A 56,954-nucleotide genomic window follows, 5' to 3' on the forward strand; every position below is an offset into this window, starting at 1 on the left:
GAAGGGGTTCTTGGCCACGCCGATCGTGGGCAGGCCGGTGAGGACGCCGAGATGGGTGGCCAGGCCGAAGCGGCGCGGGTGCGCGAGGCCGTACCCGTCGCAGACGACCAGGCCGGGCGGGCACGGCAGCGCGTCGAGGGCGGCGAGGACCGCGGGGATCTCCCGGAAGGCGAGCAGCCCGGGCACGTAGGGGAAGGAGACCCGGCCCACCGCCGTGGCCTCGGCGACGACCTCCAGCCCGGACGCGTCGAGGACGACCGCCGCCGCCACGACCACGTCCCGCTCGTCGTCGTAGGCGACGTCGACGCCCGTCACATGCCCGGTCCCGGGGGGTGGTCCCACCTCGTCCAGGATCACCCGCCCGCGCAGCTCGTCCTGCACGGCGCGGGCCTGCTCCTCGGTGGCGGGCCAGTCCTCGGGGATGCGTACGGTCGTCATGGTGGGGGAAGCCTACGGGCCGCGCGAAGGCCGGCAGGACGCGGGAGTCCTGCCGGCCTCGCGAGGGGCGGGCGTCACTTGCCGAGCGCGCGCTGGAGCTGGCTCTTGTTCATGCTGGAACGGCCTTCCACGCCCTTGCGCCTGGCCTCCTGGTAGAGCTGGTCGTAGGTGGGCCCCTGTGAACCCTGCCCCGACCGCTGGCCGCCGCGCTTGCCGGAGGACATGTCCTGGGTGGAGGTGCGGCTGGCCGTCTTCGACTCGCCGGACCGGGCGCGCTCCTTGTTGACGGTCCGCGCGGCGATCTCCTCGGCGCGGCCGGTGCTCTCGCCCCGGTCCTTCGCGCTTTCCTTGATGTGCTCGTACTGGCGTTCCCTCTTGGGGCTCGAACCGCGTGGCATTCCCGCTCACTTCCTTCCTCGATCAGTGAACGGGTACCCACACTGCCAAGGTTCAGCGCACCCCGCCCGCTCAGTGCTCCAGGCGGGCAACGCGCCCCTTCTCGCCCGCCGCCCAGCACCCCGCGCCGGGTGCGCAGTCGACGGTGTCGAAGGAGCCGGTGTCCACGGTGCGCCAGGTGCGGCCCGCGTCGGTGGTGAGGTCGGTGCCGGTGGGGCCGACGGCGAGGGCGGTGGTCCGGCTGTGCGGCAGCCACGCGACGCCGGAACGGTAGGCGGCCGGCGGTGTGCCGGCGGCCCGCCAGGTGCGGCCGCCGTCCGCCGTGCGCGCGGCGGACCGGGGCGAGGGCTGGTCGGGGCGGTAGTCGCCGCCGACGGCGAGACCGTGGGTCCGGTCCCGGAAGGCGAGGGCGAAGACGCCCCGCGCGGGATCGCCCGCCGGGACGGGCGAGGCGGCGGCCGTCCAGGTGCGGCCCCGGTCGGCGGAGTGCAGCACGCGCGCGTGCGCGGCCCCGCCGGTGGCGAGCCACACGTCCCGCGGCCCGGAGGTCACCAGGCACTGGCCGCTCGCGGCGAACCCGGCCTCGCCCTCCTGCGCGGCCGGCATGGCCCGGTCCGGCAGCACCCGCCAGGTCCGGCCGCCGTCACCGGTCGACAGGATGCGGAACCTGCCGTCCACCGGGTCGCTCATGGCGAGGCCGTGCCGGTGGTCGAAGAAGGCCATGCAGTCGTAGAAGGCCCTCGGGTCGGTGTTGCGGAAGGACTCCGTCCAGGTCGCTCCGCCGTCGTCGGTGCGGTAGACGCGGGACGCCTCGCCCTCCCCGATGGCCAGGACGACCGCGCGGCGCGCGTCGAACGCCTCCACGTCCCGGAACTGCAACTCCCCCGCGCCGGGCGGCGACACGTCCCGCCAGCTTCTCCCGCCGTCGGTGGTGCGCAGGACGGTCCCGGCGGTCCCGGCGACCCAGGCGGTGTCCCGCCCGGCCACGGCCAGGCCCCGGAACCGCACGTCCGGGGTGCCGGTGTCCTTCAGTTCCCAGTGCGGTGCCCCGCGCCCGGCCGGGTGCGCCTGCGCCGGTACGGCGGTCAGCGCGGCCAGTGCCGCCGCGCAGGCGGCGATCGCCGCGGCCGTGCGCCGTGCCGGTCCCCACCGTCGCGGGTGTCGCGTGTTCCCCATGCGCCTCATGGCGGGCGAAGCTAGCCCACCGCCCGGACGCCGTCCAGACGGCCTCGCGCACGCGTTCCCCGGGCTGCGCGGGTGCAACAAGTGCCCTGCGGGGCACACGAGGAGAACGACGTCGGCGCGTGCATGCATGCGGTGACGGAGGTCACTCGCATCCCGGGTGCACGGATCGGCTCATTCCCACGTCTCTTCCAGTGCCCGGCCTCATACGCCCGGAAGTCCGTCCAGCCGTCCAGAGGGAGCAAGGCGTTGTCCATCGTCATCGAGCAGCCCGTGGAGGCCCGCCTCGTCGCCGCCGCGCCGCGTATGCCGAGCATCCCCGCGACGCTGCACTACGACCGGCGCGACCCGTTCGCCGTCCGCATGACCTTCCCGGCCCCCGCCACGCTGGAGGGCGTCGACGTCTGCTGGACCTTCTCGCGCGAACTGCTCGCCGCGGGCCTGCACGACTGCGAGGGCCACGGTGACGTGCGGGTGCGGCCCTACGGGTACGACCGCACCGTGCTGGAGTTCCACGCGCCCGAGGGCACCGCCGTGGTGCACGTCCGCTCCAGCGAGATCCGCCGGTTCCTGGAGGCGACCAGCGCGTTGGTGCCGGTCGGTCTGGAGCACCTCGACCTCGACCTCGACCACGGCCTGGCGGAGCTGATGCGGGACGCCTGCTGAGGCGCCGGCACTTCTGATCCGGCGGGCCGCCGGCCTGCGTGCCCCTGCGGCGCGGAATCTCCTTCAATGAGCGCGGGATCTCCCCCATGCGCGTGGGATCTCCTCGGTGAGCGGGGCGGCCGGCATGAATCGGCCAGACGGCGACGGCGACCCGGGGTCCCCGCGTCGGCGCCCAGCGCCGCGCGTCAGAGCGACGCCGGCGCCCTCACCGCCTCGGCCACCGCCGCGCGCACCTCGTGCACGATCCGGTGGAGCCCCGGTGCGGCCTCCCCGGCCCGTTCGGTCAGCTCCTCGACCCGCCGCCCCGCCGCGGCCCCCTCCTCCCCCGACAGGCCCGCGGCGGCTGCCAGGGCGGCCACGGCGGCGTCCCGCTCGGAGAGCGCGGCGACCGGCAGCGGCCCGCTCAGCACCTGGCGGACCTCCTCGCGCAGCGCCTCCACCGCCGCGGCGCGCCCCAGGGCGTACTCCACCGACGGGAACACGCCGAGGATCCGCTTCTTCTCCGCGCGCAGGTACCCCCCGGCGACCAGCTGCTCCCGTACGGCGTCCAGGGTCACCCGGGACCGCAGCGTCACCCAGGTCCGCCAGGGGTGCGGGCGCGACTCGTGGACGAGTTCGAGCAGCCCGTCGAGGACCGCGTCGCCCGCGGCCGCGTCCGGGTCGGCCGGCACGGCGATGCCGTCCTCGTCCCGCAGCAGGCCGTGCCGGGCCAGCTCGACCAGCGCGCCGGCCCGCACCAGCCCGGGCAGCCGGACGGTGGCCCCGGACGGCGGCCGTGCGGCGTCCCAGCCCAGCAGGCAGAGCCGGGCCGGCAGCGAGAGCGGGCCGTCGGACGCGGGCACGGTGCCTCCTGGGGGTCGGGGAACGGTCACCCGGCGCGGCGCGGGGGCGGTCCGTTAATGCGTTGACAGCCCCCGCGGCCACTCCTACGGTGTGAAGCGGTCCTGTTGCCGTCGATGGGAGAAGGACGTTGCTCGTCTGAGGTCCTGAGACACCGCGTCACACCCCAGGGGTGTGCGCTGCGTGCGACCTCGGCGTCCGAGCCGTCCTCCGGTGCAGGGCTTTTCCCATGCCCGTGGAGCCCCCTTCCGGGTCGCAGGTGTCTCGACACGCGTTTGCCCCTGTCTGCTTCGAGCAACCGCGAGTGAGGCCGCCATGTCTTCATCCGTCACCGTCACGTCCCTGTCCTTCGCCTGGCCCGACGGCACGTCCGTCTTCGAGGGCCTCGACGCCGCTTTCGGCCCGGGCCGCACCGGCCTGGTCGGCGTCAACGGGTCGGGGAAATCGACCCTGCTGAAACTGATCGCGGGCGACCTCCCGCCGGCCGACGGCACCGTCCGGGTCGCCGGGGAGGTCGGCCACCTCCCGCAGAACGTCACGCTCGACACCCACCTGCGGGTCGACGAGGTGCTCGGCATCGCCGGCCGGCGTGCCGCGCTGCACGCCATCGAGGCCGGTGACGTGTCGGCGGAGCACTTCGAGGCGGTCGGCGACGACTGGGACGTCGAGGAGCGCGCCCTCGCCACGCTCGGCGAACTCGGTCTCGGTCACGTAGGGCTCGACCGCACCGTCGGCGAGGTGTCCGGCGGCGAGTCGGTGCTGCTGCGGCTGGCCGCGCTGCTGCTGCGCCGGCCCGACGTCCTGCTGCTGGACGAGCCGACGAACAACCTCGACCTGTACGCGCGCCGACGGCTGTACGCGGCCGTCCGGGCCTGGCCGGGCGTCCTCGTCGTGGTCAGCCACGACCGTGAACTGCTCGATCTCGTCGATCAGATCGCCGATCTGCGCTCGGGTGGGATCACCTGGTACGGCGGCAACTACTCCGCCTACGAGGCGGCACTGGAGGTCGAGCAGGAGGCGGCCGGGCGCATGGTGCGCGTCGCCGAGGCCGATCTGCGCAGGCAGCAGCGCGAACTGGCCGACGCCCAGGTCAAACTGGCCCGCCGCAAGCGGTACGGGCAGAAGATGTGGGACCAGAAGCGAGAGCCGAAGATCGTCATGGGGGCACGCAAGCGCGCGGCGCAGGAGTCCGCGGGCAAGCACCGGATCATGCACGAGGAGAAGCTCGCCGAGGCCAGGGACCGGCTCGACGAGGCCGTGGAGGCCGTACGGGACGACGACGAGATCCGCGTCGAACTGCCGTACACCGCCGTCCCGCCGGGACGCACGGTCCTCACGCTGCGGGATCTGCGGCTGCGCCACGGCGCCCGGGTCAAGGGGCTCGACCTGCGCGGTCCGGAGCGGGTCGCGCTGATCGGGCGCAACGGCGCGGGGAAGACGACCCTGCTGCGCACCATCGGCGGGGAGCTCGCGCCGGAGGCGGGCGAGGTCACCGCGCACGTCCCGCTGCGGTTCCTGCCGCAGCGGCTCGACGTCCTGGACGGGGAGCTGACGGTCGCCGAGAACGTGGCCCGGTTCGCACCGGACGCCACGAACAACCGGGTGCGGGCCCGGCTGGCCCGCTTCCTGTTCCGCGGCGCCCGCGCCGACCAGCGGGCGGCGACGCTGTCCGGCGGGGAACGCTTCCGGGCGGCCCTGGCCGCGCTGATGCTGGCGGAGCCGGCCCCTCAGCTGCTCATGCTGGACGAGCCGACCAACAACCTCGACATGGCGAGCGTGCGGCAGCTGACCTCGGCCCTGGAGTCCTACGAGGGGGCGCTGCTCGTGGCCGGCCACGACCTGCCGTTCCTGGAGTCCGTCGGGATCACGCGCTGGCTGCTGATGGAGGAGGGAGAACTGCGGGAAATCACGCCAGAAGCTGTCGGGTATACCGCCTAGCGTCGGCTGCATGCCCGATGTCATCACCCTCACCGCAGCCCGGGAGAACAACCTCAAGGACGTCACCCTCCGCATCCCGAAAGGCCGGCTGACCGTGTTCACCGGCGTTTCGGGATCGGGGAAGTCGTCTCTCGTCTTCGACACGATCGCGGTGGAGTCGCAGCGCCAGCTCAACGAGACCTTCCCGTGGTTCGTCCGCAACCGGCTGCCGAAGTTCGAACGGCCGCACGCGGACGGCCTGGCGGACCTCACCCCCGCGATCGTCGTCGACCAACGGCCCGTCGGCGGCCACTCGCGGTCGACGGTCGGCACCATGACGGACGTCTACTCGGTGATCCGGGTGCTGTTCTCCCGGCACGGCACCCCGAGCGCCGGACCCGCCACCGCGTACTCGTTCAACGACCCGTCGGGCATGTGCCCCGAGTGCGACGGCCTCGGCCGGACCGTGCGGCCCGACTGGGACCGCATCCTGGACCCCGGCCGCTCCCTGGCCGGCGGAGCCGTCCGCTTCCCGCCGTTCGCCGCCGGGACCTGGCAGGGCCAGGCGTACACCAGCAGCACCGAGCTCGACCCGGACAAGCCGGTCGGGCGCTTCAGCGCCGCCGAGCGTGAGTTCCTGATGCGGGGGCGGCCCGGCAGCAAGGTCACCGTCAGCGGCAGCGGCGGGACCTGGACCACCGACTACGAGGGGCTGGCGGACCGCTTCGAGCGGCTGTACCTGAAGCGGGACCTGTCCGCCATGAGCCAGAAGACGCGCGACCTGGTCCGGGAGTTCCTGGTGGAGGGCGTCTGCCCGCAGTGCCTGGGAGCCCGGCTGAACGCGGCGGCGCTCGCCACCCGCATCGGCGGCCGGTCCATCGCCGACTGCGCCCGGATGCAGGTCACGGACCTGATCACCGTGCTGAAGGAGATCGACGACCCGGTGGCCCGGCCGATCGCCTCGGCGGCCGTGGCCGCGCTGGAGCGGATCGAGGCGATCGGCCTCGGCTACCTCAGCCTGGACCGGGAGACGGCGACGCTCAGCGGCGGGGAGGGGCAGCGGCTGAAGACGGTGCGCCACCTCGGCTCCAGCCTGACCGGGATGACGTACATCTTCGACGAGCCCAGCGTCGGACTGCACCCGCGGGACGTCGGACGCCTGGGTGAACTGCTGCTGCGCCTGCGCGACAAGGGCAACACCGTGCTCGTGGTGGAGCACGACCCGGACGTCATCGCGCTCGCCGACCACGTGGTCGACATGGGGCCGGGGGCCGGCACGGACGGCGGCACGGTGGTGTTCGAGGGCACCCCGGAGCGTCTCGCCGCGTCCGGCACGCTCACCGGGCGCTGCCTGCGCACCCGTACGGCGGTCAAGGACGCGGTACGCCGTCCCACCGGCGACCTGTGGGTGAAGGGCGCGGGCCGGCACAACCTGCGGGACGTGACCGTGCGGTTCCCGGCCGGGGTGCTCACCGCCGTGACCGGGGTCGCCGGGTCGGGCAAGAGCACCCTGGCCGGCGAGTTCACCGCCGCGCACGAGGCCGTGGTCGTCGACCAGTCCGCCATCGGCATCTCGGGCCGGTCCACCCCGGCGACGTACCTGGGGATCATGGACGGGATCCGCAGGATCTTCGCCCGGGGAACGGGAGCGGAGGCGGGCCTGTTCAGCTTCAACTCGGCCGGGGCGTGCGGCACCTGCGAGGGCAGGGGCGTCATCCACACCGATCTCGCGTTCATGGACCCGGTGACGACGACCTGCCAGGACTGCGAGGGACGGCGCTTCAAGGAGGAGGTGCTCGCGCTGACCGTGCGGGGGCGCTCGGTCGCCGACGTGCTGGAGATGACCGCGGGCGAGGCCCTCGGCTTCTTCGACGACGCGGGCGTGCGGCGCCGGCTGCGGGCCCTGCGGGACGTCGGGCTCACGTACCTGACGCTGGGCCAGCCCCTGTCGACGCTGTCCGGCGGGGAGCGGCAGCGCATCAAGCTGGCCACACGGCTGCACCGGACGGGCGCGGTGTACGTGCTCGACGAGCCAACGACGGGCCTGCACATGGCGGACGTCGCCGGCCTGGTCGCCCTGCTGGAGCGGCTGGTCGACGCGGGCAACACGGTCGTCGTGGTCGAGCACAACCTGGACGTGGTCGCCCGGGCCGACTGGGTGGTCGACCTCGGCCCGGACGGCGGCCGCGACGGCGGCGAGGTCGTCTTCGAGGGGACGCCGCGCGACCTGCTCGGCGCGCGGGGGTCGTTCACGGCGGAGCACCTGCGCCGGGCGGTCGGGGCGGACGCGGTGGCGCCGGACTGAGAGCCGGCCGTCAATGAGCGGCCCGGGCCGTGCCCCGATGGGGTGGTTCGGGCGGTCGCCGGCCGATCAGGCCCGCGGCTGCCCGAACACTGGTCGTGAGGTGGCGCGGGCCACCGGCGACAGGGGGACGGCATGGACGCTGGCACGGTACTGGTCGCGGTGGCGGAGCACCCGCAGGACGCGGGCGCCGCCGCCGGGCAGCTGGCGCGCATCGCCGAGGCGATCCGGGACCGCGGCGCGCAGGTGCGCTGGGTGACGAGCGCCGCCGACGCCGAGGCGGTGCTCCGGACGGAGGCCCGGCTGGCCGCCGCGCTGGTCGCGTGGGACCTCGCGCCCGGCACCCCCGCGCGGGAGCCGGGCGGGGCGAGGGTGCTGCGCGGCATCGGGCGCCGCTTCCGGGACCTGCCGGTGTTCCTGGTCATGGCGGACGAGGAGCTGCGCGAGCTGCCGCTGTGGGTCTCGCAGGCGGTCGTGGGCTACGTGTGGCCCCTGGAGGACACCCCGTCGTTCATCGCCGGGCGGATCACCACCGCCGCGCGGGCCTACCAGGACGCCCTGCTCCCCCCGTTCTTCAAGGCGCTGCGCCGCTTCGACGACGCGCACGAGTACTCCTGGCACACCCCCGCCCACTCGGGCGGCGTCGCCTTCCTCAAGTCGCCCGTCGGCCGGGCGTTCCACGACTACTTCGGGGAACGGCTGCTGCGCAGCGACCTGTCGATCTCCGTGGAGGAACTGGGCTCGCTGTTCGAGCACACCGGGCCGATCGGCGAGGCGGAGCGCAACGCCGCGCGGGTCTTCGGCTCGGAGCGGACCTACTTCGTGCTGCACGGCGACTCCACCTGCAACCGGATGGTCGGGCACTTCAGCGTCACCCGCGACGAGATCGCCCTGGTGGACCGCAACTGCCACAAGTCGGTCCTGCACGGCCTGGTCGTCTCCGGCGCCCGGCCGGTGTACCTCGTCCCGACCCGGAACGGCTACGGCCTGGCGGGCCCGCTGCCCCCGGCCGAGATCGAGGCGGCGGCCGAGCGGATCGCGGCGAACCCGCTCACGGCGGACGCGGTGTCCGCGCGCGCCCAGTACGCGGTGTTCACCAACTCCACCTACGACGGGCTGTGCTACGACGCCGGCGCCGCGGCCCGGGCCTTCGCCACGGGCACACCCCGGCTGCACTTCGACGAGGCGTGGTTCGCCTACGCCCGCTTCCACCCGCTCTACGCGGGCCGCTACGGCATGTCCGTCGACGAGGAGAGCTTCCCCGGGCCCGACCGGCCCACGGTCTTCACCACCCAGTCGACGCACAAGCTGCTGGCGGCGCTGTCCCAGGCCGCGATGGTGCACGTCAGGCCCGGCCCGCGGGCGCCGGTGGAGCACGACCGGTTCAACGAGGCGCTGATGATGCACGGCACCACCTCGCCGCTGTACCCGATGATCGCCTCCCTGGACGTCGCCACGGCGATGATGGACGGGCCGCAGGGGCAGTGGCTGGTCGACGAGGCGGTGACGGAGGCGGTCCGCTTCCGCCAGGAGATGGTGCGCATCGGGTGCCGCATCGCGGCCGCGGGCGACCGGCCGGCGTGGTTCTTCGGGGTCTGGCAGCCCGGCGAGGTGACCGACCCGGCCACCGGGGCGCGCCTGCCCTTCGACGAGGCACCGGCCGAGCTGCTGCGGACCGAGCCGTCCTGCTGGCACCTGGAACCGGGCGCGGACTGGCACGGCTTCCCGGGGCTGACCGACGGGTACTGCATGCTCGACCCGATCAAGGTGACCCTGACCTGCCCGGGCATCGGCGCCACCGGCGAGCTGTCGGGGCAGGGCATCCCCGCCCGGGTGCTCACCGCGTACCTGAGCACCCGGGGCATCGTGGTGGAGAAGACCGACAGCTACACCACCCTGGTGCTGTTCTCCATGGGCATCACCAAGGGCAAGTGGGGCACGCTGCTCGACGCCCTGATGGACTTCAAGGACCTCTACGACGGTGACGCCCCGCTCGACCGGGTGCTCCCCGCCCTCGTGGCCGGGCATCCGCGCCGCTACGCCGGACTGACGCTGCGGGGCCTGTGCCAGGAGATGCACGACCAGCTGCGCGCCTCCCGCCTGGTCGAGCTCCTCGACACGGCCTTCCAGGAGCTGCCGGAGCCGGTCGCCCCACCCCAGCAGTGCTACCAGCGGCTGATCCGCGGCGGTACGGAGCGGCTGCGCCTGGCCGACACGCCGGGCCGGGTCGCCGCGGCGATGGTGACCGTCACCCCGCCCGGCATCCCGGTCCTGATGCCCGGCGAGAGCGTCGGCACGGCCGACGGGCCGCTCCTGCGGTACCTGGGCGCCCTGGAGTCCTTCGACCGGCGCTTCCCCGGCTTCGGCAGCGAGACCCACGGCGTGACGCGGGACCCCGACACCGGCGACTACCTCATCGAGTGCCTGCGCGCCCCCGAGCCGCCCGCGACCGGCGCCGCCTCGGCTCCGGCCCAGCGGCGGGACGCCCCGGACGCGGAGCCGGTGGGCTGACGGCGGGCGGGGCGGCCGGGGCGGGGGCTGTCCTGTCCGCCCTCAGCCCTGCATGATGGTCGGCCGACGCACGTCGGGTTCCGGCCGATCCGGGGAACTCCCTCGGTGCGGTCCACACGTCCCACCCGATACGGAGTCGTCCTCGTGCCCAGCAAGAAGGCCCTCGTCCGCCGTCCCGGCCCGCGTCTCGCCGAAGGGCTGGTGACGCACATCGAGCGGGAACCCGTCGACGCCGACCTCGCGGTGCAGCAGTGGGAGGCGTACGTGGCGGCCCTGCGCACGCACGGCTGGGAGACCGTCGAGGTGGAGCCGGCCGACGACTGCCCGGACGCGGTGTTCGTCGAGGACACCGTGGTCATGTACCGCAACGTCGCCCTGATCACCCGCCCGGGCGCCGAGTCGCGGCGCGACGAGACCGCCGCCGTCGAGGAGGCCGTGGCGAGCCTGGGCTGCTCGGTGAACTGGGTGTGGGACCCGGGCACCCTGGAGGGCGGCGACGTCCTGAAGATCGGCGACACGGTGTACGTCGGCCGGGGCGGGCGCACCAACGCCGCCGGGGTGCAGCAGGTGCGCGCCGCGTTCGAGCCGCTCGGCGCGCGGGTCGTGTCGGTGCCCGTGAGCAAGGTGCTGCACCTGAAGACCGCGGTCACGGCGCTGCCCGACGGCACGGTGATCGGGCACATCCCCACGATGGACGCGCCCTCCCTCTTCGGCCGCTTCCTGCCCGTGCCGGAGGAGGCCGGGGCCCATGTGGTGCTGCTCGGCGGGGACAAGCTGCTGATGGCGGCCAGCGCGCCGAAGACCGCGGAGCTGTTCGCCGACCTCGGGTACGAACCGGTCGTCGTGGACATCAGCGAGTTCGAGAAGCTCGAAGGCTGTGTGACATGCCTCTCGGTGCGGCTGCGGGAGCTGTACGTCTGACCGGCGGGGTCCGCCATCCGCCGGGCCGCCGACCTGCACATCCGGAGGCCGGGCCCGCACATGGGCGACATCGCTGATCAGCGGCCTTTGTGGAGCTCTCGACCTACGGCTTCGTAACCTACGGCAACGTAGCCTACGATGCCGTAGGTTTCCGCTCACCGCTCGTACGCATGTCCCCCTGGAGAGTCCATGACGATCACCACTCCCCATCTCGGCAGCCCCGCCGGCGCCTGGTCCGACGCTCAGCTGCTGTACGCCCTGGAGGAAGTGGTCGAGACCGAACTCAACCGGCATCTGAAGGTCGCCAAGGACTGGATGCCGCACGAGTACGTCCCGTGGAGCGACGGACGCAACTTCCCCGGCCTCTTCGAGGACGGCCAGGCCTGGGACAAGGAGCAGTCGAAGGTCACCGAGATCGGCCGGATCGCGCTGGTCGTCAACCTGCTGACCGAGGACAACCTGCCCAGCTACCACCACGAGATCGCCAGCCTGTTCGGCCGGGACGGCGCCTGGGGCACCTGGGTGCACCGCTGGACCGCCGAGGAGGGCCGGCACGGCATCGTGATGCGCGACTACCTGCTCACCTCGCGCGCCGTGGACCCGGACAAGCTGGAGCAGTTCCGCATGTCCCACATGAGCGAGGGCTTCGAGTCGGACAACCGCCACTCGATGCTGCACTCGATCGCCTACGTCGCCTTCCAGGAGCTGGCCACCCGCATCTCGCACCGCAACACCGGACACCAGTCCGGCGACCCGGTCTGCGACCGCATGCTGGCCCGGATCGCGACCGACGAGAACCTGCACATGGTCTTCTACCGCAACCTGCTCAAGGCGGCCTTCGAGCTGGCGCCCGACCTGACGATGCAGGCCGTCCGGGACGTGGTGGTCGACTTCCGCATGCCCGGGCACGGCATCCCCGGCTTCGAGCGGGCCGCCGCGCAGATGGCGATCGGCGAGGTCTACAACCTGCGCATCCACCACGACGACGTGCTGCAGCCCGTGCTGCGCTTCCTGAAGATCATGGAGATCGACGGGCTGGGTCCGGAGGGCCGCAAGGCGCAGGAGGAGCTCGGCATGTACATGAACGGCCTCGACTCCGAGGCGGCCAAGTTCGACGAGAAGCTGGCCGCGCGCAAGGCCCGGATGGCCGCCCGCGCCGGCGCCTGACGACGCACCGCGCACCGTCCCGGCAGGGCCCGGCCGCCACGAGCGGCCGGGCCCTGCCCGCGTGCGGGGCTCGCACGGCACGCCGGACACGCGCCGCACACCGGACGCGGCGCGGTCACCGCGCCACGCGCCGCAGCTCCAGGCGCTCCTTCTCCGACAGGCCGCCCCAGACGCCGAAGCGCTCGTCGTGGGCCATCGCGTACTCCAGGCAGGCCGTGCGGATCGGGCACATGCCGCAGATCCGCTTCGCCTCGCGCACCGAGCTGCCCGGTTCGGGGAAGAAGAAGTCCGCCCCCGTCTGCGCGCACAGCGCCTCCTGCTGCCAGGCGAGTTCGGGCGAGGTCATCGTGTCGATGTGCATGGCCCGAGCCTCGCGGCAGGTGAAAAACGTTCGATCAACGCGGGATCAACACCGCGTTCACGGACCCCGGGCCGCCTCGATGTTGCCCGCGCGGACGGCCGCGCGCACGGCGGCGCGCGGAGCGGCGCGTCACCCGGGCGGACGCGCCCGGGGCCCGGCGCACGGATCGGCGGCGTTCCGGCGGCGCCGGGCCCCGGGCGGTGCCAGACTCGGCTGTACAGGCGGACGGGCCCCTGTGCGAGGAGGGCGAGGATGCTCACCACCCGTTATGTCACCGGCTCTCCCAACTGGATCGATCTCGGCGTACCGGACATCGAGGGCGCGGCGGCCTTCTACGGCGATCTGTTCGGCTGGCGGTTCGAGCCGGGCGGTCCGGAGGTCGGCGGGTACGGGCTCTTCCGGCTCGACGGGCGGACCACCGCCGGCGGCATGCAGACCACGGCGGAGCAGGGACCGCCCTCCTGGACGGTCTACTTCCAGGCGCCGGACGCGGACGCCATCGCCCGGGCGGCCGAGCAGAAGCACGGCAGGGTCCTGGTGCAGCCCATGGACGTCCAGGACCTGGGCCGCATGGCGATCCTGACCGATCAGGCCGGGGTGTCCTTCGGGCTGTGGCAGCCGGGCCGCAACGAGGGCCTGGAGGCCGTGCAGGAGCCGGGCTCGCTGTGCTGGGTCGAGCTGTACACCGCCGACGTCCCCGCCACGGCCGCCTTCTACCACGCGGTCCTCGGCCTGGAGACCAGCGGTCTCGACTTCCCGAGCGGCACCTACACCACGTTCAGCCCGGCCGGCGAGGGCGAGGAGGCCATGTTCGGCGGCGTCGTCCCGCTGTCCGAGGACCCGGCCGAGGAGCAGGCGCACTGGCTGCCGTACTTCGAGGTGACGGACCCGGACGCGGTCGTCGCGCGGGCCGGGGAGCGGGGCGGCACGGTCCGGGTCCCGGCCACCGACGTGCCCGGTGTCGGCCGTCTGGCCAAGCTGGCCGACCCGTACGGCGCCCGTTTCGCGGTGGTCCGCAGCGAGCGTCCGGAGGGCTGACGGACAGGCCCTACGCCGACCCGCGCCGCACCAGCGTCGTGGGGAGCACCACGCTGGACGGCGGGCCGGCGTCGTCCTCGCGGGGGGCGCCCCGGTCCAGGTCGCGCAGCAGCAGGCGGGCCATCAGCCGGCCCATCTCCTCGATGTCCTGGCGGACCGTGGTGAGGGGCGGATCGGTCTGCTCCGCGATGGGCTGCATGTCGTCGAAGCCGATGACGGCCACGTCGTCGGGGACGCGGCGGCCGGACTCGCGCAGGACGCGCAGCGCGCCGGAGGCGGTGAGGTCGTTCGCGGCGAACACCGCGTCCACGTCGGGGCAGCGGGCGAGGAGTTCGCGCATGGCGCGTTCACCGCCGGCGTAGGTGAAGTCGGCCTCGGCGATCAGCCGCGGGTCGGCGTCCGCCATGACGTCACGGTAGCCGTCGAGGCGGTCGGCCGCCGAGGTCTGGTCGAGGGCGCCGGTGATGTGGGCGATGCGGGTGCGGCCGAGGCCCGCCAGGTGGCGGACGGCGTCGCGGGCGCCGCCCCGGTTGTCGGTGTCGACGTAGACCACGTCCCGCCGGTCGCCGCCCCAGCCGGGCCGTCCACCGAAGACGGTGGGCACGCCGGCCCGCTGGATCAGCTCCGGCAGCGGGTCGTCGAGGTGGAGCGAGAAGACGAGGGCGCCGTCGACGTGTCCGCCCGCGAGGTACCGCCCGACGCGGGCGTGGTCGTCCCGGCCCTCGGTGAGCAGCAGCACGAGCTGGTTGTCGTGGGCGGTGAGTTCCTTGCTGATGCCGCGCAGCTGGAGCGCGAAGAACGGGTCGGCGAAGACGCGCGTCTCCGGTTCGGCGACGACCACCGCCACCGCGTCGTGCCGCCGGGTCACCAGGGAGCGGGCGGCCTGGTTGGGCACGTAGCCGAGTTCCTCCACGGCCTTGCGGACCCGCTCGACGAGGACGTCCCGCACCCCGTCCCCGCCGTTGACCACGCGTGAGACGGTGGCCCGCGAGACCCCGGCCCGCGCGGCCACGGCCTCCAGCGTGGGGCGCGGCGCTGTGTCGGTCACTTCGGGGCTCCCTCTCTGCGGCTGCGGATCAGGATAGCCCCGGCCGCGAGGGGAGGTGAGAGCGCTCTCCCCGGCCCGGCCGGCCCCGCTCCGCCCGCACGCCCCGAGCGCCCGCGGCCGAGGCCCCCGGCCGCGACGCCCGCCCGCGACCGGGCCGGTCACGCCCGCGCCCCACCGCACCACCGCCCGCGGAAGGCCCACGCCCCGGCGGGCCCCCGCCGCGCCCTCAGTGCTCGTGCTCACCCCCGGCGGCGGCGCCGTGCTCGTGTCCGTCCCCGTCGCCGGGCTCCTGCCCGTGGTCGTGCGGGTCGTAGCCGGGGATCGTGCCGTCCGGCTTCTTCACCAGGAACAGGCCCACCATTCCCATGTCGGAGTGGCTCTGCACGTGGCAGTGGTACATCCAGGCACCGGCGCCGACCCCCTCCCCCGCGATGACCTGGAAGCCGAACGAGTCGGCCGGTCCGGTGATCTTGTTGTCGATCACCTGACTGGGGTCCTCCGGGCCGGTCAGCATGCCGGTGCGGTTGTCCGCCCAGCGATGACCGTGCATGTGGAACGTGTGGTAGAACTCGCCGTGCGTGATCACCACGAACTCGACGCGATCCCCCACCGTGGCCTCGAAGTCGGGCCCGGAGTGCGGCGCCTTGTTGTTGATGCGCATGTCGTTGAAGACGACGGTGTGCGTCCGGTCGGGCAGGACGTCGCCCTTGCGGCGGACGATGACCGGGCCGTACAGGCCCTTCTGCAGCCCTTGCGTACCGTGCTCCGTGCCGACGACGTGGTCGTGGTAGTGCCAGTAGCCCGCGCTGCCCGAGCGCCAGGTGCCGTCCTTGCGGCGGCCGGGGGCGTGGGTGCGCCAGGTGTAGGTGCGCGTGCCGCCCGGCTCGACGTGACTGCGGTTCAGCCTGGTGCCGTCGCTGGTGATCTCGTAGTCGAGGCCGTGGACGTGCAGGCTCACCGCGACGTCCATGGTGTTCTCGAACTCGATGTGGAGCGTGTCGCCCTCGTTGAGCTCGATCAGCGGGCCCGGGATGCTCGCCTTGCCCTTCTCCAGGCCGTAGCCCATCTGACCGTCCGCCAGCTTCTCGGCGTACAGCTTGATGCGCTTCACCGCGCCCCCGGCGGGAGCCGTCCTCGCCGGGGTGTCGGCGCTGAGGGCCTCCGGCGCCACGGACAACGATGTCGCGACGGCCGCGCCGCCCAGCAGGACCCGCCGGTTGAAGCTGCGTCTGTCCACGCCGAACTCCCCACACTGGTAAGGCATTTACGGAGGCGTACCTGAGACGAACCGCTGAGACGGTACCGGCCGCGCCCTCGTTTATCCACACTCAAGACAAAGTTGCCTCCATCCCGGTCATAGGTATTGGCGGAGCGTGCAAAGGGGTCTAGCTTCCTTGGCGGTGTTGCTGTGACCCAGGAGGTGCCCATGCACGTACGCGGGGCGAGCAAGAGAAGACGCGTCTGGGCGGCCTCGGTGGCCGCCGCCGTCGTGACCGCCGGACTCCTGTCCGGACCCGCGGCGAACGCGCGCCCGTTCCCCGAACCACCGCTGACAACGATGTCGATCAAGTCGCCCCCGGGCGGCGCGAACGTACGCGTACTGATCTTCCACGGCTCCGCCGCGGCCGGGGAGGAGTCCCCGGTGGTGAACGCCGGGATCGAGGCCATCGAGGACATCGGGCTGTCGGGTCCCGCGGACCGCCGCTTCGCGGTGCAGGCCACCGACGACGCCTCGGTGTTCACCAACGGCACGAAGCTGGGCCGCTTCAACGCGGTCGTCTTCCTGACCGGCGGGGGCGACGTCCTCGACGCGGAGCAGGAGGCGGGCCTGGAGGCGTACATGGAGGCCGGCGGCGGGTTCGTCGGCATCCACGACGCGGCCCGCGCGGAACCGTACTCGGACTGGTTCACCGGTCTGGTCGGGGCACGGCCCGCCGCCTCGAGCCCGGCGTCGGTGCAGCGGGCGACCGTGGAGGTCGGCGACCGCCGCCACCCGGCCACCCAGGACCTCCCGGTGCAGTGGAAGCGTCCCGACAAGTGGCTCAACTGGACGAAGAACCCCTCGGGCGAGGTCCACACGGTGGCCCGGGTGCGGGAGTCGACGTACCAGCCGGGCACCGGCGCCAACGGCTGGGACCATCCGGTCAGCTGGTGCCGGGACTACGACGGCGGGCGCTCCTTCTACACCGGCATGGGCGGCACGGTGTCGTCCTACGACGAGGCGGACTTCCGCGCCCATCTGCGCGGTGCGCTGATGTGGACCACCCGGCTGGAGCAGGCCGACTGCAAGGCGACCATCACCGCCAACTACACGGCCGAGCGCCTCACCAAGCCCAACCAGCCCGGGCAGAACGACCAGATCGGTGAGCCGCACGGGCTGGTCACCGCCCCCGACGGCCGGGTCTTCTACATCGGCCGGGGAGGAGCGGACTCCTCGCAGCCGGTGGTCACCGACTGGAACGACCCCGAGATCGGCAAGGGCAAGGGCGAGATCCACGTCTGGGACCCGAGGACGAAGCAGGTCACCCTGGCCGGGGCGCTCGACGTCTTCGGCAACAAGGGGGGCGGCGACGAACTGGTCAAGGTCGAGGAGGGGTTGCTCGGCATCGAGCTGGATCCGCGGTTCGAGCAGAACGGCTGGGTGTACCTGCACTACACGCCGCACGCGCGGATCGACCGCGACACCCGGACGGCCGAGCGGCGCGTCTCCCGGTTCACGCTCGACCGGGCCACGAACAAGCTGGACCTGTCCAGCGAGAAGGTGCTGCTGAAGTGGCCGGTGCAGATCCACAGCTGCTGCCACGCGGGCGGCGGGATGGCCTGGGACTCCAAGGGGAATCTGTACATCGCCACCGGTGACAACAACTCCAGTGGCTTCAGCGGCGGTTACTCGGGCAACAACCCGGAGCCCGCCTACAAGGGCGTCTCCTTCGCGGACGCGCGTCGCACCGCCGGCAACACCAACAACCTCAACGGCAAGATCCTGCGCATCCATCCGGAGCCGGACGGCACCTACACGCTGCCCGCGGGCAACCTCTTCACGGGCAAGGAGACCGCCGAGGGCGGCGGCAAGACGCGCGGCGAGATCTATGTGATGGGCGTCCGCAACCCGGCGCGCATCTCCGTCGACAAGTCGACCGACGTGCTCTACGCGGGCTGGGTCGGCCCGGACGCGAGCGCGCCCTCGACGACCTGGGGCCCGGCCAAGTACGACACGTTCGCCGTCATCACCGAGGCCGGCAACCGCGGCTGGCCGTACTGCATGGGCAACAAGCAGCCCTACCGGGACCGCAATCTGCCGGACCCGTCCAAGCCGCTGGGCTGGTACGACTGCGACCACCCGAAGAACGAGTCGCCGAACAACGACGGCCTGGTCAACCTGCCGCCGGTGACCGGCAACAACATCTGGTACTCGCCGTCGGGCGGCGCCCCGGACTTCCCGCGGGACGCGAACGGCGTCCCCTCGTACAAGGCGGCGGAGGCCACCTACAAGCTGCCCTGGCTCAAGGGCGGCGGGCAGGCGGCGATGAACGGGCCGGTCTACCGGTACGACCGGGTCGCGGCGGACAGTGCCGTGAAGTGGCCGGCGTACTGGGACGGCAAGTGGTTCGTCGGCGATTTCTACGACGCCGACCAGCCGCGCAACGCGGTGGTCATGGACCCGAGGACGCAGGGTGACGGCGGTCTGCCGGTGCACTCGGAGTCGCTGAAGAAGATCGTGCCGATCGGCAACGACGGCATCAAGAACCTGATGGACTGGAAGTTCGGTCCGGACGGTGCGCTCTACGTCCTCGACTACGGGCGCGGCTTCTTCACCTCGGACTCCAAGTCGGCCCTGTGGCGGGTCACCTACAAGGGCGGCGGACCGACCCCGGCCGCCGGTCGACTGGCGAGGGGGACCGAGTGATGCGCGCACGAGGAGTCTGGGCCGCCCTGCTGGCATCCCTGCTGGTGATGCTCGGCGTGCAGGCGCTGCCCGCCGCCGGGCAGCCCGCGAAGGAGGATGCCGAGCAGGTCCTGACCTGGACGGCCGGCGACGCCATCGACAAGTACGCCTCGGCGCCCACGACCGCGGTCGCCGGGACCGCGACGATCGTCTTCGAGAACAGCGCGGCCACCGGGAACACCACGGGCATGCCGCACACGCTGACGTTCGTGACCAGCGACCCCGAGTTCAACAGCGACGTGCAGCTCAACATCCTGGCCAATCCCAACGACGCCGAGGGCGGCAGGCACACCGCCCAGGTCACGCTCACGCCCGGCCGGTACTTCTACCACTGCACGATCCCCGGCCACGGCCAGATGCAGGGCATCCTGACGGTGACCGAGGGCACCGGCGAGGACACCACCGCGCCCGAGGCGTCGGCGCACGTGAGCGGCACGCAGAACGCGCAGGGCGAGTACGTCGGTTCGGCGAGCGTGGCCCTGCACGCCACCGACGAGGGCGGCTCCGGCCTGGACCGGATCGAGTACGCGATCGGCGACACGGGTGCCTGGCAGCCGTACACCGCGCCGGTCGTCGTCGACCAGGTCGGCAGCCACACCGTCCGCTACCGCGCGTTCGACAAGGCGGGGAACGTCTCCGCCGAGAAGAGCACCCGGTTCACGGTGGTGGCGCCGCAGTCGGACGACACCACCGCGCCGGAGACCTCGGCGACCGTCGGCGGTGAGCGCGACGCGAACGGCGCCTACATCGACATGGCGACGGTCACCGTCTCGGCGTCCGACACCGGCTCCGGGGTCAACACCATCGAGTACGCGGTGGGTTCCGGTGCCTGGCAGGCGTACACCGCGCCCGTCATGGTGCACCAGGCGGGCACGCACACCGTCCGCTACCGCGCCACCGACAAGGCGGGCAACGTGGCGGCGGAGAAGAGCGTGCGGTTCACCGTCGTCGCGGCACCGCCGCAGGACACCACCGCCCCGGTGACGGGCGTGAGCGTGGAGGGCACGAAGAACTCCGCGGGCGCGTACGTCAACAGTGCCCGGGTGACCGTCACGGCGACCGACGCGCACGGCTCGGGCGTCGAGAAGATCGAGTACTCGCTCGACGGCGGCCCCTACCTCGCCTACTCCGCTCCGGTGGTGGTCGACCGGGCCGGCGCGCACACCGTGGCGTACCGCGCCACGGACAAGGCCGGCAACACCGCGGCGGCCCGCACGGTCTCCTTCACCGTCGTCTCCGGCCAGGTCCCGGCGCCCGACTGCCCCGAGTACGACGAGCGGCTGACGGTGATCGTCGGCACGGTCGACTCGGGCGTGCGCAACCGGGTCACCGACAACCGGTGCCGGATCGGCGAACTGATCGAGGACGAGAAGGAGTGGACGTCCCAGGCGCTGTTCCTGAAGCACGTGAACGCCGTCCTCGACGACCTGCTGACGGAAGGGGTCGTCGACCAGCGGGAGGTCAAGGCGATCCGCAAGGCCGCCCGGCAGTCGGGCATCGGCGAGCCGGGGCAGACCGAGGGCTACCGCGCGCTGTTCGACGGCACGGCGGAGTCCCTCGCGAAGTGGCAGCAGGTGGGCGGTGGTTCGTTCGGGCTGAACCCGGACGGGACCCTCACCTCCGGCACCACCACGGCGGGCATGGGCATGCTGTGGTTCCCGCAGCGCAAGTACGGCGACTTCTCGCTGAAGCTCCAGTGGCGGGACGACGCTCCCGGCACCGGGAACGCCAACTCCGGTGTGTTCGTGCGCTTCCCGTGGGTCCTCGACCACCCGGAGGAGTCCCGCCCCGAGTGGGTGGCCATCAAGTACGGGCACGAGGTGCAGGTGTTCGACCGGCCCGACGGCGACATGTACAAGACGGGCTCGATCTACGGGTTCGACCGCGTGGGCCTGGCCGGCGCGGGCGTGACGCAGAAGGGCACCTGGAACGACTACGAGATCCGGGTGGAGGGCCAGCACTACTCGGTCTTCCGCAACGGCGTGCTGATCAACGAGTTCGACAACACCGGCGGCCAGGAGTTCGCTCCCCCGCGCTCGGACGACCCGGGCACGGACGGGCGGCGCTTCGCCTCCGGCTACATCGGGCTCCAGGTGCACGGCACGACGGACGTGGTCTCGTACCGCGACATCCGGATCAAGGAGCTGTAGGCCCTCCGGAGGTCTTCCTGGCCCTGCTCGGCTGTACCCGTCTGGGCTCTCCCGGCATCTTCGGATACTCGGGCGGGTACGGCAGGTCGCCCAGTCCGTGGTCGTGCTCGTCACGGCGGGCGAGGTCGAGCAGGGCCTCCAGCGAGTAGCGCCTGTCGTCCATGTCCGCGTGCACGTCGCCGAGTTCGGCGAAGCGCGCGGGCATGGTCGCGAGGTCGAAGTCCTGCGGGTGCGCCACCCCGACCTCCTCCCAGCGCAGCGGCGCGGAGACGGGGGCGTGCGGGCGGGGCCGGACGGAGTAGGCGGAGGCGATCGTGCGGTCGCGGGCCGTCTGGTTGTAGTCGATGAAGATGCGCTTCCCCCGCTCCTCCTTCCACCACTTGATGGTGACCTGCTCCGGCATGCGGCGCTCCATCTCCCGGCCGACGGCGATGGCCGCGCGGCGGACCTGGGTGAAGGTCCAGCGCGGTTCGATGGGCACGAAGACGTGCAGGCCCCGGCCGCCGGAGGTCTTCGGGAAGCCGCGCAGACCGCCGAACTCCTCCAGCATCGCCCGCAGTTCGTGGGCGGCCCGGGCGGCGTCGTCGTAGTCGGTGCCGGGCTGCGGGTCGAGGTCGATGCGGAGCTCGTCCGGGTGGTCGACGTCGTCGCGGCGGACCGGCCAGGGGTGGAAGGTGAGGGTGCCGAACTGGGCGGCCCACACCACCGCCCCCGGCTCGGTGGGGCACATCTCGTCGGCGCTGCGGCCGCTGGGGAAGGTGATGTGCGCGGTCGGGATCCAGTCGGGCATGTTCTTGGGCGCCCGCTTCTGGAAGAAGTTCTCCCCGCCTACGCCCTCGGGGTAGCGCTCCAGGGTGGTCGGCCGGTCGCGCAGGGCGCGCAGGATGCCGGGGCCGACGGCGATGTAGTAGCGGGCGAGGTCGAGCTTGGTGAAACCGCGCTCGGGGAAGAAGATCTTGTCCGGGCTGGACAGCCGTACGGTCCGGCCGTCGACCTCCAGTTCCACCGCGTCACCCATGCGAGCCACGGTAGGCGTACCCCGCATACCTCGCACATCGGGCGTGGCCGGGCATGCGGGCGCAGAATCGACGCATGGATCTGCCGGTGATGCCCCCCGTCCTGCCGATGCTCGCCAAGTCGGTCGCGTCGATCCCCGCGGGCATGCAGTACGAGGCGAAGTGGGACGGTTTCCGGGCGATCGTGTTCCGGGACGGGGACGAGGTCGAGCTCGGCAGCCGTACCGGCAAGACGCTGACCCGGTACTTCCCCGAGCTCGTGACGGCGGTGCGGGAGCGGCTGCCGCGGCGGTGCGTGGTGGACGGGGAGATCGTCATCGCGCGGGAGGGTCATCTGGACTTCGACGCGCTGACCGAGCGGATCCATCCGGCGGACTCGCGGGTGCGCACGCTCGCGGAGCGGACGCCGGCGTCCCTCGTCGTGTTCGACGTGCTGGCCCTCGGGGACGAGTCGCTGCTCCAGGCTCCGCTGACGGAGCGGCGGGAGCGCCTGGAAGGGGAGCTGTCGGGGGTGGCGCCCCCGGTGCACCTGGCCCCGGCGACCACCGACATCGAGGTGGCGCGGCAGTGGTTCGAGCAGTACGAGGGGGCGGGCCTCGACGGCGTGATCGCCAAGCCCCTGACCGTGCGCTACCGGCCGGACGAGCGTGCCATGTTCAAGATCAAGCACGAGCGGACGGCGGACGTGGTGGTCGCCGGGTACCGCCTGCACAAGAGCGGCCCGGTGGTGGGTTCGCTGCTGCTCGGCCTGTACGACGACCGGGGGACGCTCCAGCACGTGGGCGTGTCCGCGGCGTTCACGATGAAGCGCCGGGCGGAGCTGGTCGAGGAGCTGGAGCCGCTGCGCCTGGACGACGTCTCGGGGCATCCGTGGGCGGCCTGGTCCGAGGAGTCCGCGCACGAGACGGCCCGGCTGCCGGGGGCGCCGAGCCGCTGGTCGGGCCGCAAGGACCTGTCGTGGGTGCCACTGGCGCCCGAGCGGGTGGCCGAGGTGGCGTACGACCACATGGAGAACGGGCAGCGCTTCCGGCACACCGCCCGCTTCCGCCGCTGGCGCCCGGACCGGACCCCCGAGAGCTGCACGTACGCGCAGCTGGAGGAGCCCGTCCGCTACGACCTCGCCGAGATCCTCGGCACCTGAGGTTCCCCGGGCGTCCCGGGGAACCTCAGGGCGTCCGGAGGATGCTCAGGGCTGCATCAGCACCTTGACCGCGCCGTCCTGCTTGCGCTGGAACATCTCGTAGGCCTGCGGCGCGTCCGACAGCGGCACGCGATGCGTGGCGAAGTCGTCGACGCCGAGCGGGTCCTCGTCGGTGAGGTACGGGATGATGTCGTCGGCCCAGCGGCGGACGTTGGCCTGGCCCATCCGCAGCTGGATCTGCTTGTCGAACATGGTCAGCAGCGGCAGGGGGTCCGCCATGCCGCCGTAGACGCCGGAGAGCGAGATGGTGCCGCCGCGGCGCACCAGCTCGATGGCGGTGTGGAGGGCGGCGAGCCGGTCGACGCTGAAGCGCTCGGCCATCGGGCCGCTCAGCTTGCGCGGCATCACGGCGGCCGCGTTCTGCACCAGCTTGGCGACCGCGCTGCCGTGGGCCTCCGTGCCGACCGCGTCGATGACCGCGTCGGGGCCGCGGCCGTCGGTCTGGTCGCGGATCGCGGCGACCAGTTCCTCCTCGCTGTCGAAGGACCTGAGGTCGAACGTCTCCACGCCCCGGGCACGGGCCCGGCTCAGCCGCTCGGGCACCAGGTCGACACCGAAGACCCGGTCGGCGCCCTGCACCCGGGCGACCCGGCAGGCCATGTCGCCGATCGGCCCGAGGCCGAGCACGGCGACGCTGCCCCCCTTCGGGACGGCCGCGTAGGCGACCGCCTGCCAGGCGGTGGGCAGCACGTCGGACAGGTAGACGAACCGGTCGTCGGCCGGGCCCTCGGGCACCTTGATGGGGCCGAACTGCGCCTGCGGAACGCGCAGGTACTCGGCCTGGGCGCCCGGCACGGCGCCGTACAGGCGGGTGTAGCCGAACAGGGGGGCGCCCATGCCCTCGCCCGTGACCTGGGTGGTCTCGCACTGGGTGGGCAGGCCGGTCAGGCACATCCAGCAGGTGCCGCAGGCGATCTGGAACGGGACCACCACGCGGTCCCCCACCTGGAGGTCCGGGACGCCCGCGCCCACCTCCTCGACGATGCCCATCGGCTCGTGGCCGAGGATGTCCCCCGGGGTCATGAACGGCGTCAGCACCTCGTAGAGGTGCAGATCGGATCCGCACAGCCCCGTGGAGGTGATCCGGATGATCGCGTCCGTGGGTTCCTCGATCTTGGGGTCGGGCACCTCGTCCACCCGCACGTCCCGCTTGCCCTGCCAGGTCACTGCCTTCATCGCCTCGGGTCCCTCCGTCGGCCTGCGCGTCGGTCGGTCGGCGCGGCCCGGGTACCCCTGCCGCCCGGGCCGAATCTTGGGCCGATCGGCGGACAGCGCAGCGACACCGACTTGCCATATCCGCTCAACAGTGGGCGTCGATGTTCAGATAAGCGCACAATCTAGACACATCGATGACATGAGGCGTGATGACGACGGTGGGCAGAGGACGGGGCGTGCGCGGTCGGCGCACCGCGACGACGGCGGCGCTCCTGGCCGCCCTGGCGACGGCCGCCCTGGCGGGCTGCACGGGCGGGAACGGCGCGGGTGACGACGGCCGGGGAACGGAGCGGGGGAACTCCCGGACGGCCTCCCCCGGGGCCGGCGGACCGTCCGTGCTGGCCGTGAAGATCGACAACGCCCCCGCGGCCCGCCCCCAGACGGGTGTCGACGCGGCGGACGTCGTGTACGCCGAGCAGGTCGAGGGCGGACTCAGCAGGCTGATGGCGGTCTACGCCACCCGGCTGCCGGAGGTGGTCGGGCCCGTGCGCAGCGCACGCGAGTCGGACCTGGAGCTGCTGCGGCAGTTCGACCGCCCGACGCTCGCCTTCTCCGGCGCGCAGACGAAGCTCCTGCCGCTGATCGACGGCGCTCCGCTGCGAGCCGAGACCCCGTCCGACGCCGCCGCGGCCTACTTCCGCGCCGACGACCGGCCCGCGCCGCACAACCTCTACCTGCGGCCCGGGCGGCTGGTGCCCGAGGCCCCGGGCCGGGCGGCCCTGACCACCGGATTCCGCTACGGGCCCGCGCCCTCCGGTGGCACGGCGACGGACTCGCGGACGGTGCGCTACCCGGCGGCCCGCTTCACCTTCACCTGGTCGGACGCGCGCGAGCGCTGGCTGGTGGGCATGGACGGCGGCCCGGCGGCCACCGCCGGCGGCACGCCGCCGGCCCCGGCGACGGTCGTCGTGCAGTACGTGAAGGTGCGCGAGTCCGCCTTCCGGGACTTCCTCGGCAACAACACGCCGTACACCGAGACGGTGGGCACGGGCAAGGCGGAGGTGCTGCGCGACGGCCGGAGCTGGAAGGCGCGCTGGCAGCGCCCGGACGCGGCCGACGGCACGGCGTTCACCACCCCGGACGGCACCCCGGTGAACTTCGCCGAGGGCCAGGTGTGGGTGGTGTACGCCAAGGCGTCCTGACGCGCCCGTGCGCACCCGGTCGACGGCGAACTACTCGATTCCGCCGTCGAGTTCGGCCCGGGCCCGGGCCGCCAGCCCGTCGGCCCCGCAGGAGACCGCCAGGTCCAGGCCCCGGCGCAGGTCGCTCGCGGAGCGGGCGGCGATGCCGTACTCGATGCGGGCCGCCGCGTGCTCGTACTGGCAGGGCGAGGCCTCCAGGTAGGCGACCGCCTGCGCGTGGAGCCGGACCGCCCGCTGGCCGGTCTCCAGCGCGGCGGCGCAGCGCAGGGCCTCCCCTATGGCGGTGTCCGTGCCGAAGCGCTCCGCCTGCCGGCGGACCTCGACGGCGAGCCGGGCGGCACGGTCGGGGTCCTCGGTGCTGAGGGCGCGGGCCAGGTCCGCGGCCCAGGGGACGAGTACGGGGTTGTGGTGGCCGCGAGCCGCCGCCGCCTTCTCCGCGGCCTCCAGCTCGTTGATGCCGTCCTTGGTGCGCCCGACGGCCAGCAGCAGCCGCCCGCGCACCGAACGCGGGTCGGGCAGCACGATGGTGGAGGGGTACGGCGGGGCGAAGCCGTACCGCTCGGCCACGTCCCAGGCCTGGTCGACGTGGTCGCGGGCGAGGAGCGTGTCGACCAGGTTGCAGGTCGCGGACCAGTACAGGGGCAGTCCGCGGCCGACGCGCTCGGCCAGCCGCAGCGACTCGCGCAGGGAGGCCTCCGCCTCGCGCAGACGGCCCCGCCTGCGGTGGCCCAACCCGACGTAGGCGTGGGCGAGCGCCAGGTGGCCGCCGCTCCACCCGGCCGTCTCGTAGGCGCGCAGGGCCTCGTTGTAGAGGGCCTCGGCCCGGTCGAGACGGTCGGTGAACGCGTACGCGTTGGCCAGCATCAGCAGCAGTTCGATGCCCCACTCGGTGTCGGTCCAGCCGAGGCCGGGCGCCAGCCGGCCGTTGACGAGGGCGCGGTCGCACAGTTCGGCGACCTCCTCCGCGTTCTCGCCGTGCATCAGGGCATCGAAGCCGCGCAGGATGAGCAGGGCGCGTTCGGAGTTGTCCCGGCCGGTGCAGGTGCCCGCGAGGTCGGCGAGCCGCTGCGAGCGGCCGGGCGAGGTGGCCTCGCCCGCGTGCAGGCCCTCCCACATGAAGTGCACGGCCTGGAGCCGCATCCGGGCGGGCCCGGGCTGCAGCCGGGCGGCCTCCGCCTCGACCGTGCGGACGGCCTCCTCCAGCTGGTCGTTGTGCAGGAGCGCCTGGGACAGCCGGAAGACGGCGTCCACGCGCTGGTCGCCGTCGAGGCCGGGCATGCCGAGCGCGCTGCGCAGATGGCCGATGGTGCGGGCGGGCGCGGTGAGGAAGGTGGCCTGGGCCAGTTCGTAGAGCACGTGCGGGTGCGACTCGGGCCGGGGCGGTTCCTGCAGGGCCCGCTCCAGGCAGCGGCGGGCCGCGTCGGGCGCGCCGACCGCGAGGTGCTCGCGGGCCGCCTCGCGCAGTTGCCCGACGAGTTCCTCGTCGTCGTCCGGGTGCACCTCCATCAGATGGCGGGCGGCGGCCGCGGCGCCGTGGCCCTCGTCGGTGACGATGCGGGCCGCTATGCCGTGCATCGCGGTGCGCAGGGCGTCGGGGATGGAGTGGTAGACGGCCGTCGCGATGAGCGGGTGGACGAACTCCAGGTCCCCGTCGGCGGCGTGGCCCGTGCTCGGGTCCGGCTCGGTGAGGATGCGGGCGGTGCGCAGCAGTTCGGCGCAGCGGCGGGCGTCCTGCGGCCGCAGGGTGGCGAGCTTGGCGACCAGGTCGATGGAGATGCCGGTGCCGAGGATGGCCGCGGCCCAGGCGAACCGCGTGGCGTCGATGCCCAGTTCCTCCAGGCGCGCGACGAGGCCGCCGCCGCGGGCCGAGCGGTTCAGTTCGCGCAGTTCCCCGGCGCGTGCCTCCACCGGTTCCACTTCGCTGTCCTGGACGCGGGCGAGCAGTTCCACGGTCTCGTAGGGATTGCCCGCGGTGACGGCCCACACCTCGCGGCAGAACGCGGCGTCGGCGTGCCGGCCGAGGGTGGCGCGGGTGAGCCCGGCCGTCGCGTCCGGGGTGAGGGCGCTCAGGGTCGCCACGGGGCCGTCGGCGGCCGCGGCGACGGTCTCCAGGTGCCGGGCACTCACGTCGGGGACGTCGTCCGGCCGGCGGGTGACGACGACCAGGACGGACGTCTCGTCGAGGCGCTCCGCGAGCGCGGCGAGCCAGTGCAGGGTCTCCTGGTCGGCCCAGTGGGCGTCGTCGATCAGCAGCACGAGCGGCCAGTCGCGGCGGGCGAGCCGGCGCACCGCGGCGACCAGACCGTCGCACACGCCCTGCGGGTCGGCCTGCCGGGCACCGGGGTCCGCGATGCCGAGGGCGGGTCCGGCGATGTCGTACCAGTCGCCGAGGTACTCGCGGGCCTCCTCCGGCAGCATCGACACCAGGGCCGGCTGGAGCAACTGCCGCACCACGTTGAAGGGGACCGACCTGAGGGTCTCACCGCCGCGGGCCGACCAGACCGTGCAGCCCCGCGCCTCGGCGACGCGGCGGGTTTCGGCCAGCAGGGCCGTCTTGCCGAGTCCGGCCTCGCCGCGGAAGACCAGCAGCCCGCCGGACGAGGAACGGTCGGTGCAGAGTTTGTCGACCGCCTGTGCGATGGCGGCGACTTCCTCGTCCCGCTCCCACAGGGAAGCCGAGGCGGCGGCCGCTGGCCGTACCTCCGTCATCCCGCTACCTCCCCAAGTCGCCCGAACGACGTACAGACGTCGAGCCTAGCCGTCCGCTTGCCTCGGTGGAGGGTGGTCGCGGCACCTGTTGCCGTGACGGGTGACACCGGGTGCAGCCGGGCGACGCACCCGGCCCGCCACCAGCCACCTTCGGGTCAACAGGGCGTAAAAACAAGGGAGCTGACGTTCATTCACCGCGAACGGCCCGCGCGGGGACGGACGGCGGGCGCTGCTCGCCGGGTCTGCGGGCTTCTCGTCGAGGGGTACGGTTCCGGCGTCCACGGCCACTTCGCGACGATCATCGCGGCACGGCTTTTCACACCGGAGGACGGCAGCGCGGCCGAGGCCCTCGTGAGCGCGTGCGCCCTCATCCGCCCTCGCGTTCTTCCCGCCCGGGTCGAGGCGGCGGTTTTCGGCCGTCGTTCCCGCGTGGTGCGCCAGGTTGCCCGGGGGCCGGTCCGGCTCCCGCCGGAACAATTGCTTCCGGCTCCTCTCATGCCTCTTTCACCGACGCCTCATACGGTGGGGGCATGACGCGCGAGACTCCTTCCGGGTGGTACCCCGATCCCGGACAGACAAGTGACGGGCCCGCCACGGAACGCTGGTGGGACGGCAGGGCCTGGACGGACCGCATCCGCCCGCAGCAGCCCGCGTCCTGGGCTCCCCCGGCCGCGCCGGATCCGTCCCCGGCGGCGCCGGACATCACGACCGGGGCCGACGCGCCCCGCGCGGAGGGCAATGCTCCCGTCGGGAAGGAGCCCGCCTCGGGGGGCGAGCCCGCCTCGGGGAGCGGGACCGCGTCCGGGGGCGAGGGCCCCTCGCTGGACAAGGGCCCCTCCGCGAGCGGTGCCACCTCCGGCGGCGCGGCCGCCTCCGGGCAGGACGCCGGCTCCGAGGACCGGGGCGACTCCGGGAGCGCGGCCGCAGGGCAGCGGCCTGCCGGGGCCGGGGTGTCGGAGGCCGCCAGTTCGGGCCGAACGGACGGCGGCGCCGCCGCGTCCGCCGCCTCATCGGCGGACCCGGCCGGCACCGGGCAGGCCGGCCCGGGCGCGGCCGGCGAAACACCCGGCCCGTCCCCCGCCCCCGGCGAGCCGGCCGGCCCCGGGAGGCAGCTGCCCCACGCCGGTCAGGCGGCCGGAGCGCCGTATCCGCCCGTCCCCGGCGGCCCCGCCGCAGCCCCGTACCCACCGGGAGCCGGGCACCCGTCCGCAGCTCCGTTCCCCCCGGGAGCCGGGCACCCGTCCGCATCCCCGTACCCACCGGGAGCCCCCCATCCGCCCGGCGCCGCCTACCCGCCGGGAGCCCCGTACCCGCCCGGCGGCGCGTACCCGCCCGGGGCCGGGTATCCGGCGGCGCCGGGGCATCCGGTCCATCCCGGCGGTGCTTCGCCGCGCAAGGGCCGCGGGCTGCGGATCGGGGCGGCCGTCGCCGCGGCCGTCGTGGTGCTCGCCGGCATCGGCGTGGGCACGTACGCACTGACCGCCGACGACGGCTCGGGCGGCCCGTCGGCCACCTCACGGGGACCGGGTGGCAACCCGGGCGAGGAGGACGGCCCCGGCGGCAAGAGCCCGCAGCCCCGCCGGTCCGAGCCGCCGAAGATCAGGAGCGGCTCCGTGACCGACCGGGTCAGCGGCATCAGCCTGCCGATACCCGAGGGCTGGTACGGGCAGCAGGGGAACGCGGGCGCACAGGTGACGTCCGAGGACTCCTACAAGTGCCCCGGCGACACCTCGTCGACCTGCACGAAGGGCGGAGCCTACTCGGCCCCGGCCGTGGCCCTCGGTACGAAGGGCGCGACCCCGGAGGAGATAGCGAAGGCGGACATCGGGGCGAACGCCGAGGAGTCCTACGGCGGCAAGTCCTACGGCGGGATCACCCAGCACGACGTGCTGGCCTCCCGGGCCGTGACCGTGGCGGGGCAGAAGGGCTACCTGGTCCGCTGGAAGGCCGTCACGAGCAAGGGTGCCGACGGCATCGTCGAGTCGCTGGCGTTCCCCTCCCCCGCGAACGCCAAGCTGATGGTCGTCGTGCGGTTCGGCGTCGACGCCGACCAGAAGGAGAGGGTCCTCGACGACATCACCGAGGGCATCAAGGTCTCGACCGGCAGCGGCAACGGCCAGGACGTCTGACGTCCCGCCCCGCCGGCGCGGAGCGACGGCCGGGTGGGGCGCCCCTGCCGCTCACAGGGGCACCCCGCCCGGCCGCGGGGTGCGCGCCGCCCCCGTCCCCACGGGTCGGCGCGATCGGGTCGCCGTCCGGTCATCCGGCGGACGGCGACCCGGGTCTCAGGTGAGGCCGAGCGCGGGCAGCACCGCGGCCTCCACGAAGCGCACCAGGTAGTCCGGGTCGGCGGGCCGGCCCTCCAGCACGGGCCGCAGGCGCAGCACGCCGAGCATCTGCGCCGGGATGTACTCCAGCGCCGGGTGGTCGGCGGGCACCTCGCCCCGTTCCACCCCGCGCCGGACGATCTCCTTCAGCGCGGCGATCTCCGGTTCCACGACCGCCTCCCGCAGGGCCCGTTGCAGCTCCGGGTCCTGGGTGGCGGCGTGCGTGAGGGCGTGCAGCAGCTTGGTGTCCCGCCCCGACAGGTCGCCCGTGATGCGGGCCGCCTCGCGCAGGTCGTCGGCGAGGGAGCCGGTGTCGACGCAGCGCGTCCGCCGGTACGAGCGCAGCGCCGCCGCCACGAACTGCGGCTTGGTCTTCCACTGACGGTAGAGCGTGGACTTGCTGCACCGGGTGCTGGCGGCGATCCCCTCCATGGTGAGGGAGTCGTATCCGCACTCCCTGAGCTGTTCCAGCACGGCGTCGAAGAACTCCTGCTCACGCTCCGGCGTGATCTTGGAGCGGCGCGAGGTACCGGCCGGCTCGGGCCCGTCCGCAGCCTGCGACGTCATGGTCGGTGCTCCTCACTTCCGTCGGGTGGCCGGCATTCCCGGCCGGTGGTGTGTCCTTCGTCTACCGATACGCCAGTGTACCGGTACGTCGGCGTATCGGTACACTGGCGTATCGGTACGCTGCCGTACCGATAACAGCACCACTGTCACCGAAGGGGCCGGGGGATGAATGCCCGCACCGAGCCTGCGCCGGCGGGGCCCGACGCGATAGCGCGGCCACCGCTGCTCAGGGAGTTCCTGCTCGTCGCAGGTCTCTTCGTCGTCTACAAGCTGGGCCGGCAACTGGCCACGGGCCACACCGGTGAGGCCTTCCGCAACGCGCGCGGCGTGTGGGACGCCGAGCGGGCGCTCCACCTGCCCGGCGAGGGGGCGGTGCAGTCCCTGCTGCTGCACGGCGACGGCGTCGTGCACCTGGCGAACACCTACTACGCGGCCGTCCACTTCCCCGCCACCGCCGCGTTCCTGCTCTGGCTGTACCTGCGCCGCCCCGCCCACTACCTGCGGGCCCGGCGGGTGCTGGCCGCGCTCACGGCCGCCGCCCTGGTGCTGCACCTGCTCTTCCCGCTGGCCCCGCCGCGCATGCTCGCCGCCACCGGCCTGGTGGACACCGCGCGCGAGTTCGGCCCCTCGGTCTACGGCGACCCCGGGGCGGACTCCCTGTCGAACCAGTTCGCGGCGATGCCCTCGCTGCATTTCGGCTGGGCCCTGATGGTGGCGGTCGGCGTGATCGCCGCGACCCGGTCCCGATGGCGGTGGCTGTGGCTGCTGCATCCGGCGCTGACCCTGCTGGTGATCGTCGGCACCGCCAACCACTACTGGCTGGACGCCCTGGTCGCCGCCGCCCTGCTGGGACTGGCCCTCGCGGTGGTGCCCGCCGTGACCGCGACCGCGTCCGTGCGGACCCTCCTGCCGTTCCGCTTCCCGCACCGCACCGCGGGCCGGGCAGGCACGGCGGGTCCGGCGCCGGACCGCACCGGCGCAGGCCGGCCCGCCGCGGCCCCGCAGGAGGAGCAGACGCTGGTGGGGGCGGGCCGGTGAACGCGCTCCTCGTCGCCGTCGCCCTGTCCCTGGTCTCCGCCGTCGCCTACGCGGCCGCGGCCGTCGCCCAGGAACGGCTCGCCTCCCGCTCCTCCGGCTCGGGCCCGCTGCGGCTGCTCGGCCGCGGCGCCTGGTGGTGCGCGGTCGGACTGAACGCCGCCGCCGCGCTGCTGCACGTCGTGGCGCTCAAGTACGGGCCGCTGACGGTGGTGCAGCCGCTCGGCGCGCTCACCCTGGTCGCGGCGGTGCCCCTCGGGGCGCGGCTGGCCGGCCGGCGGGTGAGTGGAGCCGAGTGGCGGGGCACCGCCCTGACGCTGCTGGGTCTCGCCGCGATCCTGGTCACGGCGTCCGGCCCGGCCCCGGACGATGTGCTGAGCGTGCCCGAGGCGCTGGCCGTGGCGGGCGCCACCGCCGCCCTCATCGGGATGCTGTCCCGGCCGGGGGCCCGGCCCGGCCTGCGGCACGCGACCGCCTCCGGCCTGGCCTCGGGGGTCGCGTCCGCGCTGACGCAGACCGTGACGGTGGCCGCGACGGACCGGTCCGGACCGGTGCTGAGCATCCAGGTCGTGGGCGTGGCGCTGCTGGTGGCGGCGTTCGCGGCCGGAGGGCTGCTGCTGTCGCAGACGGCCTACCAGGGCGGCCTGGGCGGGCCGTTGGCCGTGGTGACCCTGGCCAATCCGCTGGCCGCCGCGGTGATCGGCCTGTCGCTGCTGGGCGAGCGCCTCCAGGGCGGTCCGGCCGGCGTGCTGCTGGCGCTGGGCGGCGCGGGACTGGCCGCCTGGGGCGTGGTGCTGCTGAGCCGGGCGGCGCCCGCGCCGCAGCCGCACGGCGACGGCCATCCGGTGGCCGCCGTGCTGGCCCTGGAGCCCGGTTCGGCCGCGGCCGAACCGGGCTGGATGCCCCGGCCGCACGATCCGGGGCACCTCACGGGCGTCAGCCGGTGACGATGGCCGGGTCGCTGACGCCCGGCCTGCCGTTCTCGACGTGACCGGCGAAGCGCCGCAGGAACGCCGCGTCGCCCGCGTCGGTGACGGTCAGGTCGTACCAGCGGTGGGCGGCGCTCTCCACGCGGCGGCGCACCGTGGCGCCCGGGCGGACGGTGACGGCCGTGGGCCGGCCGCCGTAACCGCTTGCCACCTTCAGCCGGGCCGTGCCGGAGCCCTTGTTGGTGAAGGTCAGTTCGACGTCGTCCCCGGTGTGGCGTGCGGTGACCTCGCAGCCGGCCGTCCGCCCGGAGCCCTTGAAGACCCGCACGAAGCCGTTGGGCCCGTGCACCGTCAGGTCGTAGGAGCCCGCCGAGTAGGCCGAATTCCAGAAGTCCGAGAGGGTCTTGCCCGCCTCGGTGGTGTACGTCCAGGGCCCGTCGGCGCGGTTGCCGGAGGTGACGTGGAAGGCACCGCCCGCCTTCGCCCCGGTGGCGAAGGTCAGGGTGAGCCTGCCCGAGCCGGGGTCGACGGAGGCGTCGACGTGCGGCGCGTACCGCAGGGGCCGGGTGCGGCGCGGGCCGCGCTCCTGGCGGGGCATGCGCGGGTCGGCGGGCGGGGTGGGCCGGTAGTCGGGGTGCCGCTCGCGGTCCTGCGGCTCGTAGGCGTCGGTGCCGGGCAGCGCTGCGGGCCGGGCATCTCTGCGGGAGAAGTCGAACGCGGCGGTGAGATCCCCGCAGACGGCCCGCCGCCAGGGCGAGATGTTGGTCTCGCGCACCCCGAAGCGGCGTTCCATGAACCGCAGGATCGACGTGTGGTCGAACGTCTCGGAGCAGACGTAGCCGCCCTTGCTCCACGGTGAGACCACGAGCATCGGCACCCGCGGGCCGAGGCCGTAGGGGCCGGCCGTCCTGCGGCTGTCGCCGGGGAAGAGGTCGAGCGAGACGTCGACGGTGGACAGGCCGCGTGCGGCGTCCTTCGGCGGCAGCGGCGGCACCACGTGGTCGAAGAAGCCGTCGTTCTCGTCGTAGGTGATGAACAGGGCGGTCCTCGACCAGACCTCCGGGTTGGAGGTGAGGGCGTCCAGGACCTGGGCGATGTACCAGGCGCCGTAGTTGGACGGCCAGTTGGAGTGCTCGGAGAAGGCCTCGGGGGCGGCGATCCAGGAGATGGCGGGCAGCTTGCCGGCCTTGACGTCGGCGCGCAGCCGGTCGAAGTAGCCCTCACCGGCCTTGGCGTCCGTGCCGGTGCGGGCCTTGTCGAACCAGGGGTCCCCGGGCTCGGCGTCGCGGTACGTGTCGAAGTAGAGCAGCGAGTTGTCACCGTAGTTGCCGCGGTAGGCGTCCTGGATCCAGCCCCAGGAGCCCCGGGCGTCCAGGCCGTCGCCGACGTCCTGGTAGACCTTCCACGACACGCCCGCCCGCTCCAGCCGCTCGGGGTAGGTCGTCCAGCCGTAGCCCAGTTCGGCGTTGTCCAGGACCGGGCCGCCGCCGGTCCCGTCGTTGCCGGTGTACCCGGACCACATGTAGTAGCGGTTGGGGTCGGTGGAGCCGATGAACGAGCAGTGGTAGGCGTCGCACACGGTGAACGCGTCGGCGAGCGCGTAGTGGAACGGGATGTCCTCGCGCGTCAGGTAGGCCATCGTGGTGGTGCCCTTGGCGGGGACCCAGCGGTCGTACTTGCCGCCGTTGTAGGCCTGCTGGCCGTCGGGCCAGGAGTGCGGCAGGCCTTCGAGGAACTGCATGCCGAGGTCGTCGGCGTCCGGGTGGAACGGCAGGATCTCCGCGCCGTCCTTCTCCTGGTGCCAGACCGGTCTGCCGCTGTCCAGGGTGACCGGACGCGGGTCGCCGAAGCCGCGGACCCCGCGCAGGGTGCCGAAGTAGTGGTCGAAGGACCGGTTCTCCTGCATGAGGACGACGATGTGCTCGACGTCCTCGATCGATCCGGTGCGGTGGTTCGCCGGGAGGGCGGCGGCGCGCTGGATGCTGGCGGACAGCGCGCTGAAGGCCGTGGTGGCCCCCGCGAGTCGGAGGAATCGGCGCCGGTTGACGTCGGGCATGAAGGACAGACCTCTCATCCTGGGGTGCGGGAGGGCCGGCGGGTGACGGAAGCCGCGCGGAAGGAGTGTTTCAGGGACACCGAACGCCGAGGAAGGGGCCGGTGACGCTCGTGTGAAAGTCGCCGGTACGCCGGGTGAGGCGGCGCTGTCCGGGGGGAGGGTGAGGGGCGTGACGCAGACGCAGACGGCTCCCCCGCCGACGAAACGGCCCGTTCGCCAGCTCCTCGCCGCCTCCGTGGGCAACGCGGTGGAGTGGTACGACTGGTACGCCTACACGTTCCTGGCCACCTACATCGCCGGCCAGGTCTTCCCGAAGGACGCCGACAGCTCGCTGGTGCCGCTGCTGTCGACGTTCGCGGTGTTCGCGGTGGGCTTCTTCATGCGGCCCGTGGGCGGGCTGCTGATGGGCGCGGTCGCGGACCGGCACGGGCGGCGGGCCGCGCTGACCGTCACCATCCTGCTCATGGGCGGCAGCAGCCTGCTGGTGGGGCTCACTCCGACGTACGCGTCGGTGGGTGTGCTCGCGCCGGTGGTCCTCGTCCTCGCCCGGCTGTTGCAGGGTCTGTCGGTGGGCGGGGAGTTCGCGGCCTCGACGACGTTCCTGGTGGAGTCGGCGGCCCCGGGCCGGCGCGGGCTGTTCTCCAGCTTCCAGTACGTCTCGACGACGGTGGGCCAGCTCGTCGCCTCCGGCGTCGCGACGCTGCTGGTGGGCACGCTGAGCGAGGAGCGGATGAACGGCTGGGGCTGGCGGGTCCCCTTCGTCCTGGGCGCCGTCCTGAGCCTGGTCGGCTTCTGGGTCCGGCGCGGCGCGCAGGAGACCCGCAGCGCCGAGCGGGAGAAGGCGCCCCGCCCGGGCCTGTTCGAGGCACTGCGCCGGCATCCGCGCGGGTCCCTCCTGGTCGCCGGCATCACGGCGGGCGGCACCCTCGCCTACTACACCTGGACGTCGTACCTGCCGACGTACGCCGAACTCGACGCGGGCGTGGAGAAGGCGGACGCGCTGCTCGCGGGCACCCTCTCGCTGGCGTTCTTCGCCCTGCTGCAGCCGCTCGGCGGGCTGCTGTCGGACCGCCTGGGCCGCCGTCCGCTGCTGCTCTTCTTCGGTCTGGGCTTCGCCCTGCTCATGGTGCCGCTGCTGCACGCGCTGCGCGACTCCTTCACCGTGCTGCTGCTCGTGCAGTGCTCGGGCATGGTGCTGCTGACCGGGTTCACCTCGATCAGCGCGGCCGTCAACGCGGAGATCTTCCCGCCCCGCGTCCGCGCGGCGGGCATCGGCTTCCCCTACTCCCTGACGGTGGCCGTCTTCGGTGGCACGGCTCCCTACCTGGGCACGCTGTTCAAGGAACTGGGCCACGCGGGCCTGTTCCCCTGGTACGTCGCCGCGATCTGCCTGGGATCGTCGCTGGTGTACCTGCGGCTGCCGGAGACGGCTCACGCTCCGCTGCGGCGCTGAGGGCCGTTGCCGTGAGCGCGCGGGCCCCGCCTCCCGCCGCCTCGTGCGTCCGGGGCGGCAGGGGCGCGGGGCGTGCGGGCAGGTCAGGACAGGTACGCCTCCACCTCGCTGAACTGGGCCGCGGGCCAGCCGGTGTTGGCCGTCACCTGGAGGCGCAGGTGGCGCAGGCCGGTACCGGCGGGCAGGGTGACCGTGGCGGTGTTGCCGGTGGCCGGGTCGAAGCGGTAGTCCTTCGCGGCCACCACCGTCGACCACGCCGAACCGTCCGTGCTGCCGAGCACCGACAGCGTCTGCGTGCGGGCCTGCCAGGCGGCCTGCGGGGGCAGCTTGAGCACCAGGCGCCGGACCGCCTGGGCGGAGCCGAGGTCGACGGTCAGGGACTGCGGGAAGGCGCGGTTGGCCGACTCCCAGTAGGTGTTCGCGTCACCGTCGACCGCCTTGCCGGGCGTGTAGACGTCCTGGGAGCCGGTGGCCGTGGCCGGGCGGCCCTTGGCGAGGTTGCGGTCCGGGTCCGGGTCGGGGTTGCCCTGACCGGGCTGCGGCCAGCTGTCGCAGTCCGACCAGGTGCTGCTCCAGCCGGAGTTGCCGCCGCCGTCGGTGAGGGTGAAGGTGCCCGAGCCGTTCGGGTAGGGGCAGTTGTAGACACCCGCGGCGCCGACACCGGAGGCGGTGACGTTGCGGAAGGTGGCGGCGCCCTGGGTCTCGGCCTGGACGACGACCGTGCCCGTGTTGCGCACGGTCGCCCCGTCGACGGTGATGTTCCTCGCCGCGAAGCCGCGCCCGCTGCCGGAGACGAACTCGAAGGCGCTGTATGGGCTGTCGGTGACGGTCGTGTCGGTGATGCGCACCTGCGCCCCGATGGCGCTGTCGTAGGAGTCGACGCGCAGGGCGCCCATGGGGTGGTTCCAGTTGGGGTTCATCGCGCCGGTGCGCACGAGGGTGTTGCCGTCGACCGTGATGGTCCCGGCGAGCGGGTGGAAGGGGTCGAGGAACTTCTGGTTGGAGATGGCGATGCCGCTGCCGAGCGCGTTGGTGTCGGAGACGAGGTTGCCGCGCACGGTGATGTCGGTGCCGCCGTAGATCGCGATGCCGTTGGCGAGGTTCGGCTGGGTGATGGTGTTGTTCTCGAAGCTGCTGTCGACGTCCGGCGCGTTCAGCGACCACATGGCGAGCGCGTCGTCGCCCTGGTTGCGCAGGAAGTTCTGGCGGACGCGCACGCCGCGGGCGCCGCCGTTGAGGTTGAGTCCGTCGGCGGTCATGTCGAGGAAGCGGTTGTTCTCGACGACGAGGTTGTCGTTGTTGCCCATCAGCCACAGCCCGACCTTCAGGTGCTGCAGCCACATGCCGGAGACGGAGCTGTTCGGCCCGAGCGAGCCGTTGACGAAGTTGTCCGGGGTGGAGTCGACGCGCTCGGTGACCTCGCCGATCACCGCGAAGTCCTCGATGTGGACGTTCCCGGCGGAACCGGACTGGTCGATGAAGCGGGAGGTGCGCACCACGGAGTGCCAGTGCCCGGCGCCCCGGAGGGTGACGTCCTGCACGCCGCCCAGGGACTGGGTCAGCCGGTACTCCCCCGGCGGGATCCACACCACCCCGCCCCGGGCCGCCGTGATGGCGTCCCGGAAGGCCTGGGTGGAGTCGCCCCGGCCGCTGGGGTCGGCGCCCTTGGAGGTGACGGACACCGACCCCGCCGGCTGGGACGCGGGCCCGGCCGCAAGCTCGAAGTCGGCCACGTCCACGGTCACCTGGACGTTCGTGGCCTGGAAGGCGACCTTGTCGCCGGCCCGGACGGTCTCCCCGAGCAGCATCCGGGCGTTGTCGTAGAAGTGGTGCGTCTTCGCACCGGGGATCCAGGGGGTGTCGACGTACGAGTACTTCGAGGTCACCGGCAGGGTCCGGGCGAGCTTGCGGTCGTTGACGTACACGTCGAGCGAGCCGGACTGGCCGTCGGGGACGCTGTGGGCGACGTTCACCGCGTCGGCCGTGCGGGGCACCGTGAACTCGACGCGCTGCCCGGGTGCGAGGCGCACGGCCTGGCGTCCCGAGGCTTCGGAGGCGAGGGTGCCCTGGGTGTGATCGGGGCCGATCCGGGAGCCGGTGCCGGCCGCCGACTCGGCCTCGACCGACGTGAACGGCAGGGTGGCGCCCGCCGCGGCCTGCGCCGGGGTGGGGGCGAGGGCGACGAGGGTTCCGGCGGCGAGCACCACGGCCGTCGCCAGGGCTGGCATGCTCCTGACAGTCTGCTGGGTGTGCATGTGCTGATCCCTTCGTGGTGGGGGTACGGGGATAGCGCGTTGCCGCGGTCTCAGGCGCGCAGCCAGACCGCGGTGTCCTCGGGCAGCCGCCCCTCGGCGTCCAGCGGGCCGCTGGCGAGGAGCAGTCGTGCACGGGCGGGCAGGGTGACGGGGGTGCCGGACAGGTTCACCAGGCACAGGGCGTCCGCCCGGCCGAAGGCGAGCACGCCGCCGGGGGCCGGAAGCCAGGTGAGAGGGCCGTCGCCGAAGACGGGGCGGAGCCGGATCGCCTCCCGGTACAGACGGAGCATCGACTCCGGGTCGCGGGCCTGCCGGTCGGCGGCGTACGCGGCCCAGTCCTCGGGCTGCGGCAGCCACGGCTCGCCGCCGAACCCGGCGTGCGGTGCCCCGGCCGTCCAGGGCAGCGGCACACGGCAGCCGTCCCGGCCCGGGTCGGTGCCGCCGGAGCGGAAGTGCATCGGGTCCTGGATGCGGTCCGGGGGGATCTCGGCCTCGGGCAGGCCCAGTTCCTCGCCCTGGTAGACGTAGACGGCGCCGGGCAGGGCCAGGGACAGCAGGGCGGCGGCGCGTGCCCGGCGGGTGCCCAGTTCCGGGTCGGAGGGGATGCCGAAGGCCTTGGTGGCGAAGTCGAACCCGGTGTCCCGGCGGCCGTAGCGGGTGACGGTGCGGGTCACGTCGTGGTTGCACAGCACCCAGGTGGCGGGCGCGCCCACCGGGGCGTGCTCGGCCAGGGTCTCGTCGATGGAGCGGCGCAGCCGTCCCGCGTCCCAGGGGCAGGTCATGAAGGAGAAGTTGAAGGCGGTGTGCAGTTCGTCGGGGCGCAGGTAGCGGGCGAAGCGCTCGGTGTCCGGCAGCCAGACCTCGCCGACGAACACGGTGCCGTACTCGTCGGCGACGGCCCGCCAGGAGCGGTAGACGTCGTGCAGTTCGTCGCGGTCGACGTAGGGGTGCGGGTCGCGGCCCTGGACGAAGTCGGGCAGCCGGGGGTCCTTGGCCAGCAGCGCGGCGGAGTCGATGCGCACTCCGGCGACACCGCGCTCCATCCAGAACCGCAGGACGTCCTCGTGCTCACGGCGGACCGCCGGGTGGGCCCAGTTCAGGTCGGGCTGCTCGGGGGCGAACAGGTGGAGGTACCAGGAGCCGTCGGCGACGCGGGTCCAGGCGGGGCCGCCGAACTCCGAGCGCCAGTCGTTGGGCGGCAGCTCGCCGCCGGCGCCCCGGCCCGGGCGGAAGTGGAACAGCTCCCGCTCGGGGCCGCCCGCGAGGGCGGTGCGGAACCAGGGGTGCTGGTCGGAGACGTGGTTCGGGACGATGTCGACGATGGTGCGGATGCCCAGGTGCAGCGCTTCGGCGATGAGCTTCTCGGCCTCGGCGAGGGTGCCGAACGCCGGGTCGATCATCCGGTAGTCGGCGACGTCGTAGCCGCCGTCCTTCATCGGGGACAGGTACCAGGGCGTGAACCACAGTGCGTCGACGCCGAGTTCGGCGAGATGGGGCAGCCGGGCACGCACGCCCGCGAGGTCGCCGGTGCCGTCACCGTCGCCGTCGGCGAAGCTGCGGACGTACACCTGGTAGATGACGGCGGAGCGCCACCAGTCGGCGGCCGAGGAGGACGGGGAGGCGGGGGTGGGCTGTCCCACGGTCGGTGCCTTTCGTCGTAAGGGGGGTCGGCGGCGTCAGCCCTTGGTGCTGCCCGCACTGATCCCGGCGATGATGTGCCGCTGGAAGACGAGGAACAGCGCGACCATGGGAATGCTGGCGATCACCATGGCGGCGATGAGCACGGTCAGCTGGATGTTCTGCGACAGCTGGACGAGGGCCACGCTGATCGGCTGCCTGCCGGTGTCGGAGAAGACCATCAGGGGCCAGAGGAAGTCCTGCCACACGGCGACCAGCGCGAAGATCGACACCACGCCCAGCACGGGCCGGGACATGGGCAGCACGATCGACCACAGCACCCGCAGCAGCCCGGCACCGTCCATCTCGGCCGCTTCCAGGACGTCCCGCGGGATCTGGTCGAAGAACCGCTTGAGCAGGTAGAGGTTGAAGGCGTTGGCGACGGCCGGCAGCCAGATGGCGAGCGGGTCGTTGAGCAGGCCCAGGTCGGCGACGGTCAGGTACTTGGGCACGACCAGGGCCTGCGCCGGGACCATCAGGGTGGCCAGGATGCCGGCCAGGACGACGTTGCCGAAGGCGGGCTTCAGCTTGGACAGGGCGTAGGCGGCGGCGGTGCAGAGCACCAGCTGGAACAGCCACGCCCCGGCCGCCTGCACGACCGTGTTCCACAGGTGCGTCGGCAACTGCATCAGGTCCCAGGCGTCGGTGTAGCCGGACGTCCGCCAGGTGTCCGGGACGAGGGTGGGCGGGGTGCGCGCCACCTCGTCGGCCGACTTCATCGCGCCCGTGACCATCCAGTAGACGGGGAAGAGGAAGGCCAGCGCGAACAGCAGGACGACGCCGGTGAACACGGTCCAGTACACGGCCCTGCCGCGCGGCCGGGCGAGGACGGCCGGGGAGACCAGGGTGCGGGTGCTGCTCATGCCGCCTCCCCGTCGGTCCGGGTCAGCCGCAGGTACCCGGCGGAGAACAGGCCGAGCAGCAGCAGGAGCATCACGCTCAGCGCGCAGGCCCCGCCGAAGTCGTTGTACAGGAAGGCGTACTTGTAGATCAGGTACAGCACGGTGACCGTGGCGTTCTCCGGGCCGCCGCCCGTGATGACGAACGGTTCGGTGAACACCTGCATGGTGGCGATGATCTGAAGCAGCATCAGCATGAGGATCACGAACCTGGTCTGCGGGACGGTGACGTGCCGGACGCGTTGCAGCAGGCTCGCCCCGTCCAGTTCGGCCGCCTCGTACAGCTCGCCGGGGATGGACTGCAGGGCGGCCAGGTAGATCAGCACGGTGCCGCCCATGTTGGCCCAGGTGGCCACGATGACGAGGGAGACGAGCGCGGTGTCGGCGCCGTTGGACCAGTTGGAGGTGGGCAGGTGCAGGAACCGCAGCGCCTCGTTGGCGAGACCGGCGCCGGGGTCGTAGAACCACTTCCACAGCAGGGCGCTGACCACCGGCGGGATCATCACCGGCAGGTAGACCACGACGCGGAAGAACGCCCTGGCGTGCCGGAGCTCGTTGAGGACGAGGGCCAGCACGAAGGGGACCGCGAAGCCGATCAGCAGGGCGAGCACGGTGAAGGTGAGGGTGTTGCGCCAGGCGGCGGCGAACTCCGGGTCCTGTACGACGCGGGTGAAGTTGGCGGTGCCGACCCATTCGGGATCGGAGCCGGGCGTGAACTTCTGGAAGGCGATCACGACCGCGCGGATCGCCGGGTACCAGGAGAACAGGGCGAAGCAGATCAGTCCGCCCAGGAGGAAGGCGTAGGCGCGGCCCTGGTCGGCGAGGCGGCGGCGCCGTCCCCGGCCCCCTGCCGGGGGCGGTGCCTGGACCGGGCGGACCGCGATCGCCCGGGCGAGCGGCCGGTCGGTGGTCCTCGTCGGGATGGGTCCCGGGTGCTTCACCGGGCTCAGCCCCGTGCCAGGATGCCGTCGATCTTGCCGGAGGCGTCCTTCAGCAGCCGGTCGATGTCCGCGTCCCGCTTGGTGAGGACGGCGGAGACGACCCCGTCGAGCACGGAGTAGATCTGCTGGGCGTGGGGCGGCTCGATCTTCATGCCGAGGTTCTGGTTGCCGTCCAGGAAGGGCTGGTAGTTCTCCACCGGGACATTGGCGTTGGCCTTCTTGACCTGCTGGTCCTTGGCGTCGGCGGCGCCGGTGAACAGGCGCGGCTCGGGCAGTCCGACCGGGGCGTCGTTCTTCTTGGCGCGGGCGTAGTCCCCGAGGAAGCCGTCGCCGGGGGTGAGGAACATGTGGTCCAGCCACTTGAGCCCGGCGCGGATCTGGGCGGGGCTCGCCTTCTTGCTGAACATGTAGCCGTCACCGCCGACGAGGGTCGCCCTGCCGCCGGGCATCGGGGCGATGGCGATGTCCTCGTAGTCCGCGCCCTTCTCCTTGACCAGGATCGGGATGTTGTCGGGGGCGGCGAGGTACATGCCGAGCTTGCCCGAACCCATCATCTGCTGCGCGTCGTTGATGACCAGGAGCTGCTTGCTGCCCATCGACTCGTCCGTCCAGCGCATGTCGTGCAGGGTCCGCAGCACGGCGCGGCCCTCGGGGCTGTCGACGGTCGCCCGCTCGCCGGCGGCGTCGACGACCTCGCCGCCCTGGGAGTACAGCTCGGCGGTGAAGTGCCAGCCGCCCTGGTTCTGGGCGCTGTAGTCGGCGTAGCCGACGGTGCCGCCGCCCAGCCCGGCGATCTTCTTGGCGGCGCTGCGGACCTCGGGCCAGGTCGCCGGGGGCCGCTCGGGGTCGAGGCCGGCCTTCTCGAAGAGGGCCTTGTTGTAGATCAGGCCCATCGAGTAGCCGGTGCGCGGGACGCCGTAGACCTTGCCGTCGACGGTGTAGATGTCGCGCAGTTGCTTCTGGACGGTGCCGTAGCTCTTGAGCTCCTTGACGTACGGCGTGAGATCGGCGGCCTGGTCGATGTCGACGACGTGCCGGGCGTCGGTGAAGTACGTGTAGAAGACGTCCTCCATCTGCCCGCCGGCGAGTTTCGCGTCGAACGTCTTGGGGTCCTGGCAGGGGAACGCGTCGTGCGGGACGACGTCGATGTCCGGGTTCTGCTTCTCGAAGGCGGCGACGTCCTCCTCGAAGAACGCGCGGTCGACCTTGGCGCTCTTGGGCGGCATGCAGTTGACCGTGATGCGGGTCTTGCCACTGGCGGAGTCGCCGTCGGCGCCGCCGCAGGCGGTGAGCGCGAGCGCGCTGACGCCGATCACGGCGACGGTACGGCGGATCCCGGTGCTTGTCATCGGTGGACCCCTTAGGGCAGGAGCGGGTGGACGCCTCAGGACGGGAGCGGGGGCGCCGCACACTCAAGCACCGGCGACATCTGTCCGCAAGATGTCGCGCGGAATCTGTAATTGTTCGACAGAAGGGTGGATCTCAGATGCGCGGTGCCTGGGCCGTCGAGCCGCGCACCACCAGTTCCGGCTCGAACAGCAGCTCGTCGGCCGCCACCGAACCACCGCTGATCTGGGCGTTCAGCAGCTCCACGACGGCCTTGCCCATGGCCTCGATGGGCTGGCGGACCGTGGTGAGCGGGGGCTCGGTGCAGTTCATCAGCGCGGAGTCGTCGTAGCCCACGACGGAGATCCGCGCGGGCACGTCGAGCCCTTTGCGGCGGGCGGCGCGCACGACGCCGAGGGCCAGTGGGTCGCTGGCGCAGATGAAGCCGGTGACGCCCCGGTCGATGAGCCGGGCCGCCGCCGCGTGTCCGCCCTCGATGGAGAACATGGCGCGGGCGACGAACTCGTCGGGCACGTGCCCCACGGCCCGTACGGCGGCCAGTTTGCGTGCCGACGGGACGTGGTCGGCCGGGCCCAGCACCAGCCCGATGCGCTCGTGCCCGAGGGAGGACAGGTGCCGCCAGGCCTGTTCGACCGCGACCGCGTCGTCGCAGGACACTCCGGGGAAGCCCAGGTGCTCGATGGCGGCGTTGACCAGCACGACGGGGATGTGCCGCTCGGCGAGCTGCCGGTAGTGGTCGTGCGGGGCGTCGGCCTGGGCGTACAGGCCGCCGGCGAACACCACGCCGGAGACCTGCTGCTGGAGCAGCAGCGTCACGTAGTCCGCCTCGGAGACACCGCCGCGGGTCTGTGTGCACAGCACCGGGGTCAGTCCGAGCTGGGCCAGGGCCCCGCCGATGACCTCCGCGAACGCCGGGAAGATCGGGTTCTGCAGCTCGGGCAGGACCAGGCCGACCAGACGGGCGCGCTCGCCGCGCAGCTGCGTGGGGCGCTCGTAGCCCAGGACGTCGAGGGCGGAGAGCACCGCCTGCCGGGTCGGCTCGGAGACCCCGGGCTTGCCGTTGAGCACCCGGCTGACGGTGGCCTCGCTGACCCCGACCTTCTTCGCCACCTCGGCAAGTCGTCGCGTCATGCCCGCAAGACTAGCGCAAGCAACGCAAGCTGCTTGCGCAACTGCGCAAGAAGGGGGTCAGGGCGCGGCCCACATCCCCCTGACGTGCCCGAGGTGGCGGGTCATCACCGCGCGCACGGCCTCCTCGTCGCGGGCCAGCAGGGCGTCGAGGATCTCCAGGTGCTCCTCGGCGGACGCACGCAGCCGTCCCTGCTCCACCAGCGCCGTCAGCCCGTAGAGCCGCGAGCGGCGCCGGAGATCCCGCACGACGTCGACGAGGTGGCCGTTGCCGGCGAGGGCCAGCAGGCCGAGGTGGAAGCGCAGGTCGGCCTCGACGTAGGCGATGAGGTCGCCGTCGGCCGCGGAGGTGACGATCTCCTCGGCCACCGGGCGCAGCGCCCGCAGGGCCGCCGGGTCGGCCGTCGCCGCGAGCCCCGCCGTCGTGGGGATCTCGATCAGCCGCCGGACGTGCGTGTACTCGTCGAGCTGCCGCTCGGAGACGGCGGTGACCCGGAAGCCCTTGTTGGGCACGGTGTCGACCAGTCCCTCCTTGGCGAGGTCGAGCATGGCCTCGCGCACCGGCGTCGCCGAGACGTCGAAGCGGGCGGCGAGGCCGGGGGCCGAGTACACCTCGCCCGGCCGCAGTTCACCGGCGATGAGGGCGGCCCGCAGCGCGTCCGCGACCCGCTCCCGGTGGCTGGGCTTCCTGCTGCCGAGCACGGGCAGGGCGGGGGTGTGCTGCGGGGCCATGTCGGTCGTGGTTCCTCTCGTGTGCGCGGGGCGTGCCCGGCCTACAGGACGAATCCCGCGGGGAACGGGTCGTCGGGGTCGAGCAGGTACTGGGCGGTGCCGGTGATCCAGGCCCGTCCGGTGAAGCTGGGCAGGACGGCCGGCCGGCCGGCGACCTCGGTCGTGCCGAGCAGTCTGCCGGTGAAGCGGGTGCCGATGAAGGACTCGTTCACGAACTCGGTGTGCAGCGGGAGTTCGCCGCGTGCGTGCAACTGCGCCATCCGGGCACTGGTGCCGGTGCCGCAGGGCGAACGGTCGAACCAGCCGGGGTGGATGGCCATGGCGTGCCGGGAGTGGGCGGCGGTCGAGCCGGGGGCCGCCAGGTACACGTGGTGCAGTCCGCGGATCGAGGGGTCCTCGGGGTGGACGGGCGGATCCTCGGCGTTGACGGCGGCCATCAGCGACAGGCCCGCGGCGAGGATCTCGTCCTTGCGGGAGCGGTCGAAGGGCAGCCCGAACCGCTCCAGGGGCAGGATGGCGTAGAAGTTGCCGCCGAACGCCAGGTCGTAGGTCACCGAGCGGCCGTCGGGCAGGACCGCCTCGCGGTCGAGGCCGACGGCGAAGGAGGGCACGTTGCGCAGGGTGACCTGCTTGGCGGCCCCGTCCTCGACGGCCACCTCGGCCAGCACCGGGCCCGCCGGGGTGTCCAGGCGGATGGTCGTGACGGGTTCGACGGCCTCGACCATGCCGGTCTCGACGAGCACGGTGGCCACCCCGATGGTGCCGTGCCCGCACATCGGCAGATAACCGGAGACCTCGATGTAGAGGACGCCCCAGTCGCAGTCGGGGCGGGTGGGCGGCTGGAGGATCGCGCCGCTCATGGCGGAGTGGCCGCGCGGCTCGTTCATCAGCAACTGCTTGACGTCGTCGCGGTGTTCGCGGAACCACAGCCGCCGTTCGTTCATCGTGGCGCCCGGGACGGTGCCGATGCCGCCGGTGATCACCCGGGTCGGCATGCCCTCGGTGTGCGAGTCGACGGCGTGCAGGACGAGTCTGCTGCGCATGGCCCCTACGCCCATCCGGCCGCGACGGCCTTCTCGGTGGCGGCCCGTACGGCGGCCTCCTGTTCGGGCAGCAGCGCCGCACGCGGCGGCCGGCAGGGGCCGCCGTGGCGGCCGACGACGTCCATGGACAACTTGATGGCCTGTACGAACTCCACCCGGGAGTCCCACCGCAGCAGCGGGTGCAACTGCCGGTACAGCGGCAGAGCGGTTACCAGGTCACCGGCCACCGCCGCCCGGTACAGCTCGGCCGAGGCCCGGGGCAGGGCGTTCGGGTAGCCCGCGACCCAGCCCTTGGCGCCCGCGACGGCCAGCTCCAGCAGGACGTCGTCGGCCCCGGCCAGCAGGTCCAGGTCCGGGGCCAGTTCGGCGATCCGGTAGGCCCGGCGGACATCGCCGGAGAACTCCTTGACGGCCCGGATGTGTCCCTCGCCGTGCAGCCGGGCGAGCAGTTCCGGCAGGAGGTCGACCTTGGTGTCGACGGGGTTGTTGTACGCCACGACCGGCAGGCCCGCCTTCGCGACCTCCGCGTAGTGGGCGAGGACCGATCGCTCGTCGGCGCGGTAGGCGTTCGGCGGCAGCAGCATCACCGAACGGCAGCCCGCCTCGGCTGCGTGCTCGGCCCAGCGCCGGGACTCGGCGGAGCCGTAGGCGGCGACGCCCGGCATCACCCGCTCCCCGCCGACCGCCGCGACGGCCGTCTCGACGACCCGGGCGCGTTCCTCGGGCGTGAGCACCTGGTACTCGCCGAGGGAGCCGTTGGGCACCACGCCGTCGCAGCCGTTCTCCACCAGCCAGGCGCAGTGCTCGGCGTAGCGGTCGAGGTTGACGGAGAGGTCGGGATCGAGCGGCAGCGCGGTGGCGACGAGGACGCCGCGCCAGGGGCGGTGTTCGGTCATGACGGTCCCTTCTCGGTGTGTTGCCGTGCGAGGACGCCGAGCGGCACGGGCCGGGCGAACGGCCGTGCGGGCGGGGTGGGCCGGCGGCCGGCGAGGGCGGCGACCGCCGCATGGCACATGCGGCCCTGGCACCAGCCCATTCCCGCCCGGGTCAGCAGCTTCACGGTCCGCTCGTCGCCCGCCCCGAGGTCCAGGGCGCCGCGGACGTCGCCGGCGGTGACCTCCTCGCAGCGGCAGACGACGGTGTCGCCGGTCAGCTGCTCGGCCCAGTGCGCGGGCGGGGCCCAGGCCGTGTCGAGGGCGGTGGCCGAACTCCGCTGCCGTGCCCGGGACCTGAGGGCGGCGGGCGCGGGGGCGGGGTCGGTGCCGCGCAGGCGGGCCGCGGCGGAGCTGCCGGCGATGTGCCCCTCGGCCAGGGCCAGGGCGGCGCCGCCGACGCCGGTGGCCTCCCCGGCAGCCCACACGCCGGGCACGTCGGTGCGCTGCTCGGCGTCGACGGCCACGCCGGGTCCGTCCAGGCGGCAGCCCAGGGCCCCCGCGAGATCGGTCTGCGGGACCATGCCGTGGCCGACGGCCAGGGTGTCGCACTCCAGCCGCCGTTCGGTGCCGGGCCGGACGCGGTCGTCGGGTCCGAGGGCGGCGATCGTGACGCCGGTCAGCCGGTCCTCGCCGTGGGCGCGGACGACGGTGTGGCGGGTGAGGACCGGCACACGGTGGCGCAGCAGCCGGGCCGCGTACCCGGCGCCTTCGGGGACCTTGGCGGCCAGGGCCCGGGCGTGGCGGGCGAGCCGCCGGGGGCCGGTGGACTCGACGAGTGCGGCGACCCCCACCCCGGCCGCGGCGAGGCCGGCGGCCACGGGCAGCAGCAGCGGCCCGGTCCCGGCGACGACGGCCCGGCTGCCCGGCACCACCAGCCCGCCCTTGAGCATGGCCTGCGCTCCTCCGGCGGTGACGACGCCGGGCAGGGTCCAGCCGGGGAAGGGCAGGACCGTCTCGTGACCGCCGGTGGCCAGCAGGAGGGCACGCGCGTGCACCTCGGCGGGCTCCTCCTGCCCGGGGCCGAGCAGGGCGTGCACGGTGAAACCGCCGGAGACCGGTTCCACGCACCACACGTGATGCTCCGTCAGGACGTCCACGGCGGCGGCGGCGAGGCCGTCCCGCAGCCGCTGCCACGTCCGCCACCGGTGGTGCAGCGCCTCGGGCCGGGTGGCGCCGAGACCGGCTGCGGGCTGCCGGTAGAACTGCCCGCCCGGCCCGGGCGCGGCGTCGACGAGCGCCACACGCACCTCGCGTGCGGACGCGGCCAGGGCGGCGGCGAGACCGGCGGGCCCGGCCCCGATCACGGCGAGGTCAGTGCGCACGGCGCGCCTCCCGGTGGGCGGTCCGGCCCCGGTCGGCGGCGGGGCCGGTGCGCGGGGCGCCGAACGGCACGGGTTCAGTCCGCACGGCGCACCTCCCCGTGACCCGACCCGGCCTGGGTGACGATCGTGTCGCCCGGGTGCACCGGCACCAGGCAGGCGCGTTGGCCGGGGCGGTCGTTGACGGTCACCAGGCAGTCGAAGCAGACGCCGATCCCGCAGAACACCCCGCGCGGGCGGCCCTCGCCCCGGGTGGTCCGCCAGGAGGTGACGCCGGCCGTCCACAGCACGGCGGCGACCGTCTGCCCGGGCAGGGCCTGCACGGGGCGGCCGTCGAAGGTGACGGTGAAGGCGGGGCCGGGCCGGGCGCCCGCCAGCTCCAGGGGATTCACGGGGCCTCCTGCGGGAAGCGGTCGGGCCGGAACGGCCCGAGGTCCAGGTCGGGCGGCTCACCGGTGAGCGCCCGGGCGATCAGCCGGCCGGTGCCGGTGGCGAGCCCGATGCCCGCGCCCTCGTGCCCGCAGGCGTGGAAGAGGCCGGGCAGGCGGGGGTCGGGGCCGATCGCGGGCAGGTGGTCGGGCAGATACGGCCGGAAACCGGCGTAGGTGCGCAGGGCGCGCACGCCGGCGAGGAACGGGAACAGCGCGGTGGCCCCGGCAGCGAGGGCCCGGACGGCCGGGAGCGACAACGACCGGTCGAAGCCGACCCGTTCGCGGCTGGCGCCGATGAGGACCGGCCCCGCGGGCGTGCCCTCCACCACCGGGGAGGTCTGCAGCGACGCCGCGTCGCTGGCCACGTCGGCGACGTAGTCCGCGGCGTACACCTTGTGCCGGATCCGGGGCGGCAGCGGCTCGGTGACCAGGACGAAACCGCGCCGGGGCAGGACGGGCAGGCGGACTCCGGCCCGGGCCGCCACCTCGGCGCCCCAGGTGCCCGCCGCGTTGACCACCGCCGGGGCGTGCAACTCGCCCCGGTCGGTCCGCACGCCGCGCACCGCACCACCGGCTCCGCGCAGCACCTCGGTCACCTCCCGGCCGGTGAGCAGCCGGGCCCCGGAGGCGCGCAGGAGGTGCGCGGCCGCGAGGGCGGGCATCACCTGGGCGTCCTGCGGGTAGTGCATGCCGCCCGCGAGGCCGGGGGCCAGGTGGGGTTCCAGGTCGCGGAGCCCGGTCGCCGGCACCGGCAGTACCGCCACCCCCGCCGCCCGCTGCCCGGCGGCGAGCTTCTCCAGCCCGGCCAGGGCCGTGTCGCCGCCGGCGACGACGAGACCGCCCTTGGCTTCGTACTCGACGGCCCCGCCCAGCCCCTCCTCGGCCAGCTCGGCCCACAGGCGGGCGGACAGCAGGGCCAGTTCGAGTTCCGGGCCGGGCTCCTTGTCGGAGACGAGGAGGTTGCCCTCCCCCGCGCCGGTGGTCCCGCCCGCGACCGGGCCGCGGTCCACGACGACCGGACGCAGGCCGGCCCGGGCGGCGTACAAGGCGCAGGCGGCGCCGACCACTCCGGCGCCGATCACCACGACATCGCAGGTCAGCGGCTTGCTCACGCCAGTACTATGTCACACACCACACGCTCTGGGAATGGGTCCCGCACGGAGAGACCCGCGAGGGGCGCGGCGCCGGGGGTCCCGGGCCGCGAGGAGTCAGCCGGCGGCGGGGACGACCCGGAGGTGGGAGGCGGCGCGGCGGGTGCGGCGGTCCCGGGACGGCGTGCGACGCGCGTCACGCAACATGAACGTGAGCCGGGTGCAGCCCAGTTCCTCCAGCGTGCGGGAGGTCTCGGCGACGATCCGGCACTCGACGGCGCCCCGCCGCGGGTCCGGGTGCAGCAGCGGCCGTACGGCGCCGTCCTGCTCGACGGCGTCCTCGCCGACCGAGCGGATCCAGTGCGGCAGGCCGTGCCGGTAGGCGGCCTCCATGATCGGGTCCTGGGCGATGTCCCGGCGGACCGACTGGAGCCCGTGATCGGGGCCGTGCGTCTCCACGGTCCGGGCGAAGTGCGCGAGCATCGGCAGGCACCAGCTGGACTCGTGGTCGCCGAGGACCGCGGGTGCGTCGGGGTGGAAGAGCACGAACCGCAGGAAGTTGTCGCCCGGCATCGCCGTCGGGTGCGGCCCGACGGCGGCGAAGAGCGACCGGAAGGCGCTGTTGGCCAGGACCACGTCCCAGCAGTGGTCCACGACGAGCGAGGGGGAGCCGGCTGTCTCCAGCAGCCCGGCGTAGTCCTCCAGGTAGGCCTGGATCTCGGGAGTCTCGGCGACGGGCCGCGGTGCCGGCCGCTGCCCTCCTGCCTGATATGCCATCGGGAGGTCACCCCTCTTGCCTGTGCGGCCCTGACGCGGCGCCCCGATCCTGCTGCCCGCAGCGGAGGCGTGTCAACTATCGTGGCATTCCGCGGCTGTTGACGGCTGAAATTGGCCACAGTTGTGGCGAGACCTGGATGTGAGTTCGAGGCACCGGCTACGCTCCGGTCAGTTCACGCCGGGGTAGGTCACGGCATCTATATGTGAGAAGCCTGTGAGAGACGTAGGAGATCTGTCGGTGACGGGTGGCTTCGTCGAAGGTCCGGGCGCCACGCAGGCTGTTGTGCTGCCGGCCGTCGTCTCCCGTGTCACCGCGCTCGCCGACCGGCTCGGCGTGCCGCACGCCGAGGTCTTCGACACCGGCCGGCTGTCCGCGGCCTCCGGGGTGCCGGAGCCCGTGGTCAAGGCGCTGCTCAGCGGCCGGCCGGCCGGTGAGCCGGATGTGCAGGCCCGGTTCCTGCAGCGTCTGGACCTGCTGCGGCGCACCCGGCTCAAGCCCAACGGCCGCAGATACACCCAGCAGGAGATCGCCGACGGCGCGGGCATGTCCCGGCAGCAGGCCGGCGCCCTCATCAACGGCGACCGGCGGCCGACCATGGAGCACTGCGACGCGCTGCAGCGGTTCTTCCGGGTGCACGCCGGGTTCCTGACCGCCGAGGATCCCGAGGCCCTGGTGAGCGCGTTGCAGCACACCGAGCAGGAGCTGCTGCAGAAGCTCGCCGACCGGGAGCGCCAGGCTGCCGCGGCGGTCGACGACCCGCTGGAGCGGCTGCTGCAGGACCACGGCGTGCGCGGCATCGCCTGGCGTGCCGCGCAGCTGCCCACCGACCAGCACCGCGACAAGGTCGCGGAGTGGCTGGACATGCTCCTGGAGAGCGTCAAGCGGCCCGAGTCGTGACCGTGGGGAGAGCTGTGGGCATCGGTAGGGAAATGCGCCGCCTGTGCGGCGAGCTGGTCGCGGAGCTGACCCTCCCCGCGCCGGCGCGTCCGGACGAGCTGTACGCCGCGCTGTGCGACGGCATGAGCAGACGCCGCGGCCGCCCCGTGCGCTTCCGCACGGCCGCCTTCCCGCCCGGCACCGCGAGCGGGCTCTGGCTCGACATGGCCGAGCAGGACCTGGTGGTGATCGAGGAACGCACGGCTCCCGAGCACCAGTTGGTGATCCTGGGACACGAGCTGTGGCACATGAAGGCGGGGCACTGCTCGCACCACGTCGAGGGTGCGGCGGTCGCGGCCCGGCTGCTCGACGACCGCGCCGACCTCCAGGCGACCGTGCTGAAGGTCGCCGCGCGCACCCGCTTCGACCTCGACGACGAGCGCGAGGCGGAGAGCTTCGGACTGCTGCTCGCCAGCAAGTGCCGCGCCTGGCTGGCCGGTTCCGCGTCCCGCGCCCCGGCGCAGCGCGACCACCTGGCCGGGCGCATCGAGGCGTCCCTGGGGTACCGCGGCCCGCAGGGCTGACGGCCGCCCGCGCGGGTGGCGCGGTCGGTCGCGTCTGCGCCGAGCGGGCGAACCGGAGGGCGGCGGGACCGGATTGTCAGTGGTGGGCGGCAAGCTGGGGGTGCGCACCGCTGTGCGGGGCGTCGTGCCCTGGCGGGCGCGGGACCGATGACGCCGACACGGGGAGAGCCGACCGATGCCGACCGCCGTACTGACCGACCGTGAACGCACCGCCGTCCAGGCGTACCTGCGTCTGCTGCACACCGTCCGGGCGGCCTTCGACCGGGACGGCGGCCCGCCCGTCGTCCCGCCCGCGGTGCTCGCCGAGGCGGAGCAGGCCCTTCGGGAGGCGGGCCTGACCGGCAACGAGGAGGCGTTCTTCCGCCTCCTGGAGAGCTGGTGCCCGGAACCGGGGCCCTGAGCCGGCGAGTCCCGGGGAGCCGCACCGGCCGGGGCCCGGGTGCGTGACGCGGTCCCGCTCAGGCGTGCGGGACCGCCACGGCCGTGGCGATCAGGCCGCGGCCCGTCGTCCAGCGGCCTTCGAAGTGGTCGAGGCGGCGGCCGCCCACCCGGGGGCCGGGGACGAGGAGCGCCGCGCGGAAGCTGCCGTCCTCGGCGAGTTCGACGTCCGCCTCGGTGAAGTCGAGCCACTCCCGGGTGAGGGGGAACCACGCCTTGTAGACGGACTCCTTCGCGCTGAACAGCAACCGGTCCCAGTGCACGTCGGGACGCCGGCCGGCGAGCCGCCGCAGGCGCTCCACCTCGGCCGGCAGGGCCACGGTCGACAGCACCTCCTCGAACAGCGGCTCGTGGACCTCGGCGTCGATGCCCAGGGAGGCCAGGTCGCAGGCGCGGACCAGCGCCGCGGCGCAGTAGTCGTCGCAGTGGGTCATGCTGCCGACCAGCCCGGCCGGCCAGCCCGGGGCGCCCCGCTCCCCCGGCAGGACCGGCTGCGGCGGCACACCGAGCTTCTCCATGGCACGCCGGGCGCAGGAGCGCACGACGGCGAACTCCCGCTGCCGTTTGGCGACCGCCCGGGTCAGGACCGCCGCCTCCTCGGGGAAGAGCTCGGCGGCCGCGGCGTCCCGGCCGTACGCTTCCACCGTCACCACGGCGGGGGGCAGCAGTTCCTCGATCACCGTTCCTCGCTCACTCGGGGCGCCGCGGCACATCCGTCCGGAGCCGGTGCGGCGGACAGCGGCTGACGGCGCTCACGGGCGGCGGGCGGCCGGCCCGCCGACAGGCCGCCGGCGGACGGCGGCTGCCCCGCACCCTCGGCCGTCGACATCATCTTCGCCCCCTCCGAGTGCCCCTGCGCACGCCTGCCCAAGAGATCACATCACGGGCCGCGGCGACAAGGCGGGCCGGGTGCCCGGCGGGCGGCGCGATCGTTCCCACGGGCGTGGCACGACACGGCTCGCGGAAGCCGTATGATCGCCCCGACACCGCCGCCGTGAACTCCCCTTCGAGCAGGGCGGTTTGGTGACCCTCCCTCCTCCTGCCCGGGCACGGGCCGCCGAGCCCTGCCCGCGAACCGTGAAAGGCGGCCCGGATGGTCTCTCGCGTACGCGTCTGGCTCAACCGCACGTACGCGGAGAACGTGTTCTTCATGGATCAGCTGCGGAGGAATCCCGACGACCGGGCCGTCGAGATCCACGCCACGCACGGCGACCCGGACTCGCCCGTCCTGGCCGCCGCCGACACCGCGGAGCCGGAACCCGGGAACCTGTCCCCGGCCGGGTACGTCGAGTACGCGCTGGACCAGTGCGCGCGGCGCGGCATCGACGTGTTCGTGCCCCGGCTCCACCAGGCGGCGATCGTGGCGCACCGCGCCGAGTTCACGGCGGCCGGCACCGCGCTGCTGGCACCGACGCCCGAGGCGGTGGCCCTCTTCGCGGACAAGGTGGTCGCCTACGAGGCGGTCCAGTCGATCGGCGTGCCCGTACCGCCCTGGTGGAGGGTCCGCACTGCGGAAGAACTCCTCGCCGCGGTCGAGGAGTTGGAGGCCGCCGGGCACCGGGCCTGCTTCAAGCCGGCCTCCGGGGCGGGCGGGGTGGGCTTCCGCGTGATCACCCGCAGCCCTTTCTCGCTGGCCCAGCTCGACGGGTTCCCCGGCCCGTACGTGCCGCTCGACCTGGTGCTGGAGGCACTGCACGGGGCCGGGGAGCCCGTCGACTGGCTGGTGATGCCCCGCCTGGAGCAGCCCGAGGTGTCGGTGGACTGCCTGACCGGCACGGACAACCGGGTCCGGCTGGCCGTCGGCCGCACCAAGAACGGCCGGCGCCGCGGCTTCACCCTGCACGAGCAGTGGCTGGAGCCGGCCCGGCGGATCGCCGAGGGCTTCGGTCTGCACCACCTGTCCAACATCCAGTTCCGCATGTTCGGCGAGCGGCCCGTGCTCATGGACGTCAACACCCGCCCGGCGGGAGGGTTGCACCAGCTGTCCCTGTGCGGTGTCAACGCCCCGTGGGCCGCGGTGCGACTGGCCCTCGGCGAGGACCCGGGCGAGATCGTCCCGCCGTTCCTGGGGCAGGACTACACGGTGGTGTCCGGGCCGCGCCCGCTGCGGCCGGTGTCCGTCCCGAAGCAGCGGCAGGCGGCCTGCGAGCCGCTCCCGGCGGTGCCCGCCCCGGCGGGCCCGGTCGACGCGGGCGCAGCGGCCGCGGCGCCCCTTCAGGACCTGGCTGCGAGCGCCTCGCGCCAGACGGGGCTGTCCACGTAGTGGTTGTCGAAGCGCTCCGAGGAGGCAGCGATCTCCTCGGGGGCGGCTTCGCCCCGCATCACCCGGCCCAGCAGCCGCAGGTAGTCGAACCGGCCCGCGCCCGGGGTGAAGACGAACAGCACGTCGGCCGTCTCACCGGGCGCGGCGGCGAAGGCGTGCGGGGTGTGCGGGGGCACCAGCAGGAAGTCGCCGGCCCGCAGCACGGTGATCTCCTCGCCGACCAGGACCTGGAGCGCACCGTCGAGCACGAAGAACAGCTCGGCCGCCTGGGTGTGCAGATGGGCGGGCGCGCCGACCGCGCCCTCGGCGAAGGTCGACCGGTAGCTGGTGAGCCGGCCGCCGGTGTCCGCGGAGTCGGCGAGGAGGGTCATCACACTGCTGGGGTCACGGGTCTGCTCCGCCTCGGCGGCGCGGGTGAGGACCGGCGGGAAGTCACGGGCGGGGGACGTCTGCTGCTGCGTCGTCGTCATGATGACGAGCCTAGGCAGCCGGGTGACCCGAGGCAGGGGGCATTCCGCTGCCGGTTTCGTGGGTCAATCCGGTGCGGGCGGGAGCGAACGGGGGACGGCACTCACCCGACGGCGTTCATCTCAGGTACGCCAGCCCCGGGTGGGCCTCGGTGTAGCCCTCGACCAGCTTGCGGGCCACGTTCACGGAGTCGACGAGGGGGTGCAGTGCGAAGGCCTTCACGGCCGTCGCGCGGGATCCCGTCCGGGCGGCGGCCAGGACCTCGCGCTCGACGGCCTTGACCGCGCAGACCAGCCCGGTGGCGTGGCCGGGCAGCGGGTCGACGGCGAGGGGGTGGGCGCCGTTGGCGTCGACCAGGCAGGGCACCTCGATGACGGCCTCGCCGTCGAGCACCGACAGGGTGTGCCGGTTGCGGACGTTGAGGATCAGGGTGGTGCGCTCGTCGCGGGCGATGGCCCGCATCAGGGCGAGGGCGACCTTCTCGTAGCCGCCGGACAGGTCGTCCTCGTCGCGCTCGCCCGCGCCCGCGCTCTCGCGGTTCTCGGCCATGTAGGTGGCCTCGCGCTCGGCACGGGTGTCGTCCCAGGCCTTCAGGGCGGAGGTCCCCGGGTCCGCGACCTCGGCGTAGAAGCGGGCCTGCTGGTCGCGCAGGAAGGCGCCGCGGGTCTTCTCCGCCTGCCGGTAGGCGCTCACGGCCTCACGGTTGAAGTAGTAGTAGTGCAGGTACTCGTTGGGGACGGCGCCCAGGGAGCGCAGCCAGTCGGCGCCGAAGAGCTTGCCCTCCTCGAAGGAGCCGAGCAGTGCCGGGTCCGCGAGCAGGCGCGGCAGTTCGTCCCGGCCGGCCACGTGCAGGCCGCGCACCCAGCCGAGGTGGTTGAGGCCGACGTAGTCGATGAACGCCTCGCCCGGGTTCCGCACGCCCAGCACGCGGGCGATGCGGCGGCCGAGGCCGACCGGTGAGTCGCAGATCCCGATGACGCGGTCGCCCAGGTGGCGGGACATGGCCTCGGTGACCAGTCCGGCCGGGTTGGTGAAGTTGATGACCCAGGCGCCGGGGGCGAGCCGGGCCACGCGCGCCGCGATGTCCTCGGCGACCGGCACCGTGCGCAGGCCGTAGGCGATGCCGCCGGCGCCGACCGTCTCCTGGCCGAGGACGCCCTCGGCCAGCGCCACGCGCTCGTCGTCCGCCCGGCCCTCCAGGCCGCCGACGCGGATC

At 73.5% G+C, this 56,954-nt stretch carries 47 protein-coding genes and 1 pseudogene (2 of these 48 running past the window's edge); 20 read left to right on the plus strand and 28 right to left on the minus strand.

Annotated features, from left to right (window positions below; genetic code table 11):
* From ACH4C6_RS09075 to ACH4C6_RS09085, 3 genes are all read right to left on the minus strand, one after another.
* On the minus strand, positions 1 to 438 hold the 5' portion of the coding sequence (locus tag ACH4C6_RS09075) for an endonuclease V (protein ID WP_398107855.1). The gene continues 255 nt to the left of window position 1, outside the view; only the first 438 of its 693 coding nucleotides appear in the window; the start codon lies at positions 436 to 438; its stop codon lies off the left edge, out of view.
* 74 nt (positions 439 to 512) lie between these two features.
* Positions 513 to 836 (minus strand): plasmid stabilization protein, encoded by a 324-nt coding sequence (locus tag ACH4C6_RS09080; RefSeq protein WP_398107856.1) that lies wholly within the window; start codon positions 834 to 836, stop codon positions 513 to 515.
* Between the two features lie 70 nt (positions 837 to 906).
* On the minus strand, positions 907 to 2,010 hold the full coding sequence (locus ACH4C6_RS09085; protein WP_398107857.1) for a WD40/YVTN/BNR-like repeat-containing protein: 1,104 nt from the start codon (positions 2,008 to 2,010) through the stop codon (positions 907 to 909).
* 255 nt (positions 2,011 to 2,265) lie between these two features.
* Between ACH4C6_RS09085 and ACH4C6_RS09090 the strand changes: the two genes are divergently transcribed.
* On the plus strand, positions 2,266 to 2,682 hold the full coding sequence (locus ACH4C6_RS09090; RefSeq protein WP_398107858.1) for an SsgA family sporulation/cell division regulator: 417 nt from the start codon (positions 2,266 to 2,268) through the stop codon (positions 2,680 to 2,682).
* A 185-nt stretch (positions 2,683 to 2,867) separates the two neighbouring features.
* Here ACH4C6_RS09090 and ACH4C6_RS09095 read toward each other — a convergent pair whose 3' ends face one another.
* Positions 2,868 to 3,524, minus strand: coding sequence for a GPP34 family phosphoprotein (locus tag ACH4C6_RS09095; RefSeq protein WP_398107859.1), 657 nt, complete (start codon positions 3,522 to 3,524; stop codon positions 2,868 to 2,870).
* A gap of 313 nt (positions 3,525 to 3,837) precedes the next feature.
* Here ACH4C6_RS09095 and ACH4C6_RS09100 point away from each other — a divergent pair, with 313 nt between their 5' ends.
* The 5 genes from ACH4C6_RS09100 to ACH4C6_RS09120 all read left to right on the plus strand — a co-directional run bounded on the left by ACH4C6_RS09100 (position 3,838) and on the right by ACH4C6_RS09120 (position 12,340).
* Entirely contained in the window at positions 3,838 to 5,460 is a 1,623-nt protein-coding gene (locus tag ACH4C6_RS09100) for an ABC-F family ATP-binding cassette domain-containing protein (RefSeq protein ID WP_398107860.1), read from the plus strand.
* Positions 5,461 to 5,470: 10 nt separating this feature from the next.
* Complete coding sequence (locus tag ACH4C6_RS09105; protein WP_398107861.1) at positions 5,471 to 7,744, plus strand: ATP-binding cassette domain-containing protein; 2,274 nt, start codon at positions 5,471 to 5,473, stop codon at positions 7,742 to 7,744.
* 132 nt (positions 7,745 to 7,876) lie between these two features.
* On the plus strand, positions 7,877 to 10,252 hold the full coding sequence (locus ACH4C6_RS09110; protein ID WP_398107862.1) for an Orn/Lys/Arg decarboxylase N-terminal domain-containing protein: 2,376 nt from the start codon (positions 7,877 to 7,879) through the stop codon (positions 10,250 to 10,252).
* Positions 10,253 to 10,396: 144 nt separating this feature from the next.
* Entirely contained in the window at positions 10,397 to 11,173 is a 777-nt protein-coding gene (gene ddaH / locus ACH4C6_RS09115) for a dimethylargininase (protein ID WP_398107863.1), read from the plus strand.
* Between the two features lie 189 nt (positions 11,174 to 11,362).
* A complete protein-coding gene (locus ACH4C6_RS09120) occupies positions 11,363 to 12,340 on the plus strand; it encodes an acyl-ACP desaturase (protein WP_398107864.1) in 978 nt (325 codons plus the stop codon).
* Positions 12,341 to 12,455: 115 nt separating this feature from the next.
* Here ACH4C6_RS09120 and ACH4C6_RS09125 read toward each other — a convergent pair whose 3' ends face one another.
* A complete protein-coding gene (locus tag ACH4C6_RS09125) occupies positions 12,456 to 12,701 on the minus strand; it encodes a WhiB family transcriptional regulator (RefSeq protein ID WP_398107865.1) in 246 nt (81 codons plus the stop codon).
* A gap of 252 nt (positions 12,702 to 12,953) precedes the next feature.
* Here ACH4C6_RS09125 and ACH4C6_RS09130 point away from each other — a divergent pair, with 252 nt between their 5' ends.
* On the plus strand, positions 12,954 to 13,739 hold the full coding sequence (locus ACH4C6_RS09130; RefSeq protein WP_398107866.1) for a VOC family protein: 786 nt from the start codon (positions 12,954 to 12,956) through the stop codon (positions 13,737 to 13,739).
* A gap of 10 nt (positions 13,740 to 13,749) precedes the next feature.
* On the opposite strand, the gene ACH4C6_RS09135 is transcribed toward ACH4C6_RS09130, so the two are convergent.
* Positions 13,750 to 14,787, minus strand: a complete 1,038-nt coding sequence (locus tag ACH4C6_RS09135; RefSeq protein WP_398107867.1) for a LacI family DNA-binding transcriptional regulator — start codon at positions 14,785 to 14,787, stop codon at positions 13,750 to 13,752.
* A gap of 226 nt (positions 14,788 to 15,013) precedes the next feature.
* Complete coding sequence (locus ACH4C6_RS09140) at positions 15,014 to 16,024, minus strand: multicopper oxidase domain-containing protein (protein ID WP_398107868.1); 1,011 nt, start codon at positions 16,022 to 16,024, stop codon at positions 15,014 to 15,016.
* Positions 16,025 to 16,213: 189 nt separating this feature from the next.
* On the opposite strand from ACH4C6_RS09140, the gene ACH4C6_RS09145 reads away from it, so the two are divergent.
* Positions 16,214 to 18,694 (plus strand): ThuA domain-containing protein, encoded by a 2,481-nt coding sequence (locus ACH4C6_RS09145; protein ID WP_398107869.1) that lies wholly within the window; start codon positions 16,214 to 16,216, stop codon positions 18,692 to 18,694.
* On the plus strand, positions 18,694 to 20,883 hold the full coding sequence (locus ACH4C6_RS09150; RefSeq protein ID WP_398107870.1) for an OmpL47-type beta-barrel domain-containing protein: 2,190 nt from the start codon (positions 18,694 to 18,696) through the stop codon (positions 20,881 to 20,883). Before ACH4C6_RS09145 ends, ACH4C6_RS09150 begins: the two co-directional genes overlap by 1 nt.
* On the opposite strand, the gene ligD is transcribed toward ACH4C6_RS09150, so the two are convergent.
* The gene (gene ligD / locus ACH4C6_RS09155; RefSeq protein ID WP_398107871.1) at positions 20,870 to 21,901 is read right to left on the minus strand and encodes a non-homologous end-joining DNA ligase; all 1,032 of its coding nucleotides are present in this window, start codon (positions 21,899 to 21,901) and stop codon (positions 20,870 to 20,872) included. The two genes, ACH4C6_RS09150 and ligD, sit on opposite strands and share 14 nt — an antisense overlap.
* A 74-nt stretch (positions 21,902 to 21,975) precedes the next feature.
* On the opposite strand from ligD, the gene ACH4C6_RS09160 reads away from it, so the two are divergent.
* Positions 21,976 to 23,040 carry an ATP-dependent DNA ligase gene (locus tag ACH4C6_RS09160; protein WP_398107872.1) on the plus strand — a complete coding sequence of 355 codons (1,065 nt, stop codon included), beginning with the start codon at positions 21,976 to 21,978 and terminating at the stop codon, positions 23,038 to 23,040.
* 45 nt (positions 23,041 to 23,085) lie between these two features.
* Here the strand turns inward: ACH4C6_RS09160 and ACH4C6_RS09165 are convergent, their stop codons facing one another.
* Positions 23,086 to 24,276, minus strand: coding sequence for a zinc-dependent alcohol dehydrogenase (locus tag ACH4C6_RS09165; RefSeq protein WP_398107873.1), 1,191 nt, complete (start codon positions 24,274 to 24,276; stop codon positions 23,086 to 23,088).
* 188 nt (positions 24,277 to 24,464) lie between these two features.
* Between ACH4C6_RS09165 and ACH4C6_RS09170 the strand changes: the two genes are divergently transcribed.
* A complete protein-coding gene (locus ACH4C6_RS09170) occupies positions 24,465 to 25,457 on the plus strand; it encodes a DUF3048 domain-containing protein (RefSeq protein WP_398107874.1) in 993 nt (330 codons plus the stop codon).
* A 30-nt stretch (positions 25,458 to 25,487) separates the two neighbouring features.
* Here ACH4C6_RS09170 and ACH4C6_RS09175 read toward each other — a convergent pair whose 3' ends face one another.
* Complete coding sequence (locus ACH4C6_RS09175; RefSeq protein WP_398107875.1) at positions 25,488 to 28,166, minus strand: ATP-binding protein; 2,679 nt, start codon at positions 28,164 to 28,166, stop codon at positions 25,488 to 25,490.
* Between the two features lie 530 nt (positions 28,167 to 28,696).
* Here ACH4C6_RS09175 and ACH4C6_RS09180 point away from each other — a divergent pair.
* Positions 28,697 to 28,777: pseudogene (locus ACH4C6_RS09180) on the plus strand (DUF2510 domain-containing protein); the annotation flags it as partial.
* A 501-nt stretch (positions 28,778 to 29,278) separates the two neighbouring features.
* Positions 29,279 to 30,295 carry a hypothetical protein gene (locus ACH4C6_RS09185; RefSeq protein ID WP_398107945.1) on the plus strand — a complete coding sequence of 339 codons (1,017 nt, stop codon included), beginning with the start codon at positions 29,279 to 29,281 and terminating at the stop codon, positions 30,293 to 30,295.
* Between the two features lie 156 nt (positions 30,296 to 30,451).
* Here the strand turns inward: ACH4C6_RS09185 and ACH4C6_RS09190 are convergent, their stop codons facing one another.
* On the minus strand, positions 30,452 to 31,060 hold the full coding sequence (locus ACH4C6_RS09190; protein ID WP_398107876.1) for a TetR/AcrR family transcriptional regulator: 609 nt from the start codon (positions 31,058 to 31,060) through the stop codon (positions 30,452 to 30,454).
* 165 nt (positions 31,061 to 31,225) lie between these two features.
* On the opposite strand from ACH4C6_RS09190, the gene ACH4C6_RS09195 reads away from it, so the two are divergent.
* Both ACH4C6_RS09195 and ACH4C6_RS09200 read left to right on the plus strand, forming a co-directional pair.
* Positions 31,226 to 32,098, plus strand: coding sequence for a phosphatase PAP2 family protein (locus tag ACH4C6_RS09195; protein ID WP_398107877.1), 873 nt, complete (start codon positions 31,226 to 31,228; stop codon positions 32,096 to 32,098).
* Positions 32,095 to 33,042, plus strand: a complete 948-nt coding sequence (locus tag ACH4C6_RS09200; RefSeq protein WP_398107878.1) for a hypothetical protein — start codon at positions 32,095 to 32,097, stop codon at positions 33,040 to 33,042. Before ACH4C6_RS09195 ends, ACH4C6_RS09200 begins: the two co-directional genes overlap by 4 nt.
* Here the strand turns inward: ACH4C6_RS09200 and ACH4C6_RS09205 are convergent.
* A complete protein-coding gene (locus tag ACH4C6_RS09205) occupies positions 33,032 to 35,080 on the minus strand; it encodes a phosphocholine-specific phospholipase C (RefSeq protein ID WP_398107879.1) in 2,049 nt (682 codons plus the stop codon). The genes ACH4C6_RS09200 and ACH4C6_RS09205 overlap by 11 nt on opposite strands.
* 169 nt (positions 35,081 to 35,249) lie before the next feature.
* Here ACH4C6_RS09205 and ACH4C6_RS09210 point away from each other — a divergent pair, with 169 nt between their 5' ends.
* A complete protein-coding gene (locus tag ACH4C6_RS09210) occupies positions 35,250 to 36,533 on the plus strand; it encodes an MFS transporter (RefSeq protein ID WP_398107880.1) in 1,284 nt (427 codons plus the stop codon).
* 83 nt (positions 36,534 to 36,616) lie between these two features.
* Here ACH4C6_RS09210 and ACH4C6_RS09215 read toward each other — a convergent pair whose 3' ends face one another.
* The 13 genes from ACH4C6_RS09215 to ACH4C6_RS09275 all read right to left on the minus strand — a co-directional run bounded on the left by ACH4C6_RS09215 (position 36,617) and on the right by ACH4C6_RS09275 (position 51,108).
* The gene (locus tag ACH4C6_RS09215; protein WP_398107881.1) at positions 36,617 to 38,761 is read right to left on the minus strand and encodes a discoidin domain-containing protein; all 2,145 of its coding nucleotides are present in this window, start codon (positions 38,759 to 38,761) and stop codon (positions 36,617 to 36,619) included.
* A gap of 77 nt (positions 38,762 to 38,838) precedes the next feature.
* Positions 38,839 to 40,428, minus strand: a complete 1,590-nt coding sequence (locus tag ACH4C6_RS09220; protein WP_398107882.1) for a glycoside hydrolase family 13 protein — start codon at positions 40,426 to 40,428, stop codon at positions 38,839 to 38,841.
* 36 nt (positions 40,429 to 40,464) lie between these two features.
* Positions 40,465 to 41,328 (minus strand): carbohydrate ABC transporter permease, encoded by an 864-nt coding sequence (locus tag ACH4C6_RS09225; RefSeq protein WP_398107883.1) that lies wholly within the window; start codon positions 41,326 to 41,328, stop codon positions 40,465 to 40,467.
* A complete protein-coding gene (locus ACH4C6_RS09230) occupies positions 41,325 to 42,305 on the minus strand; it encodes a carbohydrate ABC transporter permease (protein ID WP_398107884.1) in 981 nt (326 codons plus the stop codon). Before ACH4C6_RS09230 ends, ACH4C6_RS09225 begins: the two co-directional genes overlap by 4 nt.
* Before the next feature lie 5 nt (positions 42,306 to 42,310).
* Positions 42,311 to 43,654, minus strand: a complete 1,344-nt coding sequence (locus tag ACH4C6_RS09235) for an ABC transporter substrate-binding protein (RefSeq protein WP_398107885.1) — start codon at positions 43,652 to 43,654, stop codon at positions 42,311 to 42,313.
* A 133-nt stretch (positions 43,655 to 43,787) separates the two neighbouring features.
* Complete coding sequence (locus ACH4C6_RS09240; RefSeq protein WP_398107886.1) at positions 43,788 to 44,783, minus strand: LacI family DNA-binding transcriptional regulator; 996 nt, start codon at positions 44,781 to 44,783, stop codon at positions 43,788 to 43,790.
* A 57-nt stretch (positions 44,784 to 44,840) separates the two neighbouring features.
* Complete coding sequence (locus tag ACH4C6_RS09245; protein ID WP_398107887.1) at positions 44,841 to 45,512, minus strand: GntR family transcriptional regulator; 672 nt, start codon at positions 45,510 to 45,512, stop codon at positions 44,841 to 44,843.
* Between the two features lie 41 nt (positions 45,513 to 45,553).
* Entirely contained in the window at positions 45,554 to 46,555 is a 1,002-nt protein-coding gene (locus ACH4C6_RS09250) for a proline racemase family protein (protein WP_398107888.1), read from the minus strand.
* Positions 46,556 to 46,560: 5 nt separating this feature from the next.
* Complete coding sequence (locus ACH4C6_RS09255; RefSeq protein WP_398107889.1) at positions 46,561 to 47,451, minus strand: dihydrodipicolinate synthase family protein; 891 nt, start codon at positions 47,449 to 47,451, stop codon at positions 46,561 to 46,563.
* Complete coding sequence (locus ACH4C6_RS09260) at positions 47,448 to 48,812, minus strand: FAD-dependent oxidoreductase (RefSeq protein WP_398107890.1); 1,365 nt, start codon at positions 48,810 to 48,812, stop codon at positions 47,448 to 47,450. Before ACH4C6_RS09260 ends, ACH4C6_RS09255 begins: the two co-directional genes overlap by 4 nt.
* Before the next feature lie 74 nt (positions 48,813 to 48,886).
* The gene (locus ACH4C6_RS09265; RefSeq protein ID WP_398107891.1) at positions 48,887 to 49,201 is read right to left on the minus strand and encodes a (2Fe-2S)-binding protein; all 315 of its coding nucleotides are present in this window, start codon (positions 49,199 to 49,201) and stop codon (positions 48,887 to 48,889) included.
* Complete coding sequence (locus ACH4C6_RS09270; protein WP_398107892.1) at positions 49,198 to 50,352, minus strand: NAD(P)/FAD-dependent oxidoreductase; 1,155 nt, start codon at positions 50,350 to 50,352, stop codon at positions 49,198 to 49,200. The genes ACH4C6_RS09265 and ACH4C6_RS09270 overlap by 4 nt, the downstream gene beginning before the upstream one ends.
* Before the next feature lie 96 nt (positions 50,353 to 50,448).
* Positions 50,449 to 51,108, minus strand: coding sequence for a hypothetical protein (locus ACH4C6_RS09275; RefSeq protein ID WP_398107893.1), 660 nt, complete (start codon positions 51,106 to 51,108; stop codon positions 50,449 to 50,451).
* A 238-nt stretch (positions 51,109 to 51,346) separates the two neighbouring features.
* Between ACH4C6_RS09275 and ACH4C6_RS09280 the strand changes: the two genes are divergently transcribed.
* The 3 genes from ACH4C6_RS09280 to ACH4C6_RS09290 all read left to right on the plus strand — a co-directional run bounded on the left by ACH4C6_RS09280 (position 51,347) and on the right by ACH4C6_RS09290 (position 52,969).
* The gene (locus tag ACH4C6_RS09280) at positions 51,347 to 52,006 is read left to right on the plus strand and encodes a helix-turn-helix domain-containing protein (RefSeq protein WP_398107894.1); all 660 of its coding nucleotides are present in this window, start codon (positions 51,347 to 51,349) and stop codon (positions 52,004 to 52,006) included.
* A 32-nt stretch (positions 52,007 to 52,038) separates the two neighbouring features.
* Positions 52,039 to 52,569, plus strand: coding sequence for a toxin-antitoxin system, toxin component (locus ACH4C6_RS09285; protein ID WP_398107946.1), 531 nt, complete (start codon positions 52,039 to 52,041; stop codon positions 52,567 to 52,569).
* A gap of 175 nt (positions 52,570 to 52,744) precedes the next feature.
* Positions 52,745 to 52,969 (plus strand): hypothetical protein, encoded by a 225-nt coding sequence (locus ACH4C6_RS09290; RefSeq protein ID WP_398107895.1) that lies wholly within the window; start codon positions 52,745 to 52,747, stop codon positions 52,967 to 52,969.
* A gap of 58 nt (positions 52,970 to 53,027) precedes the next feature.
* Here the strand turns inward: ACH4C6_RS09290 and ACH4C6_RS09295 are convergent, their stop codons facing one another.
* Positions 53,028 to 53,687 carry a 4'-phosphopantetheinyl transferase gene (locus ACH4C6_RS09295; RefSeq protein WP_398107896.1) on the minus strand — a complete coding sequence of 220 codons (660 nt, stop codon included), beginning with the start codon at positions 53,685 to 53,687 and terminating at the stop codon, positions 53,028 to 53,030.
* 413 nt (positions 53,688 to 54,100) lie between these two features.
* Here ACH4C6_RS09295 and ACH4C6_RS09300 point away from each other — a divergent pair, with 413 nt between their 5' ends.
* Positions 54,101 to 55,270, plus strand: a complete 1,170-nt coding sequence (locus ACH4C6_RS09300; protein WP_398107897.1) for an ATP-grasp domain-containing protein — start codon at positions 54,101 to 54,103, stop codon at positions 55,268 to 55,270.
* Here the strand turns inward: ACH4C6_RS09300 and ACH4C6_RS09305 are convergent.
* Both ACH4C6_RS09305 and ACH4C6_RS09310 read right to left on the minus strand, forming a co-directional pair.
* Positions 55,222 to 55,740, minus strand: coding sequence for a cupin domain-containing protein (locus ACH4C6_RS09305; RefSeq protein WP_398107898.1), 519 nt, complete (start codon positions 55,738 to 55,740; stop codon positions 55,222 to 55,224). The two genes, ACH4C6_RS09300 and ACH4C6_RS09305, sit on opposite strands and share 49 nt — an antisense overlap.
* A gap of 115 nt (positions 55,741 to 55,855) precedes the next feature.
* Positions 55,856 to 56,954 carry the 3' portion of a 6-phospho-beta-glucosidase gene (locus tag ACH4C6_RS09310; RefSeq protein ID WP_398107899.1) on the minus strand. It continues 242 nt past the right edge of the window, so the window shows 1,099 of its 1,341 coding nt (coding positions 243-1,341); the start codon falls outside the window, past its right edge; it ends in the stop codon at positions 55,856 to 55,858.

It is taken from the genome of Streptomyces sp. NPDC017943 (assembly GCF_044328425.1).
GTDB classification, from domain to species: domain Bacteria; phylum Actinomycetota; class Actinomycetes; order Streptomycetales; family Streptomycetaceae; genus Streptomyces; species Streptomyces djakartensis_A.

Coding starts and splice junctions, on each gene's coding strand:
- ACH4C6_RS09080 (WP_398107856.1), bottom strand. CDS start 836: ATGCCACGCGGTTCGAGCCCCAAGAGGGAACGCCAGTACGAGCACATC.
- ACH4C6_RS09085 (WP_398107857.1), bottom strand. CDS start 2,010: ATGGGGAACACGCGACACCCGCGACGGTGGGGACCGGCACGGCGCACG.
- ACH4C6_RS09100 (WP_398107860.1), top strand. CDS start 3,838: ATGTCTTCATCCGTCACCGTCACGTCCCTGTCCTTCGCCTGGCCCGAC.
- ACH4C6_RS09105 (WP_398107861.1), top strand. CDS start 5,471: ATGCCCGATGTCATCACCCTCACCGCAGCCCGGGAGAACAACCTCAAG.
- ACH4C6_RS09110 (WP_398107862.1), top strand. CDS start 7,877: ATGGACGCTGGCACGGTACTGGTCGCGGTGGCGGAGCACCCGCAGGAC.
- ACH4C6_RS09120 (WP_398107864.1), top strand. CDS start 11,363: ATGACGATCACCACTCCCCATCTCGGCAGCCCCGCCGGCGCCTGGTCC.
- ACH4C6_RS09125 (WP_398107865.1), bottom strand. CDS start 12,701: ATGCACATCGACACGATGACCTCGCCCGAACTCGCCTGGCAGCAGGAG.
- ACH4C6_RS09130 (WP_398107866.1), top strand. CDS start 12,954: ATGCTCACCACCCGTTATGTCACCGGCTCTCCCAACTGGATCGATCTC.
- ACH4C6_RS09145 (WP_398107869.1), top strand. CDS start 16,214: ATGCACGTACGCGGGGCGAGCAAGAGAAGACGCGTCTGGGCGGCCTCG.
- ACH4C6_RS09150 (WP_398107870.1), top strand. CDS start 18,694: ATGCGCGCACGAGGAGTCTGGGCCGCCCTGCTGGCATCCCTGCTGGTG.
- ligD (WP_398107871.1), bottom strand. CDS start 21,901: ATGGGTGACGCGGTGGAACTGGAGGTCGACGGCCGGACCGTACGGCTG.
- ACH4C6_RS09160 (WP_398107872.1), top strand. CDS start 21,976: ATGGATCTGCCGGTGATGCCCCCCGTCCTGCCGATGCTCGCCAAGTCG.
- ACH4C6_RS09165 (WP_398107873.1), bottom strand. CDS start 24,276: ATGAAGGCAGTGACCTGGCAGGGCAAGCGGGACGTGCGGGTGGACGAG.
- ACH4C6_RS09170 (WP_398107874.1), top strand. CDS start 24,465: ATGACGACGGTGGGCAGAGGACGGGGCGTGCGCGGTCGGCGCACCGCG.
- ACH4C6_RS09175 (WP_398107875.1), bottom strand. CDS start 28,166: ATGACGGAGGTACGGCCAGCGGCCGCCGCCTCGGCTTCCCTGTGGGAG.
- ACH4C6_RS09190 (WP_398107876.1), bottom strand. CDS start 31,060: ATGACGTCGCAGGCTGCGGACGGGCCCGAGCCGGCCGGTACCTCGCGC.
- ACH4C6_RS09195 (WP_398107877.1), top strand. CDS start 31,226: ATGAATGCCCGCACCGAGCCTGCGCCGGCGGGGCCCGACGCGATAGCG.
- ACH4C6_RS09205 (WP_398107879.1), bottom strand. CDS start 35,080: ATGCCCGACGTCAACCGGCGCCGATTCCTCCGACTCGCGGGGGCCACC.
- ACH4C6_RS09215 (WP_398107881.1), bottom strand. CDS start 38,761: ATGCCAGCCCTGGCGACGGCCGTGGTGCTCGCCGCCGGAACCCTCGTC.
- ACH4C6_RS09225 (WP_398107883.1), bottom strand. CDS start 41,328: ATGAGCAGCACCCGCACCCTGGTCTCCCCGGCCGTCCTCGCCCGGCCG.
- ACH4C6_RS09235 (WP_398107885.1), bottom strand. CDS start 43,654: ATGACAAGCACCGGGATCCGCCGTACCGTCGCCGTGATCGGCGTCAGC.
- ACH4C6_RS09240 (WP_398107886.1), bottom strand. CDS start 44,783: ATGACGCGACGACTTGCCGAGGTGGCGAAGAAGGTCGGGGTCAGCGAG.
- ACH4C6_RS09245 (WP_398107887.1), bottom strand. CDS start 45,512: ATGGCCCCGCAGCACACCCCCGCCCTGCCCGTGCTCGGCAGCAGGAAG.
- ACH4C6_RS09250 (WP_398107888.1), bottom strand. CDS start 46,555: ATGCGCAGCAGACTCGTCCTGCACGCCGTCGACTCGCACACCGAGGGC.
- ACH4C6_RS09255 (WP_398107889.1), bottom strand. CDS start 47,451: ATGACCGAACACCGCCCCTGGCGCGGCGTCCTCGTCGCCACCGCGCTG.
- ACH4C6_RS09275 (WP_398107893.1), bottom strand. CDS start 51,108: ATGGCATATCAGGCAGGAGGGCAGCGGCCGGCACCGCGGCCCGTCGCC.
- ACH4C6_RS09285 (WP_398107946.1), top strand. CDS start 52,039: ATGCGCCGCCTGTGCGGCGAGCTGGTCGCGGAGCTGACCCTCCCCGCG.
- ACH4C6_RS09290 (WP_398107895.1), top strand. CDS start 52,745: ATGCCGACCGCCGTACTGACCGACCGTGAACGCACCGCCGTCCAGGCG.
- ACH4C6_RS09300 (WP_398107897.1), top strand. CDS start 54,101: ATGGTCTCTCGCGTACGCGTCTGGCTCAACCGCACGTACGCGGAGAAC.
- ACH4C6_RS09305 (WP_398107898.1), bottom strand. CDS start 55,740: ATGACGACGACGCAGCAGCAGACGTCCCCCGCCCGTGACTTCCCGCCG.